53 protein-coding genes and 1 pseudogene (1 of these 54 cut by a window edge) are annotated in these 55,939 nt (G+C 64.5%); 26 read left to right on the top strand and 28 right to left on the bottom strand.

All coding sequences use genetic code 11. The features are described from left to right. The 9 genes from CDE01S_RS12215 to CDE01S_RS12175 all read right to left on the bottom strand — a co-directional run. On the bottom strand, window positions 1–346 hold the 5' end (the start) of the coding sequence (locus CDE01S_RS12215) for an aldo/keto reductase (protein WP_066707785.1). Its footprint begins 653 nt before the window's first position; the window shows 346 of its 999 coding nt (coding positions 1–346); it begins with the start codon at window positions 344–346; its stop codon lies beyond the left edge, outside the window. Between the two features lie 207 nt (window positions 347–553). Beyond that, complete coding sequence (locus CDE01S_RS12210; RefSeq protein WP_066707782.1) at window positions 554–1,507, bottom strand: Gfo/Idh/MocA family oxidoreductase; 954 nt, start codon at window positions 1,505–1,507, stop codon at window positions 554–556. A 32-nt stretch (window positions 1,508–1,539) separates the two neighbouring features. Next, window positions 1,540–2,409 (bottom strand): class III extradiol dioxygenase subunit beta, encoded by an 870-nt coding sequence (locus tag CDE01S_RS12205; RefSeq protein ID WP_066707778.1) that lies wholly within the window; start codon window positions 2,407–2,409, stop codon window positions 1,540–1,542. A gap of 13 nt (window positions 2,410–2,422) precedes the next feature. Further along, on the bottom strand, window positions 2,423–2,863 hold the full coding sequence (gene ligA / locus CDE01S_RS12200; protein WP_066707776.1) for a protocatechuate 4,5-dioxygenase subunit alpha: 441 nt from the start codon (window positions 2,861–2,863) through the stop codon (window positions 2,423–2,425). Window positions 2,864–2,872: 9 nt separating this feature from the next. Then, entirely contained in the window at window positions 2,873–3,808 is a 936-nt protein-coding gene (locus tag CDE01S_RS12195) for an amidohydrolase family protein (protein WP_066707773.1), read from the bottom strand. Between the two features lie 26 nt (window positions 3,809–3,834). Next, entirely contained in the window at window positions 3,835–4,824 is a 990-nt protein-coding gene (locus CDE01S_RS12190) for a Bug family tripartite tricarboxylate transporter substrate binding protein (protein ID WP_066707805.1), read from the bottom strand. Window positions 4,825–4,937: 113 nt separating this feature from the next. Further along, entirely contained in the window at window positions 4,938–5,630 is a 693-nt protein-coding gene (gene ligK / locus CDE01S_RS12185) for a 4-carboxy-4-hydroxy-2-oxoadipate aldolase/oxaloacetate decarboxylase (RefSeq protein ID WP_066707771.1), read from the bottom strand. A gap of 42 nt (window positions 5,631–5,672) precedes the next feature. Next, on the bottom strand, window positions 5,673–6,701 hold the full coding sequence (locus CDE01S_RS12180) for an amidohydrolase family protein (RefSeq protein WP_066707769.1): 1,029 nt from the start codon (window positions 6,699–6,701) through the stop codon (window positions 5,673–5,675). A gap of 42 nt (window positions 6,702–6,743) precedes the next feature. Next, a complete protein-coding gene (locus CDE01S_RS12175) occupies window positions 6,744–7,439 on the bottom strand; it encodes a substrate-binding domain-containing protein (protein WP_174525463.1) in 696 nt (231 codons plus the stop codon). Between the two features lie 127 nt (window positions 7,440–7,566). Here CDE01S_RS12175 and CDE01S_RS12170 point away from each other — a divergent pair, with 127 nt between their 5' ends. Both CDE01S_RS12170 and CDE01S_RS12165 read left to right on the top strand, forming a co-directional pair. Next, complete coding sequence (locus CDE01S_RS12170; protein ID WP_066707758.1) at window positions 7,567–8,481, top strand: LysR substrate-binding domain-containing protein; 915 nt, start codon at window positions 7,567–7,569, stop codon at window positions 8,479–8,481. 21 nt (window positions 8,482–8,502) lie between these two features. Continuing rightward, on the top strand, window positions 8,503–9,345 hold the full coding sequence (locus CDE01S_RS12165) for a shikimate dehydrogenase (protein WP_066707756.1): 843 nt from the start codon (window positions 8,503–8,505) through the stop codon (window positions 9,343–9,345). A gap of 186 nt (window positions 9,346–9,531) precedes the next feature. Here the strand turns inward: CDE01S_RS12165 and CDE01S_RS12160 are convergent, their stop codons facing one another. The 6 genes from CDE01S_RS12160 to CDE01S_RS12135 all read right to left on the bottom strand — a co-directional run bounded on the left by CDE01S_RS12160 (window position 9,532) and on the right by CDE01S_RS12135 (window position 15,106). Continuing rightward, window positions 9,532–10,503: a Bug family tripartite tricarboxylate transporter substrate binding protein gene (locus CDE01S_RS12160; protein WP_066707754.1), complete on the bottom strand. Its 972-nt coding sequence runs from the start codon at window positions 10,501–10,503 to the stop codon at window positions 9,532–9,534. A 51-nt stretch (window positions 10,504–10,554) separates the two neighbouring features. Continuing rightward, window positions 10,555–11,259 (bottom strand): ABC transporter ATP-binding protein, encoded by a 705-nt coding sequence (locus CDE01S_RS12155; protein ID WP_066707752.1) that lies wholly within the window; start codon window positions 11,257–11,259, stop codon window positions 10,555–10,557. Continuing rightward, window positions 11,252–12,022, bottom strand: a complete 771-nt coding sequence (locus tag CDE01S_RS12150) for an ABC transporter ATP-binding protein (protein WP_066707745.1) — start codon at window positions 12,020–12,022, stop codon at window positions 11,252–11,254. The genes CDE01S_RS12155 and CDE01S_RS12150 overlap by 8 nt, the downstream gene beginning before the upstream one ends. Beyond that, window positions 12,022–12,981 carry a branched-chain amino acid ABC transporter permease gene (locus tag CDE01S_RS12145; RefSeq protein ID WP_066707742.1) on the bottom strand — a complete coding sequence of 320 codons (960 nt, stop codon included), beginning with the start codon at window positions 12,979–12,981 and terminating at the stop codon, window positions 12,022–12,024. The genes CDE01S_RS12150 and CDE01S_RS12145 overlap by 1 nt, the downstream gene beginning before the upstream one ends. Beyond that, window positions 12,981–13,856: a branched-chain amino acid ABC transporter permease gene (locus CDE01S_RS12140; protein ID WP_066707740.1), complete on the bottom strand. Its 876-nt coding sequence runs from the start codon at window positions 13,854–13,856 to the stop codon at window positions 12,981–12,983. Before CDE01S_RS12140 ends, CDE01S_RS12145 begins: the two co-directional genes overlap by 1 nt. A 74-nt stretch (window positions 13,857–13,930) precedes the next feature. Next, a complete protein-coding gene (locus CDE01S_RS12135; RefSeq protein WP_066707737.1) occupies window positions 13,931–15,106 on the bottom strand; it encodes an ABC transporter substrate-binding protein in 1,176 nt (391 codons plus the stop codon). 318 nt (window positions 15,107–15,424) lie between these two features. On the opposite strand from CDE01S_RS12135, the gene CDE01S_RS12130 reads away from it, so the two are divergent. Further along, window positions 15,425–16,552, top strand: a complete 1,128-nt coding sequence (locus CDE01S_RS12130; protein ID WP_066707725.1) for a 5-methyltetrahydropteroyltriglutamate--homocysteine S-methyltransferase — start codon at window positions 15,425–15,427, stop codon at window positions 16,550–16,552. Here CDE01S_RS12130 and CDE01S_RS12125 read toward each other — a convergent pair. Then, a complete protein-coding gene (locus CDE01S_RS12125; protein WP_066707800.1) occupies window positions 16,528–16,845 on the bottom strand; it encodes a late competence development ComFB family protein in 318 nt (105 codons plus the stop codon). The genes CDE01S_RS12130 and CDE01S_RS12125 overlap by 25 nt on opposite strands. 106 nt (window positions 16,846–16,951) lie before the next feature. Continuing rightward, entirely contained in the window at window positions 16,952–17,815 is an 864-nt protein-coding gene (locus CDE01S_RS12120; protein ID WP_066707722.1) for an amidohydrolase family protein, read from the bottom strand. 118 nt (window positions 17,816–17,933) lie between these two features. On the opposite strand from CDE01S_RS12120, the gene CDE01S_RS12115 reads away from it, so the two are divergent. The 13 genes from CDE01S_RS12115 to CDE01S_RS12055 all read left to right on the top strand — a co-directional run bounded on the left by CDE01S_RS12115 (window position 17,934) and on the right by CDE01S_RS12055 (window position 31,889). Continuing rightward, window positions 17,934–18,716 carry a crotonase/enoyl-CoA hydratase family protein gene (locus CDE01S_RS12115; RefSeq protein ID WP_066707718.1) on the top strand — a complete coding sequence of 261 codons (783 nt, stop codon included), beginning with the start codon at window positions 17,934–17,936 and terminating at the stop codon, window positions 18,714–18,716. Window positions 18,717–18,751: 35 nt separating this feature from the next. Beyond that, the gene (locus CDE01S_RS12110; protein WP_066707715.1) at window positions 18,752–20,629 is read left to right on the top strand and encodes a feruloyl-CoA synthase; all 1,878 of its coding nucleotides are present in this window, start codon (window positions 18,752–18,754) and stop codon (window positions 20,627–20,629) included. Between the two features lie 141 nt (window positions 20,630–20,770). After that, entirely contained in the window at window positions 20,771–21,535 is a 765-nt protein-coding gene (locus CDE01S_RS12105; protein WP_066707712.1) for an SDR family NAD(P)-dependent oxidoreductase, read from the top strand. 45 nt (window positions 21,536–21,580) lie between these two features. Continuing rightward, window positions 21,581–22,570 (top strand): Bug family tripartite tricarboxylate transporter substrate binding protein, encoded by a 990-nt coding sequence (locus CDE01S_RS12100; RefSeq protein WP_066707710.1) that lies wholly within the window; start codon window positions 21,581–21,583, stop codon window positions 22,568–22,570. 6 nt (window positions 22,571–22,576) lie between these two features. Next, window positions 22,577–24,301, top strand: coding sequence for an acyl-CoA dehydrogenase family protein (locus CDE01S_RS12095; RefSeq protein ID WP_066707707.1), 1,725 nt, complete (start codon window positions 22,577–22,579; stop codon window positions 24,299–24,301). After that, window positions 24,298–24,762 carry a MarR family winged helix-turn-helix transcriptional regulator gene (locus CDE01S_RS12090; RefSeq protein WP_066707704.1) on the top strand — a complete coding sequence of 155 codons (465 nt, stop codon included), beginning with the start codon at window positions 24,298–24,300 and terminating at the stop codon, window positions 24,760–24,762. Before CDE01S_RS12095 ends, CDE01S_RS12090 begins: the two co-directional genes overlap by 4 nt. 187 nt (window positions 24,763–24,949) lie before the next feature. Next, window positions 24,950–25,261, top strand: coding sequence for a winged helix-turn-helix transcriptional regulator (locus CDE01S_RS12085; RefSeq protein ID WP_066707702.1), 312 nt, complete (start codon window positions 24,950–24,952; stop codon window positions 25,259–25,261). Between the two features lie 111 nt (window positions 25,262–25,372). Then, entirely contained in the window at window positions 25,373–25,726 is a 354-nt protein-coding gene (locus CDE01S_RS12080) for an FKBP-type peptidyl-prolyl cis-trans isomerase (protein ID WP_066707700.1), read from the top strand. 124 nt (window positions 25,727–25,850) lie between these two features. After that, window positions 25,851–26,393: a nucleotide exchange factor GrpE gene (gene grpE, locus CDE01S_RS12075; RefSeq protein ID WP_066707697.1), complete on the top strand. Its 543-nt coding sequence runs from the start codon at window positions 25,851–25,853 to the stop codon at window positions 26,391–26,393. An 81-nt stretch (window positions 26,394–26,474) separates the two neighbouring features. Then, window positions 26,475–28,430: a molecular chaperone DnaK gene (dnaK, locus tag CDE01S_RS12070; RefSeq protein ID WP_066707694.1), complete on the top strand. Its 1,956-nt coding sequence runs from the start codon at window positions 26,475–26,477 to the stop codon at window positions 28,428–28,430. Between the two features lie 94 nt (window positions 28,431–28,524). After that, complete coding sequence (dnaJ, locus tag CDE01S_RS12065; RefSeq protein ID WP_066707691.1) at window positions 28,525–29,661, top strand: molecular chaperone DnaJ; 1,137 nt, start codon at window positions 28,525–28,527, stop codon at window positions 29,659–29,661. Window positions 29,662–29,768: 107 nt separating this feature from the next. Continuing rightward, the gene (locus CDE01S_RS12060; RefSeq protein ID WP_066707688.1) at window positions 29,769–31,133 is read left to right on the top strand and encodes an MBL fold metallo-hydrolase RNA specificity domain-containing protein; all 1,365 of its coding nucleotides are present in this window, start codon (window positions 29,769–29,771) and stop codon (window positions 31,131–31,133) included. A gap of 84 nt (window positions 31,134–31,217) precedes the next feature. Continuing rightward, entirely contained in the window at window positions 31,218–31,889 is a 672-nt protein-coding gene (locus CDE01S_RS12055; RefSeq protein WP_066707686.1) for a phosphoethanolamine transferase domain-containing protein, read from the top strand. Between the two features lie 32 nt (window positions 31,890–31,921). On the opposite strand, the gene CDE01S_RS12050 is transcribed toward CDE01S_RS12055, so the two are convergent. From CDE01S_RS12050 to dnaE, 5 genes are all read right to left on the bottom strand, one after another. Then, window positions 31,922–32,890, bottom strand: a complete 969-nt coding sequence (locus CDE01S_RS12050; RefSeq protein WP_066707683.1) for an NAD(P)H-dependent flavin oxidoreductase — start codon at window positions 32,888–32,890, stop codon at window positions 31,922–31,924. 93 nt (window positions 32,891–32,983) lie between these two features. Beyond that, window positions 32,984–34,768, bottom strand: a complete 1,785-nt coding sequence (locus tag CDE01S_RS12045) for an acyl-CoA dehydrogenase (RefSeq protein ID WP_066707681.1) — start codon at window positions 34,766–34,768, stop codon at window positions 32,984–32,986. Between the two features lie 75 nt (window positions 34,769–34,843). Next, window positions 34,844–35,776, bottom strand: a complete 933-nt coding sequence (locus CDE01S_RS12040; protein WP_066707797.1) for an electron transfer flavoprotein subunit alpha/FixB family protein — start codon at window positions 35,774–35,776, stop codon at window positions 34,844–34,846. Window positions 35,777–35,789: 13 nt separating this feature from the next. Next, a complete protein-coding gene (locus tag CDE01S_RS12035; protein ID WP_066707679.1) occupies window positions 35,790–36,539 on the bottom strand; it encodes an electron transfer flavoprotein subunit beta/FixA family protein in 750 nt (249 codons plus the stop codon). 373 nt (window positions 36,540–36,912) lie between these two features. Beyond that, the gene (dnaE, locus tag CDE01S_RS12030; protein ID WP_066707677.1) at window positions 36,913–40,389 is read right to left on the bottom strand and encodes a DNA polymerase III subunit alpha; all 3,477 of its coding nucleotides are present in this window, start codon (window positions 40,387–40,389) and stop codon (window positions 36,913–36,915) included. A gap of 62 nt (window positions 40,390–40,451) precedes the next feature. On the opposite strand from dnaE, the gene CDE01S_RS12025 reads away from it, so the two are divergent. Together CDE01S_RS12025 and CDE01S_RS19175 are read left to right on the top strand one after the other, a co-directional pair. Next, the gene (locus tag CDE01S_RS12025; RefSeq protein ID WP_066707674.1) at window positions 40,452–41,189 is read left to right on the top strand and encodes a sulfurtransferase; all 738 of its coding nucleotides are present in this window, start codon (window positions 40,452–40,454) and stop codon (window positions 41,187–41,189) included. Window positions 41,190–41,325: 136 nt separating this feature from the next. Beyond that, window positions 41,326–43,287: a methyl-accepting chemotaxis protein gene (locus tag CDE01S_RS19175; protein ID WP_066707671.1), complete on the top strand. Its 1,962-nt coding sequence runs from the start codon at window positions 41,326–41,328 to the stop codon at window positions 43,285–43,287. A 44-nt stretch (window positions 43,288–43,331) separates the two neighbouring features. Here CDE01S_RS19175 and CDE01S_RS12015 read toward each other — a convergent pair whose 3' ends face one another. The 4 genes from CDE01S_RS12015 to CDE01S_RS12000 are packed head-to-tail and all read right to left on the bottom strand — an operon-like array spanning window position 43,332 to window position 45,995. Then, on the bottom strand, window positions 43,332–44,213 hold the full coding sequence (locus CDE01S_RS12015) for a pirin family protein (protein WP_066707668.1): 882 nt from the start codon (window positions 44,211–44,213) through the stop codon (window positions 43,332–43,334). Window positions 44,214–44,250: 37 nt separating this feature from the next. Continuing rightward, window positions 44,251–44,805: a flavodoxin family protein gene (locus CDE01S_RS12010; RefSeq protein WP_066707665.1), complete on the bottom strand. Its 555-nt coding sequence runs from the start codon at window positions 44,803–44,805 to the stop codon at window positions 44,251–44,253. 45 nt (window positions 44,806–44,850) lie between these two features. After that, complete coding sequence (locus tag CDE01S_RS12005; protein ID WP_066707794.1) at window positions 44,851–45,261, bottom strand: DoxX family protein; 411 nt, start codon at window positions 45,259–45,261, stop codon at window positions 44,851–44,853. A gap of 32 nt (window positions 45,262–45,293) precedes the next feature. Then, a complete protein-coding gene (locus CDE01S_RS12000; protein ID WP_066707661.1) occupies window positions 45,294–45,995 on the bottom strand; it encodes a pirin family protein in 702 nt (233 codons plus the stop codon). A gap of 138 nt (window positions 45,996–46,133) precedes the next feature. Here CDE01S_RS12000 and CDE01S_RS11995 point away from each other — a divergent pair, with 138 nt between their 5' ends. From CDE01S_RS11995 to CDE01S_RS11960, 8 genes are all read left to right on the top strand, one after another. Continuing rightward, window positions 46,134–47,075 carry a LysR family transcriptional regulator gene (locus tag CDE01S_RS11995; RefSeq protein WP_066707651.1) on the top strand — a complete coding sequence of 314 codons (942 nt, stop codon included), beginning with the start codon at window positions 46,134–46,136 and terminating at the stop codon, window positions 47,073–47,075. Window positions 47,076–47,108: 33 nt separating this feature from the next. Next, complete coding sequence (locus CDE01S_RS11990; RefSeq protein ID WP_157077113.1) at window positions 47,109–48,152, top strand: NAD(P)/FAD-dependent oxidoreductase; 1,044 nt, start codon at window positions 47,109–47,111, stop codon at window positions 48,150–48,152. A gap of 125 nt (window positions 48,153–48,277) precedes the next feature. Next, window positions 48,278–49,240, top strand: coding sequence for a tRNA glutamyl-Q(34) synthetase GluQRS (gene gluQRS, locus CDE01S_RS11985; RefSeq protein ID WP_066707648.1), 963 nt, complete (start codon window positions 48,278–48,280; stop codon window positions 49,238–49,240). Between the two features lie 45 nt (window positions 49,241–49,285). Further along, entirely contained in the window at window positions 49,286–50,083 is a 798-nt protein-coding gene (gene trmB, locus CDE01S_RS11980) for a tRNA (guanosine(46)-N7)-methyltransferase TrmB (RefSeq protein ID WP_066707645.1), read from the top strand. Window positions 50,084–50,238: 155 nt separating this feature from the next. Beyond that, window positions 50,239–51,156, top strand: coding sequence for an RluA family pseudouridine synthase (locus CDE01S_RS11975; RefSeq protein ID WP_066707642.1), 918 nt, complete (start codon window positions 50,239–50,241; stop codon window positions 51,154–51,156). A gap of 82 nt (window positions 51,157–51,238) precedes the next feature. Further along, complete coding sequence (locus tag CDE01S_RS11970) at window positions 51,239–52,423, top strand: lipid-transfer protein (protein WP_066707639.1); 1,185 nt, start codon at window positions 51,239–51,241, stop codon at window positions 52,421–52,423. Window positions 52,424–52,433: 10 nt separating this feature from the next. Then, window positions 52,434–53,582: an acyl-CoA dehydrogenase family protein gene (locus CDE01S_RS11965; RefSeq protein WP_066707636.1), complete on the top strand. Its 1,149-nt coding sequence runs from the start codon at window positions 52,434–52,436 to the stop codon at window positions 53,580–53,582. A gap of 71 nt (window positions 53,583–53,653) precedes the next feature. Then, complete coding sequence (locus CDE01S_RS11960; protein ID WP_066707627.1) at window positions 53,654–54,286, top strand: LysE family translocator; 633 nt, start codon at window positions 53,654–53,656, stop codon at window positions 54,284–54,286. A 27-nt stretch (window positions 54,287–54,313) separates the two neighbouring features. Here CDE01S_RS11960 and CDE01S_RS11955 read toward each other — a convergent pair whose 3' ends face one another. Then, window positions 54,314–55,585, bottom strand: a complete 1,272-nt coding sequence (locus CDE01S_RS11955; protein ID WP_084382863.1) for a serine hydrolase domain-containing protein — start codon at window positions 55,583–55,585, stop codon at window positions 54,314–54,316. Window positions 55,586–55,682: 97 nt separating this feature from the next. Further along, a pseudogene (locus CDE01S_RS19040) lies at window positions 55,683–55,939 on the bottom strand (methyl-accepting chemotaxis protein); the annotation flags it as partial.

Below are 55,939 nucleotides of genomic sequence, written 5' to 3'. Positions count from 1 at the left end.
TGCCGAGGCGGCGCAGGCTGTCTTCGCAGTTCTGGCGAATGGCCTCGGGCCGACCGTCGATGACGCGTTTGATGCCGTCCGGGAACTGCACGCCAGCCATGCCGCCCTTGCTGGCGAGCACGATTTCGCTGCGGTAGCGCTTGAGCACACGGCCGACCAACTGCTCATTGACGCCAAAGCCGTACAGGGCCGCAGTGTCGAAATGGGTGATGCCGGCGTCGAGCGCCGCGAGCAGCACGCGCTCGCCGTGTTCAGGGGCCGGCGGCACGCCGTAGGCGTAGCTCAGGCTCATGCAGCCCAGCGCGAGGGCGGAGACTTCGAAGGGACCGAGTTTTCTTTGTTGCATGGTTGCTTTCCTCGTGGAACGTGAAACGGGGTCAGAGCACATCGCCTGCGGCGAGTAGTCCGACCCCATTTTCCTTTGAACGATCCTCGGCGTATGCCCCCAACCGGGAAACGCCGTGGAACCGGCTTCGCCGGGCCACTGGCGTTGCCCCCTGCAAGGGGGGTGGCGTAGCGACACGAAGTGCGCGCAGCCTGGGGGTGTTCAACACTATTTCAGTTGTTGCTCCAGGTCGTGCAGCACCTGGTAGCACGGCAGCACCTGCGCCACGCTGGCGTTGGGCTCGCGGCCTTCGCGGATGGCGGCGAAGAACTCACGGTCCTGCAGCTCGATGCCGTTCATGGAGACATCGACCTTGGAGACGTCGATCTTCTCTTCCTTGCCGTTCACCAGGTCGTCGTAACGGGCGATGTAGGTCGCGCTGTCGCCAATGTAGCGGAAGAAGGTGCCGAGAGGGCCGTCGTTGTTGAACGACAGGCTCAGCGTGCAGATGGCGCCGTTGGCGGCCTTGAGCTGGATGCTCATGTCCATGGCGATGCCCAGCGTCGGGTGGATCGGGCCCTGGATGGCGTTGGCCTTCACGATCGGGCTGCCGCACTGGTAGGCGAACAGGTCCACGGTGTGAGCGGCGTGGTGCCACAGCAGGTGGTCGGTCCAGCTGCGGGCCTGGCCCAGCGCGTTCATGTTGGTGCGGCGGAAGAAATAGGTCTGCACATCCATCTGCTGGATGTTGAATTCACCGGCCTGGATCTTCTTGTGCACGTACTGGTGGCTGGGGTTGAAGCGGCGGGTGTGGCCGCACATGGCGACCAGCCCGGTCTTCTTCTGCAGCTCCACCACTTCCTGTGCATCTTTCCAGCTGTCGGCCAGCGGAATCTCCACCTGCACGTGCTTGCCGGCCTTCAGGCAGGCAATGCTTTGCGAGGCGTGCATCTGCGTCGGCGTGCACAGGATGACGGCGTCCACCTCCTTCAGCGCCAAGCTGTCTTCCAGCTTGGTGGTGACGTGGCCAATGCCGTACTTGTCGGCCACTTCCTTGGTTTTCTCCAGGTCGCGGCTGATCAGCGAAACGACTTCCACGCCGTCGATGTTCTTGATGCCGTCCAGGTGTTTGATGCCGAAGGCACCGGCGCCCGCCAGGGCGACTTTGATGGTTTTGCTCATAGGTACTCCTTGTAGCGCATCCGCCTTGCGGCTTAGCGCTGGTTCTCGAGAATCAGGTGACCAACGGCCGTGTTCGACGCCGGCACATGGTAGAAGCGGTGCGCCACTTTGGGCGGCTTGCCGCCGTCGATGTCGGCCATGGCACCGCGGGCGATCAGCCACATCACCAGTTCGATGCCTTCGCTGCCGGCTTCGCGCACATAGTCGATGTGCGGCATCTCGGACAGGCCAACCGGGTCGGCAATCAGCTTGTCGAGAAAGGCGTTGTCCCACTCCTTGTTGATCAGGCCGGCGCGCGGGCCCTGCAGCTGGTGGCTCATGCCGCCGGTGCCCCAGATCTGCACGTTGAGGTCCTTGTCGAAGCTTTCCACCGCTTTGCGGATGGCCTTGCCGAGCTCGAAGCAGCGGCGGCCGGACGGCACCGGGTACTGCACCACGTTGACGGCAAACGGGATCACCGGGCAGGGCCACTCGAAGTGTTCCTGGGGCGGCGTGCCGCACACCAGCGACATCGGCACGGTCAGGCCGTGGTCGACGTCCATCTTGTTGACGATGGTGAGGTCGAAGTCCTGCTGGATCACGCTTTGCGCGATGTGCGAGGCCAGCTCGGGGTGGCCCTTGACCACGGGTACCGGGCGGTGGCCCCAGCCTTCGTCGGCCGGCTGGTATTCAGCGGCGGTGCCGATGGCGAAAGTCGGGATCATCTCCAGGCTGAAGGCGGTGGCGTGGTCGTTGTAGACGAGGAAGATGACGTCGGGCTTGTTGTCCTTGAACCACTGTTTGGAGAAGTCGTAACCCTTGAACAGGGGTTGCCAGTAGGGTTCAGTGGTCTTGCCCAAGTCGATGGCCGCGCCGATGGCGGGCACATGCGAGGTGTAGACGGATGCGGTGATCTTGGCCATGTTCGTTTTACTTTCAGAGGAGCTTGCCGGTGCCGTGGCCCTGCGGCTGGTTCTGCGGTTGCGCGCTGCCGTTTTCGCCGGCGTAGCGATTGCCCTCGGCAGAGCGGCCGCCGGCCAGCATCATGTCGCGGTACTCTTCTTCGGTCATGCCGGTCATGGAGCCAGCCATCTGCTGGAAGCTCTTGCCATGCGTGGCACCCAGCTTGGCCAGGAAATAGATGTTGCCGCCCAGGGCGATGGCGCGATTCAGGTCGGCGGCCAGCACGGCCTGCTTCTGCTCTTCCGTCATCGGCCACTCGTCCAGGTACTTGCGCTGGTCGGCCTTGAAGCGCTCGCGGTTCTCGGCCTTCATGAGCGACATGCAGAACTGGTTGAGCCAGTAGCCCTTGCGGCTTTGCTCAGCATCGAAGATGGTCGTGCCGGGCACGTCCAGGTAGGGTTTTTCAAGTGACATACGGGCTCCTTATTTCACTTCCTCGGGCCAGTACAGGCGCATGGGATTGTCCACCAGCAGCTTCTTCTGCAGCTCGGCCGTGGGGGCGATGTGGGGAATGAAATCCACCAGCAGGCCATCGTCGGGCATGTGGTCCTTCAGGTTGGGGTGCGGCCAGTCAGTACCCCACAGCACGCGGTCGGGGAACTCTTCCACGATGCGCTTGGCAAACGGTACCACGTCGCGGTAGGCGGCCTGCTCGCCGTTCAGTGCCTTGGGGCCGGTGACCGACAGGCGCTCCGGGCAGCTCACCTTGCTCCACACGTTCTTGTGCTCGCGCATGAACTTCACGAACAGTTCGAACTCGGGACCATCGATCGGCTTGCTCACATCGGGTCGGCCCATGTGGTCCACCACCACAGTGGTGGGCAGCGCGGTGAAGAAGTCCCACAGTTCGGGCAGGTCCACCGCCTCGAAATAGATCACCACATGCCAGCCGAACTTGGCAATACGGCCGGCGATCTCCATCAGCTCGTCCTTGGGCGTGAAGTCCACCAGGCGCTTGACGAAGTTGAAGCGCACGCCGCGCACACCGGCGTCGTGCATGGCCTGAAGTTCCTGGTCGGTGACGCTGCGCTTGACGGTGGCCACGCCACGGGCCTTGCCGTTCGACGACACGCAGGCGTCCACCATGGCGCGGTTGTCGGCACCGTGGCAGGTGGCCTGCACGATCACGTTGCGCGCAAAACCCAGGTGGTCGCGCAGGGCGAACAGCTGGGCCTTGGAGGCGTCACACGGGGTGTACTTGCGCTCAGGGGCGTAGGGAAACTCGGCACCGGGGCCGAACACGTGGCAGTGTGCGTCCACCGCGCCTGCGGGCAGCTGGAAGCGCGGCTTGCTCGGGCCGGTGTACCAGTCCATCCAGCCGGCGGTTTTTTCGAACGGGCCTGTTGTCGGTTTGCTCATTGCAGTCTTGCTCTCTCAGTTGGATTTCAATCGGGTTTGATGTTGGCTTCGCGTACCAGCTTCTCGTAGCGCTGGCGCTCGGAGCGGATCAGGGCACCAAACTGCTCGGCGCTGCCGGGAATGACCTCGCCACCCACGGCCGTCATGCGCTCGCGCACTTCCTTGGTCTGCAAGGCCTTCTGCACTTCAGCGTGCAGCTTGGCCACCACCGCCTTGGGAGTGGCGGCCGGTGCCACCAGGCCGTACCAGACCGAGGCTTCGAAGCCGGGGTAGCCGGACTCGGCAATGGTCGGTGCGTCGGGGAAGATCACGGTGCGGTTCGGGCTCAGCACGGCCAGGACTTTCAGCTTGCCGCTTTTCACGTGCGGCTGTACTTCCAGCGCATTCATGGCTGCCAGTGGCAGCTGGCCGCCGATCACGTCCGTCAACGCCTGTGAGCCGCCGCGGTAGGGAATGTGCAGCAGGGAGATGCCAGCGGCACGCTTGAAGAACTCGATCGCCATGTGCGGCGTGGAGCCATTGCCCGGCGAGGCAAAGGAAATGCTGCCCGGCTTGGCCTTGGCCGCGGCGATCAGCTGGGCAATGTTGGCGTAGGGTGCGTTGGCATTGGCCGCAATCACTACCGGCACACGCCCGACAAGGGACACCGGCACCAGGTCACGCTCGGCGTCGAACGGGGCCGGCTGGTACAGCGCCATGTTGGCCGCCAGTGCATTGGCCGCCATCATCAGGGTGTAGCCATCGGGCTCAGCGGCGATCACCGACTTGACGGCGATGTTGGTGCCGGCACCCGGCTTGTTCTCAATCACGAAGGACTGGCCCAGGCTGGTCGACATGGCCTGCCCCACGGCACGGGCCACGGCGTCCACGGCGCCGCCGGCGGAATAACCGACAACGATCTTCACCGGCCTGGTCGGGAACTGCTGGGCTTGCGCAAGCGGACTGGCCAAGGTAAGGATGCCCACCACCCAGCAGAAGGCTTGGCGACGTGCCTGCTGAAAACCGACTCCGACCATGATGTGCTTCTCCTCGTGATGTAGGACTGTCAGAACGCCTTGCTCGCCGCCCGCGGCCGCCTTGGATGAAGCGGCCAGCCGTGGCATGCGCGCGAGCGCCCTTGCTGCGTAGCTCAGTCGATGTACTTCAGGCCTAGCTTTTCCAGCGGCTCGCGGAACTTGTACATGTCCAGCCCCAGCACGCCAGCGGCCAGCTTGGCGCGTTTCTCGCCTTCGTTGGCTTCGCGCGCCTCGGCGGCATCGGCCACCTTCTGGGCGTCGGCAGCATTGACCACGACGACACCGTCGTCATCGGCCACGATGGCATCACCGGGGTTGACGATCATGCCGGCGCACACCACCGGGACATTGACCGAGCCGAGCGTGGCCTTGATGGTGCCTTTGGCGCTGATGGCGCGGCTCCAGACCGGGAAGTCCATGGCCTTGAGTTCGGCCACGTCGCGGCAGCCGCCGTCGATGATCAGGCCGCGGGCGCCGCGGGCCTTGAAGCTGGTGGCCAACAGGTCACCAAAGAAGCCGTCGGTGTTGGGGGCAGAGAGCGCGGCCACGACGATGTCGCCGGGTTTGATCTGCTCGGCGACGACGTGCAGCATCCAGTTGTCACCGGGGTGCAGCAGCACGGTGACGGCGGTGCCGGAGATCTTGGCGCCGGCGTAGATGGGACGCATGTAGGACTGCATCAGGCCGACACGGCCTTGCGCCTCGTGCACGGTGGCCACACCGTACTTGCCCAGTTTGTCAGTGGCGGCGGCATCGGCGCGCACGATGTTGCGTTTGACGATGCCCAGGGGTCCGTTGATGCTCATGGTGTTGTCCTCGTAGGGGGTTCTTGGATGGGTTGCGTGGGCTTATTTGCCCTTGGCCTTGAGGGCGGCGTCCAGGCGCGGGAACACGCGGCGGGCATTGCCTTCATAGACCTTGTAGCGGTGCTCGTCGTTCAGGATGTTGGAAGCCTGGATGTAGCGCTTGGTGTCGTCGTAGTAGTTGCCGGTCTCGGGGTCGATGCCGCGCACGGCACCGATCATCTCGGAGGCGAACAGGATGTTGTCGACCGGGATCACCTTGGTCAGCAGGTCGATGCCGGGCTGGTGGTAGACACAGGTGTCGAAGAAGACGTTGTTCAGCAGGTGGTCCTTCAGCAGCGGCTTTTTCATTTCCTGCGCCAGACCACGGAAACGGCCCCAGTGGTAAGGCACGGCGCCGCCGCCATGGGGAATGATGAACTTCAGCGTCGGGAAGTCCTTGAACAGGTCGCCCTGGATCAGCTGCATGAAGGCCGTGGTGTCGGCGTTCAGGTAGTGCGCGCCGGTGGTGTGGAAGCAGGCATTGCAGCTGGTGGAGACGTGGATCATGGCCGGGATGTCGTACTCCACCATCTTTTCGTAGATGGGGTACCACTGCCGGTCGGTCAGCGGCGGGCTGGTCCAGTGGCCGCCACTCGGATCGGGGTTCAGGTTGATGCCGACGTTGCCGTATTCCTTGACGCACTTCTCCAGCTCGGGAATGCAGGTGGCAGGATCAACGCCGGGCGACTGCGGCAGCATGGCGGCCGGCACGAAGTTGTCCGGGAACAGCTGGCTGACGCGGTAGCAGAGCTCGTTGCAGATGGCAGCCCAGGTGGACGACACATTGAAGTCGCCGATGTGATGCGCCATGAAGCTGGCGCGCGGGCTGAAGATGGTGAGGTCGGAGCCGCGCTCTTTCATCAGACGCAACTGGTTGGTCTCGATCGACTCGCGCAGCTCGTCGTCGCTGATCTTGAGGTCGGCCACCTTCGGCATGACAGCCGGGTCCTTGATGCCGGCAATCTGCTGGTTGCGCCAGTTCTCCAGCGCCTTCGGTGCGGTGGTGTAGTGGCCGTGGCAGTCGATGATCATGGGTTGTTTCATAAAAGTCTCCTGGGATTCAAATGCAATTCATCAGGCCGCGGCTGGCTCCATGCCTTGGCGCAGTTTGGCTGCCGCAGCCTCGGGGGTGTTCATGTCGGTCAGCATGGCACGCACGGCATCGCCCTGCTGGCTGCCGGCACACACACCGGCCGAGAAAGTGGTGATGATCTGGATCGCCGCCGGCAGCGGGCCGAGCACAGTGATGCCCTCGAGGTTGATCAGTTCGCTCAGCTGCTGGAAACCCAGCTCGACCTCGCCCTTGGCCACCAGGCTGCCGACCGGGGTGCCCGGCGGCGGGGTGACGATGCGGTCCTTGATTTCTTCTGCAATGCCCCAGCGCTCGAACAGCTTGGCCAGCGCCACGCCGCTCGGGCCGGTGGAATAACTGATGTTGCGTGCGGCCAGCACAGCGGCACGCACCGCGTCTTCGCTTGAGATGTCGGGCTTGGGTGCCCCGGCGCGCACGGCCACCGCCACGCCCGAGCGCACCAAGTCGACCTTGCTGTCAGGCTGCACATGGCCGGAGGCGATCAGCTTGTCGATGGCGTCGGAGGCCAGGATGACGACGTCAAACGCCTCGCCAGCCTGCACGCGCTTGGCGGCGTCCACCCCGCCCACCGATTCGATGGCTACACGGTTGCCGGTGCGGCGCTGGAACGCGTCCACCAGCTCGGCCAGCACCAAACGGGTGGCCATGGAAGAGATGCCTTTGATTTCGGTCGTCATGAACACTGCCAGCTTCTAGGATGAACCCAGGGATTGTGGCCTTGGCAAGGGTTGGCGCCAAGGTGTGGCGGTTTCTAGCAGGTATCACAATTCGGCATAATTGCGAGAAAGCTATGCCCTAAAAAAAGTGGACCTCAAGCAACTTGAATACTTCGTCCGGGTGGCCGAACTCGGCAGTTTCACCCGCGCCTCCAGCGTGCTGGACATCGCCCAGCCGGCGCTGAGCCGCCAGGTGCGCCTGCTGGAGGTGGAGTTGCGGCAGAACCTGCTGCTGCGCAACGGCCGCGGCGTCACCACCACCGAGGCCGGCAAACTGCTGCTGGAGCACGGCCGCGGCATCCTGCACCAGGTGGAGCGTGCCCGCGAAGACCTGGGCCGGGTGCGCGGCGCCCTGGCAGGCCGCGTGGCCGTGGGCCTGCCACCCAGCATTGCCAAGATGATGACGGTGCCGCTGACGCGCGAATTCCGCAAGCGCCTGCCCAACGCGGCGCTGTCCATCAGTGAAGGCCTGACGATTTCCATGCAGGAGGGGCTGTTGACCGGACGGCTGGACATTGCCTTGCTCTACAACCCCTCGCCCACCCCCGAACTTGACACCCTGCCGCTGATGGAGGAAGAGCTGTTCCTGATCGGCCCACGCGAAGCCAAGGCCAGAGCCACGCCAGTCAGCCTGAAGGAAGTGAGCGCCTTGCCGCTGGTGATTCCGAGCCGCCCGAACGCCATCCGCATGACGGTGGAGACCGAGATGGCCGGCATCGGCTGCAAACCCAACATCAGTCTGGAGATCGACGGCGTGGCCGCCATCCTCGACCTGGTGGCCGACGGCGCGGGCCACGCCATCCTGTCGAAATACGCACTGACGACCTCGACCCAGCCCGAGGCCTACCTGGCCCGCCCCATCGTCAAGCCCAGGCTGAGCAGCAAGCTGGCGCTGGCCACGGCCGCCAGCCGCACCACCACCATGACGCAGCAGGCCATGCTGGAACTCATCCAGGAGGTGGCTGGCCAGGTGTTCGGCGCCACCGAGCGGACGGCACAATAACGACCCCTGAGCGAGAACACCATGGCAACTGACAACAACTACACCCTGGCCGGCGTGATGGGCTGGCCGGTGGCGCACTCGCGCTCCCCCGCCATCCACAACCACTGGATCCGCCAGTACGGTCTGAATGGCAGCTACGTGCTGCTGCCGGTGCAGCCCGAACTGATTGGCGACGCCGTGCGCGGCCTGCGCGCCCTGGGTTTTGCCGGCTGCAACATCACCATTCCGCACAAGGTGGCCGCCATGCCGCTGGTGGACCGCATCGACCCGCTGGCCCAGCGCATCGGCGCCATCAACACCGTGGTAGTGGAGGCCGACGGCGCCCTGAGCGGCTACAACACTGATGCTTTCGGTTTCATCCAGAGCCTGCTCGACGCCCAACCCGGCTGGCGCGCCGATGCCGGCCCGGTGACGGTGCTGGGCGCCGGCGGCGCTTCGCGCGCCATCCTGGTGGCACTGGCCGAACGCGGCGCGAAGGAGATCCGTCTGTGCAACCGCAGCGGGGACAAGGCGCTGGCGCTGGCACAGGAATTCGGCGCACCGGTGAAGGCCGTTCCGTGGGAACAGCGGCATGAGGCGCTGGCCGACGTGGCGCTGCTGGTCAACACCACCAGCCTGGGCATGAAGGGCCAGGACCCGCTGGAACTCTCGCTCGACCACCTGCCCAAGCACGCCCTGGTGTCGGACATCATCTACGTGCCGCTGGAAACGCCGCTGCTGGCTGCCGCACGCCAGCGCGGCAACGCCACCGTCAACGGCCTGGGCATGTTGCTGAACCAGGCGCGCCCGGCGTTCCAGGCGTGGTTCGGTCTCATGCCAGCGCTCACGCCGGAATTGCGACGCATGGTGGAAGCCACGCTGTAAGCGCCTCAGACCAGAACAAAATCCGGCTTCATCCCTTGTTGAATATGCGCCAGGCGCTATCTATTTTGTAGCGCCTGTAGCAGCAGGCGATCGGCGTGGTCCTGCCAACGCGCCGCTTTGCCGATGCCGTCAGACACACCGGCACGTGACGACAACGCCCCCCTTGTGCTTCCCCGTGCCCAGGCCTTATTGCTTCGGCAGCTTGGCGCGCTCGATGACACCGCCCCAGCGGCGGATGTCGTCGTTCAGCAGGGCTGCCGCCTGCTCGGGCGTGCCGGGGTGCGGGTCAAGGTTGAGGTCTTCCAGCTTCTTCTTCACCACCGGGTCCTTCAGCGCGGCAACCACGTCGCGGTTCAGGCGCGCTACCACCTCCTTCGGCGTCTTCGCCGGCACCGCCAGGCCGTTCCAGGACGCGGCCACAAACCCGTTGACGCCGGCTTCCCGGGCGGTGGGAACATCCGGCAGCACGCGCGAGCGCTTGTCACCGGTGATGGCCAGCGGGTGCAGTGCACGCGCCTTGATCTGCGCCAGCAGCGGACTGAGGATGTCGAGGCCGGCATCGATCTGGCCACCACGCAGCGCGTTGATCACCGCCGGCGTGCCGTTGAAGGGCACGATCTGCACGTCGATGCCAGCGGCCGACTTGAACAGCTCGGCCGCCAGGTTCTGCGTGGTGCCGATGTTGGGTGTGCCGATGTTGAGCTTGCCCGGGTTGGCGCGCGCATAGGCCACGAGTTCTCCCAAGGTCTTGAAGCGCCCGCCTTCAGGTGCCACGATCACCAGATCGAAGGTGGCCAGCGGCGCGACCGGGATGAAGTCTTTCACGGTGTCGAAGGGCAGCGACTTGAAGAGCGAGGCACTGACGGCGGTGCCGCTCGAAATCAGCAACAGGGTGTGGCCGTCGGGCACGGCCTTGGCCACCGCCTCGCCAGCGGCCACGCCGCCAGCGCCGGGTTTGTTGTCGATCACCACCGGCTGGCCCAGCGTCTCGCCAAGCTTCTGGCCGACGGCGCGCGCGGTCAGGTCGGCCGCACCACCGGGCGCGTTGGGCACCACCAGGCGAATGGGTTTGCTCGGAAAGCCTTGTGCGCCAGCCTGCGTGGCCAGCACGCCGGCCAGCAGCACGCCGGCCACACACCGAAACATTGTCGAAATCATGCTCTACCCCTCATCAAAAGGGCGCGAACAGCTACCCTTTTGATAGCAAGGTCAGCGTGCCACGCCCAGCAGTCGATCCAGCAGTTCGGGTTGTTCCTGCAGCGCCCTGGCGCTGCTGGCATGCACCACGGTGCCGCGGTCCAGCACGGCGGCCACATCCGAGATGGCCAGGATGGCCTGCGGATGCTGCTCGACGATGATGGCCGAGAGGCCCTCTTCGCGCGTGATGCGGCGGATGGCGCGCAGCAGTTCCTGCACGATGATGGGCGCCAGGCCTTCAAGCGGCTCGTCCAGCAGCAGCAACTTGGGATTGAGCACCAGCGCGCGGCCGACGGCCAGCATCTGCTGCTCGCCACCCGAGAGCTGGGTGCCCAGGTTGGTCTTGCGCTCGGCCAGACGCGGGAACATCTCGTACACGCGCGCCGGCGTCCAGGCACCGGGACGGGCCACGGCGGTCAGGTTCTCGTCCACCGTGAGCGACTTGAAGATGTTGCGCTCTTGCGGCACCCAGCCAATGCCGGCACCGGCACGCTCGTGCAGCGGCACCTTGTGCAGGGCCACGCCGTCGAGCGTGATGGTGCCGCCGTGCTGGCGCGTGGCGCCGGCCAGGGTGTTCATGAAGGTGGTCTTGCCGGTGCCGTTGCGACCGAGCAGCGCCAGCGTGTCGCCCTGCTTCAGGGACACCGACACGTCGTGCAACACCACGGCTTCGCCGTAGCCGGCGCTCAGGTTTTCGACTTTGAGCAGATCAGCCATGCGCCAACTCCTCGCCGTGGCCGAGGTAGACCGCCTTGACCTGCGGGTCGTTGGCAATGGTGTCCGGGTCACCCTCGGTCAGCACCGTGCCGTTGACCAGCACCGTCATGCGGTTGGCAAAACTAAATACGAGATCCATGTCATGTTCAATCAGGAGCACCGACACATCGGCCGGCAGGGCCGCCACGGTCTGCAGCAATTCCTCGCGCTCGCCCGCGGGCACACCCGCCACCGGCTCGTCGAGCAGCAGCACGCGCGGCTCGCAGGCCAGCGCAATGGCGATCTCCAGCAGACGGCGTTTGCCGTAGGCCAGCACATTGGTCTTCTGGTTCATCACCTCGGTCAGGTGGAACTGCTCCAGCAGTTGCTCGCAACGCTCGGCCACCTGGGTACGACGGCCCAGCGCCTGCCACCACTTGCTGCCCAGCCCCTGGTGCTGCGACACTGTCAGCGCCAGGGTCTCCAGCGGTGTGAGCGTGTCGAACAGCTGGTTGATCTGGAAGGTACGGACCATGCCGCGGCGCACACGCTGGTGCGGTGCCAGGTTGGTGATGTCTTCGCCTTCGAGCAGGATGCGGCCTTCGGTGGGCTCGAGCACGCCGGTCAGCAGGTTGATCAGCGTGGTCTTGCCGGCGCCATTGGGGCCGATCAGCGCGTGACGCGCGCCTTTGCGCAGGTCGAGGTTGACGTTGCCGGTGGCCGTGATGCCACCGAAGCGCTTGACCAGCCCTTGCGCGGACAGAACGATTTCAGGATTGCTCATTACTTTTTGCCCCCAAACCAGGTCCAGGGACGGATCAGACGCTCACGACCGACCAGCATCAGAACGACCAGGAACAGGCCGATCCAGAAGGTCCAGTACTGCGGTGTGATGGATGAAATCAGGTCCTGCATGATCTTGAACACGATCGCGCCGGCCACGCCGCCGTACAGCCAGCCGGTACCGCCAATCACCAGCAGCAACACGAGATCAGCCGAGCGGTCGAAGGCGAACACATCAATCGAGGCAAAACCGGTGGTCTGCGCCAGCAGGGCGCCAGCCGCACCGGCCACGCCGGCAGCAATGGTGTAGATCACGGCCAGACGCGAGGTCACCGGAATGCCGATGGCCATGGCGCGCAGGCGGTTGTCGCGGATGGCGGTCAGCGTGGCGCCAAACGGCGAGTTCACCAGGCGTCGCACCAGGAAAAGGAACACCAGCGTGACGGAAATCGAGTACCAGGCAGCCACCTGGCCCTGCAGGTCGAATTCGAAACGACCGAGCACGGGCCCCATCAGCACGCCCTGCAGGCCGTCGGCACCGCCGGTCAGCCAGTCCAGCTTGTTGGCCAGCTCCATCAGAAGCATGCCCACACCCAGCGTCACCATCAGGCGGGTCAGGTCGGAGCCGCGCATGATGGTGAAGGAGCACAGCGCGCCCAGCAACGTGGCGACCGCAATGCCGAAAGCCAGGCCGACCAGCGGATCGGGCATCACCAGCTTGGCGAACAGGGCCGCCGCATAGGCCCCCATGCCGAAGAAGGCGGCATGACCGAGTGAAACGATGCCGGTGTAGCCGAGGATCAGGTCCAGCGAGACGGCAAACAGCGCGACGATGGCGATTTCGTTGATGATCAGCGCGTGGCTGCCCAGCACGTAGGGCAGCGCCAGGGCCAGCAGCCAGAGCACCGGCTCCCAGACCTTCCAGCGACGGCTGTTGTACAGGGATTGCTGTGCATTCATCATGCCTTGCCCCCCTTGCGCACGAACAGGCCTTGCGGGCGCCAGATCAGGATGGCGATCATCAGCGCATAGACGATGAAGGCACCGAAGGTCGGAATGTAGTACTTGCCCGCCACATCCGCGATGCCCAGCAGCAGCGCGGCCAGCAACGGGCCGGTGATGGACGAGGTACCACCCACGGCCACCACGATCAGAAAATAGACCATGTTTTTCAAGGGGAAACTGGGATCCATGCCCATCACTTCGGCACCCAGCGCGCCACCGAGGCCCGCCAGACCGGAGCCGACGGCGAACGTCGAGAGGAACACCACGTTGACATTAATACCCAGGCCGGCGGCGACGCGCTGGTCGTCCACCGACGCACGCAGACGGCTGCCGAAACGGGTCTTGGCCAGGATGTACTGCAAGGCCACCGTCAAGGCAGCGCAGACGGCAATGATGAACAGGCGGTAGTGACCCATGCCCAGCATCAGGGCGCCCTCGCCCAGCTCGGTACGTCCCTTGAGCCACTCGGGCAGCTGGACGATCTGCTGGCTGGAGGTCATGAAGTAGTCCATGGCCGCCACGGCCATGAAGGTCAGGCCGATGGAAAACAGCACCTGGTCCAGGTGCGGCTTGCGGTACATGGGCCGGTACAGCGTGCGTTCCAGCACGGCACCCAGCAAGGCCACGACCACAAAGGCGATCGGCAGGCACAGAAGGAAAGGCACATCGTAGCGCTGCATCAGCACCACCGTGGTGTAGCCCCCCACCATGGCGAAGGCACCGTGCGCCAGGTTGATGAAGTTCATCAAACCCATGGTCACGGCCAGACCGACCGCCAGGATAAACAGCAGCATGCCGTAGGCAATGCCATCAAACAGAATCGTCAGCATGAACTCTTCACGTCAGGTCAAGGCAAAAAAAATCCATGGATGCCGCCAGGAAGGCGACATCCATGGACGGCGTATCACTTGGACTTGCCCGGGTCCTTGACGTCCTTGATCACGTCAAATTCCACGTTGTGCAGCTCGCCGCCGACACGCTCCACCTTGCGCAGGTAGATGTTCTGGACCACGTCACGGGTCTGCGCATCGATGAACATCGGGCCGCGCGGGCTTTCAAAGGTCTGACCCTTCATGGCTGCCAGCAGGGCATCGCCACCGCCCTGACCCTTGGTGGCCTTGAGCGCTTCGTAGATCACGCGCATGCCGTCATAGCCACCCACGGCCATGAAGTTGGGGCGCATGCCCTTGTTGGCCTTCTTGAAGGCTTCCACGAACTTCTTGTTCATGGCCGAAGGGTGGGCAGCAGCATAGTGGTGTGCCGTGACCACGCCCAGGGCGCCATCGCCCATGTCGTTCAGTTGATCGTCATCGGTGATGTCGCCGGTGCCGATCAGCTTGATGCCGGCCTTGTCCATGCCGCGCTCCAGGAACTGCTTCATGACCGCAGCGCCAGCGCCGGACGGCACGAAGACGAACAGAGCGTCGGGCTTGGCATCACGCACCTTCTGCAGGAAGGGCGCGAAGTCGGGGTTGCGCATCGGCACGCGCAGGCTCTCGACGATGGTGCCACCGTTGAAAATGAAGCGGTCCTTGAAGAACTTTTCGGCGTCAATGCCCGGGCCGTAGTCGCTCACCAGGGTCACCACCTTCTTCATGCCCCCCTTGCTGGCAGCCCAGTCGGCCATGGAGACCGAAGCCTGCGGCAGCGTGAAGCTGGTGCGCACGATGTAGGGCGAAGCCTGGGTAATGCTGGAGGTGGCGGCCGCCATCACGATGGCCGGAGTCTTGGACTGGGTAGCGATCGGTGCCGTGGCCAGGGCCGAGGGCGTGATACCGAAGCCGGCCAGTACGTTGACCTTTTCGTTCACGACCAGTTCCTGCGCCATGCGCTTGGTCACGTCAGGAATGCTGGTGTCGTCCTTGACGATCAGCTGGATCTTCTTGCCCGCCACGGTGTCGCCGTTCTGCGCCATGTACAGCTTCGCGGCGGCCTCGATCTGGCGGCCGGTCGAAGCCTGCTGACCGGTCATGGGCAGGATCAGGCCGATCTTGAATGTGTTGTCCTGGGCCAGCACGGCAGCTGAGGACAAGGCCATGACCGCCAAGGCGGAGGCGCTGAGGAACACTCGTTTTTTCATGGGGGGACTCCTAATATGAGTTATGACTTCACCCGACTGTTCAGGCTAGCGAAGCCCCAAACAGCGTAATGACGAAGGCGCGTAACTGTCGCCGCAAATTTATTCATTCGCAAGTCCAATTTCAGACTGATTGATATAACAAATTGCGATAACCAGACAGCCAACCACCGCGTTCCATTATCTACGGACAGAACCGTTGCATGGACAGCGCTGATCACTATAGTCCTCCTACCGCGTCACGTCCGCAATCCGTACCCTGAATGCCATAATGCCGGCGGCTTGCTGTTAACCCATCCAACGATTCTCCTGGAGACTCCCATGACACTACGCACCACCCCGCCCTTCCGCGCCGACCACGTCGGCAGCTTCCTGCGCCCCAAATTCCTGCTCGAAGCGCGCGAGCAGAAAGCCAAAGGCGAAATCACCGTCGAGCAGCTGCGCAAGGTGGAAGACAAGGCCATCACTGAAATCGTCAGGTTTCAGGAAGACGTCGGCCTGCAAAGCATCACCGACGGCGAATTCCGCCGCACCTACTTCCACGTCGACTTCCTGGAGCAGATCGGCGGCGTGAAGTCCGACATTCCCGTCACCATCGTCAAACCGGATGGCACCCAGGAACTGGCCCCGCCCGTCATGCGCGTGGTCGACAAGGTGCGCCATGTGAAGGACATCCAGCTCGCCGACTTCCAGTACCTCAAGAGCCAGATCACCCCGGGCCGCGGCAGCGTGGCCAAGGTCACCATTCCCTCGCCCACCATGCTGCACTTCCGCGGCGGCCGTGCCGGCATCAGCAAGGAACACTACCCCGAACTGGAACCAACGTTCTATGACGACGTGGCCCAGGCTTACGGCGACGAGCTGCGTTCACTGGCCGCCGCCGGCTGCACCTATGTGCAGATGGACGACACCAACCTGGCCTACCTGTGCGACGAGAAAATGCGTGAAGCGGCCCGTCAGCGCGGCGACGACCCCAACGAGCTGCCGCATCGTTACGCCAAGTTCATCAACAAGGTGGTGGCGCAGAAGCCGGCCGGCATGACGCTGGCCATGCACCTGTGCCGCGGCAACTTCAAGAGCACGCACGCTGCCTCCGGCAACTACGAGCCAGTGGCCGAGGCCCTGCTGTCGGAGATGAACCTGGACGCCTACTTCCTGGAGTACGACGATGACCGCAGCGGCGACTTCCGCCCCCTGCGCTTCCTGCCCAAGGGCAAGATCGTGGTGCTGGGTCTGGTGACCACCAAGTTCGGCGCCATGGAGTCCAAGGACGACCTCAAGCGCCGCATTGACGAAGCCGCCCAGTACGCCCCGCTGGAACAGCTGTGCCTGTCGCCGCAGTGCGGCTTCTCCAGCACGGTGCACGGCAACGACATCGCGGTCGAAGCCCAGCGCGCCAAGCTGCGCCTGGTGATCGAAACGGCTCAGGAAGTCTGGGGCAAGGCCTGATTGGCGTTGGCAGCAGCGGTGCCTTTGGCACTGCGGCTGCTGACCAGGGCAAAGGCATAGTCCATGGCTGCGGCCATGGACTGTTCAATGGCGTGGCGCTCCTGCTCGGTCAGGTAGAACATCAGATCCACGTCATGCCGGACATACCGCGCCGGCAAGCGATTCAAGGCCACGCAGGCCACATCCGCCAGCATGTCGGGCGTGAACCCCGGATGCCGCGGCGCACGGCGAACGACCTCCTCGAATACCAGGCGCTCGTAATGGTTATGAACCTGCTCGAAGTTGCTGATCATGAAAGCCTCCATTCCTTCGACTGGAGACCTTAGCAGTTCACACTGCGCATGACAAGCGCTCCCGGCTCCCAGAGAACGGGCCGGGGCCGTAGGCCCCGTCTCTCGCCTACTTCAGCCCCAGCAGGCGCACCGCGTTGTCCTTCAGAATGCCGGGCATCACCTCCGGCTTGAAGCCGGCTTCTTCGAAATCCTTCATCCAGCGTTCGGGCGTGATGAGCGGGTAGTCGGAGCCGAACAGCACGCGGTCCTTCAACAGGGTGTTGGCGTACTGCACCAGCTGTTTCGGGAAGTACTTCGGGCTCCAGCCAGACAGGTCGATCCAGACATTGGGCTTGTGCGTGGCCACGCTCAGTGCCTCGTCCTGCCACGGGAAGCTCGGGTGCGCCATGACAATCTGCATGTCGGGAAAATCGATCGCCACATCATCGAGGTGCATCGGGTTGCTGTACTCCAGCCGCAGGCCACCGCCACAGCGCATGCCGCTGCCGATGCCGCTGTGCCCGGTGTGGAAGATGGCCGGCATCTTGTACTCGGCGATCACCTCGTAGATCGGCCAGGCCATCTTGTCCTGCGGGTAGCAGCCCTGCACCGTGGGGTGGAACTTGAAACCCTTGATGCCGTGCTCCTCGATCAGGCGGCGCGCCTCGCGTGCGCCCATCTTGCCCTTGTGCGGATCGATGCTGGCGAAGGCCATCATCATGTCGCTGTTGGCCTTGGCCGCTTCGGCGATCTCCTCATTCGGGATGCGCCGGCGTCCGAGCTGCGACTCGCTGTCCACCGTGAACATCACCAGACCAATCTTGCGCTCGCGGTAGTAGGCAATCGTCTCGGCAATCGTCGGGCGGCGGCTGGAGCGGAAATACTTGTCGGCCGCGCGGTCGTACTCCTCGCCGTAGTTGTCAAACGGATTCCAGCAACTCACCTCGGCATGGGTGTGAATGTCGATGGCAATCAGGTTCTTGTGGTCCATGACCGTCTCCTTTTGTTAGCGGGCAAGCCCTAGGGTAAACACCGAGAAAAAACGGCCCCGGCGCGCTTGATATGGTTATATTTCATAACCATAATCGATTCCAGAAAGAAACGCAACCATGAGCCAACAAGACATTCATTTCGAGCGCCGCGGCGAACACCAGGAAGTCGCCGTCATCCGCCTCACCCGTCCCGCCAAGCGCAACGCGCTCAACGACGGCCTGATTCTCGCCATTCGCAACCTGTTTGAGAACATGCCTGAAGGCGTGCGTGCCGCCGTGATCGACGGCGATGGCGAGCACTTCTGCGCCGGTCTCGACCTGAGCGAGCTGAAGGAACGCGACGCCGGCCAGGGCCTGCACCATTCGCGCATGTGGCACGCCGCGCTGGAGTGCGTACAGTACGGCCCGGTTCCGGTGATTGCTGCGCTGCACGGCGCCGTGGTCGGCGGGGGCCTGGAGCTGGCCAGCGCCTGCCATATCCGCGTGGCCGACGAATCCACCTTCTACGCCCTGCCCGAAGGCTCGCGCGGCATCTTCGTCGGCGGCGGCGGTGCGGTGCGCATCCCGCGCCTGATTGGTGCTGCACGCATGACCGACATGATGCTGACCGGCCGCGTCTACAACGCCCAGGACGGTGAAAAAGCTGGCTTCGCCCAGTACCTGGTCCCGCAGGGTTCCGCCTTTGACAAGGCCTTCGAACTCGCCGTGCGTGTGGCCCAGAACGCGCCGCTGACCAACTACGCCCTGATCCACGCCCTGCCGCGCATCGCCGAGCAGCCGGCCGACCAGGGCTTCCTGACGGAGGCCATGATGGCCGCCATCGCGCAAAGCGCACCGGAAGCCAAGGAACGCGTGCGTGCCTTCCTTGAAGGCAAGGCCGCCAAGGTCAGCAAAGGCTGAAGCCACGCCTCCCACTGATTGCAGACAAGAAACCCATGAGCGAGACCATCAACTCCACCCCCACACCGCGCTATCGTCCGGTGAATTTCGGCGTCACACGCGTCAGCGTGCGCGAAGGTGCGCCCGGCGTGCGCTACGTGCAGGCGGAACTGCCGCTGGGCGCCTTTGCCCGGCGACTGAGCGACTTTCTGGTGCACTGGGCTGAAGCCGAACCCGACCGAACTTTCATGGCACGTCGTGCCCAGCTGGGCGATGGCCGTACCGGCGACTGGCAGCGCATCAGCTACGCCCAGGCGCTGGACAGCGCGCGTCGTATCGGCCAGGCGCTGCTGGACCGCAAGCTCTCCCCCGAACGCCCGGTGGTGATCCTCAGTGAAAACACGCTCGAGCATGCGTTGATGTCGCTGGGCTGCATTTACGCCGGGGTGCCCTACTGCCCGGTCTCGCCGGCCTATGCCACCGTGAGCCAGGACTACGACAAGCTGCGCCACGTGCTGGACACGCTGACCCCGGGCCTGGTGTTCGCCGCCGATGGCGCACGCTACGGCCGCGCCATCCAGACGACGGTCGGCGCCGACGTCGAAGTGGTATTGGCCCAGGGGTCGATCGAGGGACGCAAGAGCACGTCTTTCGACACACTGCGCAACACCTCAGCCACGACCGCCGTGGATGACGCCATGCACGCCGTGCGCCCCGACACCATCGCCAAGTTCCTCTTCACCTCGGGCTCGACCAAGATGCCCAAGCCGGTGATCAACACCCATCGCATGTGGTGCGCCAACCTGCAGCAGATCACCCTGTCCATGCCGGTGCTGGCCGAGGCACCGCCGGTGTTCGTCGACTGGCTGCCGTGGAACCACACGTTCGGCGGCAACCACAACGTCGGCCTGACTTTGCAGCACGGTGGCACGCTCTACATTGACGACGGCAAGCCCACGGCAGCCCTGATCAATGAGACGCTGCGCAATCTGCGTGAAATCGCGCCGACGCTTTATTTCAATGTGCCGACCGGCTTCGAGATGATCGCCCAAGCGATGAAAACCGACGCCGAGCTGCGCCGCAACCTGCTGTCTCGCGTGCGCATGTTCTTCTACTCCGGTGCCGGCCTGGCGCAACCGGTGTGGGACAGCCTGCACGAGACAGCCGAGGCCGAGGTGGGCGAGCGCATTGTCATGGCCACCGGCCTGGGTATGACCGAGTCCGCCCCGTCGGCCATGTTCACCAACAGCCCCAATGTGAAAGCCGGCGACATCGGTGCACCGGTGCCGGGCATGACGCTCAAGCTGGTGGATGTGGACGGCAAGATCGAGGTGCGTTACCGAGGCCCCAACGTCACACCGGGCTACTGGCGTTCCGAGCAGGCCACCCGCGATGTGTTCGACGAAGAGGGCTACCTTTGCACTGGCGACGCCGTGCAGTGGATCGACCCCGACAACATCCACCGCGGCCTCAAGTTCGACGGTCGCATTGCGGAAGACTTCAAACTCGCCACCGGCACCTTTGTCAGCGTCGGACCGATGCGCGCCAAGGTCATCGTCACCGGCGCGCCCTATGTGCAGGATGTCGTGCTGACCGGCCTGAACATGAAGGAAGTCGGCGCCTTGATTTTCCCCTCGCCCGCCTGCCGCACCGTCAGCGGCCTGGGCGCCGACGCACCATGGGAAGACGTGCTCGCCAGCGAGCCGGTACGCCTGCGCCTGCAGGCCGTCATCAACCAGCTGGCACGCGAAGCCACCGGCAGCGCCAACCGCATTGCGCGTGCTCTGCTGCTGGCCGAGCCGCCTTCCATCGACAAGGGCGAGGTCACGGACAAGGGCTCGCTCAACCAACGTGCCGTTCTGAAACACCGTGACGCCCTGGTGCAGGCCCTGCACGATGACAGCGCGCCCGGCATCATCAAACCGCAGGCATGAAGCACCCCCGAAGCGCCTTCGGCGCCTCTCCCTCAAGGGGGCGCACCCAGCGGCCCGGCGAAGCCGATTCCGCGGGCGCCTCCGAATGGGCGCATTTCTTCCCCGCGTCACGACAGACGCGCCACATCAAGGACCACTGACATGGATATCAAAGGACAAGCGGCACTCGTCACCGGCGGCGCTTCCGGCCTTGGCGAGGCCACCGCACGCGAGCTGGCACGCCTGGGCGCCAAGGTGGCCGTGCTCGATGTTAACGTCGCGCTCGCCGAGAAAGTCGCGGCCGACATCGGCGGCGTCGCCTGCCAGTGCGACATCACCAACACCGACAGCGTGCTCGCCGCCCTGGCCAAAGCCACGGCCGTTCATGGCCCGGCCCGCATCCTGATGAACATTGCCGGCATTGGCACCGCCAAGCGCGTGGTCGGCCGCGATGGTGCGCCGGCACCGCTGGAAGACTTTTCCCGCGTCATCAACGTCAACCTGATCGGCAGCTACAACATCAGCCGCTTGTTCGCGGCCGAATGCGTCAAGCTCAGCCCGCTGGAAGACGGCGAACGCGGCGTGATGATGTTCACCGCTTCGGTGGCGGCCTTCGACGGCCAAGTGGGTCAGCAGGCCTACAGCGCCTCCAAAGGCGGTCTGGTCGGCATGACGCTGCCCATGGCACGCGATCTGGCGCAGCACGGCATCCGCGTCTGCACCGTGGCACCCGGCCTGTTTGCCACGCCGCTGATGAAGGAACTGCCGGAGGCGGTGCAGGCATCGTTGGCCGCGTCCATTCCCTTCCCGTCGCGCTTGGGCAAACCCGAGGAGTTTGCCCAACTGGCCTGTCACATCGTGACCAACGGCCACCTCAATGGCGAGGTGATCCGTCTGGATGGCGCTCTGCGCATGGCGCCGCGCTGATTCGATTTTCCCCCGTCCCATCCACCTACAAAAGGAGACAACACCATGACCACACGTCGCAACTTCGTCCAAGCCGCTGCCGGCGCTGCCGCGCTCGGCGCCCTCGGCCCGTTCTCGGCTTTTGCCCAAGCCCTGGACCAGGTCAAGATCCTCTACGGCTTCCCCGCCGGCAGCTCCGGTGACAGCGTGGCACGCCGCGTCGGCGAGAAGATGGCCGGCTCGGCCTTCACCAAAAATGCCGCAGTGGTCGAAAACAAACCCGGCGCCGGCGGCCGCATCGCGCTGGAAACGCTCAAGGCCGCTCCCGCAGATGGTTCCGTGCTGGCCCTGGCCCAGGTCTCGGCATTGGCCAACTACCCGTACATCTACAGCAAGATGAACTACGTCCCGCAGGACTTCGCCCCGATCTCCATCGGCGCCGTCATGCACCACGGCCTGGCCGTGGGTCCGCTGGTGCCAGCCAATGTGAAAACCGTCAAGGATTTCCTGGCCTGGGCCAAGGCCAATCCGAAGGATGCCAGCTACGGCTCGCCCGGTGCTGGCTCCACGCCGCACTTCCTGGGCGCACTGCTGGGCATCAACAGCGGCACCGAACTCAAGCACGTGCCCTATCGCGGCTCGGTGCCGGGCGTGACCGACGTGGTCGGCGGCCAGATCGCCGCCATGGTGACGCCACACGGCGACTTCATCGCCAACTACAAGGCCGGCAAGCTGCGCATTCTGGCCACCTCCGGCCCGAAGCGCTCGCCTTATGTGCCTGAGGTGCCGACCTTTGCAGAGCAGGGCTTCCCCGAGCTGACCACCGAAGAATGGTTCGGCTTCTATGCACCGGCCAAGACACCGAAGAACGTGCTGCAGGCCGCCAATGCCGCCATCAATGCCGCGCTGAAAGAGAAGTCCGTCATCGACAGCCTGGCCATTGTCGGCCTGATCCCGCGCGGCTCGACCATGGAGGAAATGGCTGCCTCCCAGGCAGCAGAAGCCAAGCACTGGGGTCCGCTGATCAAGAAGATCGGCTTCACTGCGGAGTCCTGATCGGCCATGGACTACCAACCGCGTCTTGACGACATCCAGCACATCCTGACGGCGGTGCTGGACGCCCCGGCCCAGCTGCAAGCCCTGCCACCCTTTGCTGAAGTCGATACCGACCTCATGCAGCAGGTGCAGGAAGAAGCGGGGAAATTCGTCGCCAGCGAGATTGCGCCCTTGCAGCGCATCGGTGACGAGACCGGCTGTCGTTTCGACGCGGGGGTGGTCACGGCACCGCCGGGCTTCCGCCAGGCCTACCAGGCCTTCTGGCAGGGTGGCTGGCCCTCGTTGGCCTGTGCAACAGAAGACGGCGGCCAGGGGCTGCCGTCCGTGCTGGAAGCCGTGCTGTACGAAATGCTGAGCGCGGCCAACCATGGCTGGACCATGGCCCCGGGCCTGCTGCACGGCGCTTACGAGTGCCTCAAGCACCATGGCAGCGAGGAACTGAAAACACGCTATCTGGAAAAGATCGCGACCGGCGAGTGGCTGGCCACCATGTGCCTGACGGAACCGCACGCAGGCAGCGACCTCGGCCTGGTGCGCACAAAGGCTACGCCACAGGGCGACGACAGCTACCGCATCAGCGGCACCAAGATCTTCATCTCCGGTGGCGAGCACGACCTGAGCGACAACATCGTGCACCTGGTGCTGGCGCGTCTGCCGGATGCACCGGCCGGCCCCAAAGGCCTGTCGCTGTTCCTGGCACCGAAGTTCCTGCCGGACGGCAGCCGCAACCCCGTTGTGTGCGAGCGCATCGAGGAAAAAATGGGGCTGCACGGCAGCCCGACCTGTGTGATGCGCTTTGATGCAGCCACCGGCTGGCTGGTGGGTGAACCCAACCGCGGCCTGAATGCGATGTTCGTCATGATGAACGCCGCACGCATGCATGTGGGCCTGCAAGGCATCGGCCTGCTGGAAGCCGCCTGGCAGAAAGCCAGCGCCTATGCGCAGGAGCGGCGGCAGATGCGCGCGCCCGGACCACGCAAGAGCAACGAAGCGGCTGACCTGATTGCGGAACACCCGGCCATCCAGCGCATGCTGGACACGCAGCGCGCCTGGATCGACGGCGGCCGCGTGCTGGCCTACCGCACGGCGGTGGAACTCGACATTGCCAAACACCATGCCGATGCTGCACGCCGTGAACGCGCACAGCGCTGGTGCAGCCTGGTGACGCCAGTGCTCAAGTCCGCCTGGACCCACCAAGCCTTCCATGGTGCCAGCGAATGCCTTCAGGTGTTCGGCGGCCACGGTTATGTGCGCGAGTGGGGCATCGAGCAGATCGTGCGCGACGCGCGCGTGGCCATGATTTACGAAGGCACCAACGAAATCCAGGCGATCGACCTGCTGGTGCGCAAGGTGCTGCCGGATGGCGGCGCCGCACTATCGGCCCTGCTGGACGAGCTGGCGCAAGAGATGGATGCCAGCCAGGCGGCCCAGGCGGCGGTGCTGCACCGCTTCGACGCCGTCCGCAAATTGGCGGTGCAGCTGTCGCAGGCGAACGCACAGCAGGCCGAACTGGCCTATTGGGTGGCTGACGACTTCCTGCGCGCCGTGGCCTTGGCCCTGCTGGGCTGGGCCTGGACCCGGATCGGCGCGGCCAACGGCACGACGGGGATTCGCTGGGCAGCCCCGGCGCGCGCCCTGCAACACTGGATCCTGCCCGAGTTTGAGATGCGTCAGCAGATCATCCGGGAACAGCTGACACAGGCAGGTGCACAGGCTATGCTGGCCGCATGAGTTCCACGCAAGACAAAAGCACCGTGCCCGCCGTCGACAAGGTTGACACCAGCTATCTGGAAAGCCTGGTCGGCTACAACGCGCGCCGTGCCACTCTGGTCATTGCCGAGTCCTTTCTCAAGCACATGGCCGTGTTCGAGTTGCGGCTGGTCGACTTCTCGGTGCTGTCACTGATCGCGCACAACCCCGGCATCACCTCGCGCCAGCTGTGCACCACCCTGAACATCCAGCCCCCCAATCTGGTGGGCATGGTCAACACGCTGGAAAAACGCGAACTCATCACGCGCCAACCGCACCCCCACGACGCCCGCGCCGTGGGGCTGCACCTGACGCCCACCGGGAAGAAACTGGTGCGCCAGGCTGAACAGACCGTCACCCAACTGGAGGAAGACGCCACCGCGCGCCTGAGCGCCGCGGAGCGCCGGACCCTGATGCAACTGCTGCGAAAAATCTACGCCTGAACCCGGCTTGTTCAGCCACGCGGCCCGATGCTGTTGTATGTCAGCCATCATCAGCTATGAAACTTGTAGCAGGCAAAAAACTACGCTATAGTCGGCGCTCGCGTCGACAAGCCCCGGTCTGTAGCACCGGACTTGGCACAGGGAGACCCGCCCGGCGCCCGATTCACGCTTTGAGGAGTGCTGTTCAATGAGTTCCAAAGAAAACGCCGCCATCGGTCAGCTGCTTGGCCTGCTGGAGTCCCGCTACGCGATTCGCGTGCTGTGGGCTCTGCGCGACGGCCATGCCCAGACCTTCCGGCTGCTGCAGGACAGCGTGGGTGGCATCACCCCCAACACATTGAACACCCGTATCAAGGAATTGCGCGAAGCCGGCCTGCTCAACCATGGCAGCGACGGTTACCTGCTCACCAGCACCGGCCTCGATCTGCTCAAGCGACTGGGCGACCTGCAGGCTTTCGCCAGCAAATGGGCCGCCAGCCAGGCGAAAAAAGCGCGCTGAGATGCAGCCCCGGCACCGGGGCCTGCTGGCATAATTTGCGGTTTTCTGGATGTTGCGCCTCGTCCATCAGGCGCCACCAGCTATCAAATCAATAGCAAAAAGGACCGCACCATGATCACCACCCCTTCCGGCCTGCAGTACGAAGACACCACCGTCGGTACCGGCGCTGAAGCCACGCGCGGCCAGGACGTCACCGTCCACTACACCGGCTGGCTCTACAGCAACGGCGTGCAGGGCGCCAAGTTCGACTCCAGCAAGGACCGCAACGATCCGTTCCGCTTCTCCCTCGGTGCCGGCATGGTGATCCGTGGCTGGGACGAAGGCGTGGCCGGCATGAAGATCGGCGGCACCCGCACCCTGATCATCCCGGCCGAGCTGGGCTATGGCGCCCGCGGTGCCGGCGGCGTGATCCCGCCCAACGCCACGCTCAAGTTCGACGTCGAACTGCTCGGCCTGTCGGGCTGAGCCCCACTTCGGGCCGACTCACGGCGGGGCCCGGTGCCCCGCCATGTCAAGCCGCCGCTCCTCTTGAAACGGTCGCGGTGGCCCCCATATCCGCGCATGAACCCCGTATCCACGACTTATTCGCATGTCTGACACCACCCCTACCCCTTCCCAAGCCGGCGAGCCCAGCGGCGAAGACATCGTCGCCGCCCACGAGGCCGATCTGCTGAGCCAGGCGCAGGCCGAACTGGCCGAACTCAAGGCGAAAAGCGCCGAACTGGCTGACCAATTCCTGCGCGCCAAAGCGGAAGCCGAAAATGCCCGCCGCCGTGCCGAGGACGAAATCTCCAAGAGCCGCAAATTCGCCGTGGAAAGCTTTGCCGACAGCCTGCTGCCCGTGGCCGACAGCCTGGAAGCCGGCCTGGCCATCAAGGACGCCACGCCGCAGCAGATCCGCGAAGGCGCCGAGGCCACGCTGCGCCAACTGGTTGCTGCGCTGGAGCGCAACAAGGTGATTGCCATCAACCCGGCCGCCGGTGCCAAGTTCGATCCGCACCAACACCAGGCCATCAGCATGGTGCCGGCCGAGCAGGAGGCCAACACCGTGGTGGGCGTGCTGCAAAAGGGTTACCTGATCGCCGATCGCGTGTTGCGCCCGGCCCTGGTGACCGTGGCCGCACCCAAATAAGCGCCCCCGGATACTTGAAATTGCTCAGGTTATCCACACGTGACGAATATCTGAATTTTTCAAAATAGCAGGAGTAAAAACATGGGAAAAATCATCGGCATTGACTTGGGCACCACCAACTCGTGCGTGTCCATCATGGAAGGCAACACCACCAAGGTGATCGAGAACTCGGAAGGTGCGCGCACCACGCCCTCCATCGTGGCCTACCAGGAGGATGGTGAGGTGCTGGTCGGCGCTTCCGCCAAGCGCCAGGCCGTGACCAACCCGAAGAACACCCTGTACGCCATCAAGCGCCTGATCGGTCGCAAGTTCACCGAGAAGGAAGTGCAGAAGGACATCAACCTGATGCCCTACTCCATCGTGGCCGCCGACAACGGCGACGCCTGGGTGGAAGTGCGCGGCACGCAGATCTCGGCCCAGCAGGTCAGCGCCGACATCCTGCGCAAGATGAAAAAGACCGCCGAAGACTACCTCGGCGAACCCGTGACCGAAGCCGTGATCACGGTGCCGGCCTACTTCAACGACGCCCAGCGCCAGGCCACCAAGGACGCCGGCCGCATCGCCGGCCTGGACGTCAAGCGCATCATCAACGAACCCACCGCTGCAGCCCTGGCCTTCGGCCTGGACAAGTCCGAAAAGGGTGACCGCAAGATTGCCGTGTACGACCTGGGCGGCGGCACCTTCGACGTCTCCATCATCGAGATCGCTGACGTTGACGGCGAAAAGCAGTTCGAAGTGCTGTCCACCAACGGCGACACCTTCCTGGGTGGCGAGGACTTCGACCAGCGCATCATCGACTTCATCATCGGCGAATTCAAGAAGGAACAAGGCGTCGACCTGTCCAAGGACGTGCTGGCCCTGCAGCGCCTGAAGGAAGCCGCCGAGAAGGCCAAGATCGAACTCTCCAGCTCGGCCGCCACAGACATCAACCTGCCCTACATCACGGCCGACGCCTCGGGTCCGAAGCACCTGAACATCAAGCTGACCCGTGCCAAGCTGGAAAGCTTGGTGGAAGAGTTGATCGAGCGCACCATCGCGCCTTGCCGCACCGCCATCAAGGATGCCGGCGTGTCCGTGGGCGACATCCATGACGTGATCCTGGTCGGCGGCATGACCCGCATGCCCAAGGTGCAGGAGAAGGTGAAGGAGTTCTTCGGCAAGGAGCCGCGCAAGGACGTCAACCCCGACGAGGCCGTGGCCGTCGGTGCTGCCATCCAGGGCCAGGTGCTCTCCGGCGACCGCAAGGACGTGCTGCTGCTGGACGTGACCCCGCTGTCGCTGGGTATCGAAACGCTGGGTGGCGTCATGACCAAGATGATCGCCAAGAACACGACCATTCCGACCAAGTTCGCACAGACCTTCTCCACCGCCGAGGACAACCAGCCGGCCGTGACCATCAAGGTGTTCCAGGGCGAGCGTGAAATCGCCTCCGGCAACAAGCTGCTGGGCGAGTTCAACCTGGAAGGCATCCCGCCCTCGCCGCGTGGCCTGCCGCAGATCGAGGTGTCGTTCGACATCGACGCCAACGGCATCCTGCACGTCGGCGCCAAGGACAAGGGCACCGGCAAGGAAAACAAGATCACCATCAAGGCCAACTCCGGCCTGAGCGAGGAAGAAATCCAGCAGATGGTGAAGGACGCCGAACTCAACGCCGCCGAAGACAAGAAGAAGCTCGAGGTGGTGCAGTCCCGCAACCAGGGCGATGCCGCACTGCACAGCGTGCAGAAGAGTCTGACCGAGTACGGCGACAAGCTCGAAGCCGGCGAGAAGGAAAAGATCGAAGCGGCCGTCAAGGAGCTGGAAGAGGCCCTCAAGGGCGACGACAAGGCCGCCATCGACGCCAAGACCGAAGCCCTGATGGCTGCCAGCCAGAAGCTGGGCGAGAAAATGTACGCCGACCAGCAGGCAGCCCAGGCTGCCGCCGGTGCCGGCGCAGGTGCTGCCGAGGCTGCTGCTGGCGGTGCCGAATCGGCCAGCCGCCCGGCTGCTGACGACAACATCGTGGACGCCGAAGTGAAGGAAGTCAAAAAAGGCTAAGGCGCAGGCTGTGTGCCACCCTGCGCGCCGCGTCCGCATGGTCCGCCAGGACCATCGGCGCGGCGTTTTGCGTCACTGACTCCCGAGAACCCCAATGGCAAAAAGAGACTTTTACGAAATCCTGGGCGTGCCGAAGAACGCGTCCGAGGATGACATCAAGAAGGCCTATCGCAAGCTGGCGATGAAGCACCACCCTGACCGCAACCAGGGGGACAGTGCCAAGGTGGCGGAAGAGAAGTTCAAGGAGGCCAAAGAGGCCTACGAGATGCTGTCCGATGCGCAAAAGCGTGCCGCCTACGACCAGTACGGCCATGCCGGCGTCGACCCCAACATGCGCGGCGGCGGCCCCGGTGAAGGTTTCTCCGGCGGATTCGCTGAAGCCTTCGGCGACATCTTCGGCGACATGTTCGGCCAACAGCGCGGACGCGGTGCCGGTGGCCGTCAGGTCTACCGCGGCAGCGATCTCAGCTACGCGATGGAAATCACGCTGGAGGAAGCCGCGCGTGGCAAGGATGCGCAGATCCGCGTGCCGAGCTGGGACAACTGCAGCACCTGCCATGGCAGCGGCGCCAAGCCCGGCACCCAGGTCAAGACCTGCTCCACCTGCCACGGCTCCGGCTCGGTGCAGATGCGCCAGGGCTTCTTCAGCGTGCAGCAGACCTGCCCGCATTGCCACGGCAGCGGCAAGATCATTCCCGAGCCCTGCACCAGTTGCCATGGCCAGGGCCGCATCAAGCGCCAGAAGACGCTGGAAGTGAAGATTCCGGCCGGTATCGACGACGGCATGCGCATCCGCAGCGCCGGCAACGGCGAGCCCGGCACCAACGGCGGCCCGCCGGGCGATCTCTACATCGAGATCCGGCTGCGCAAGCACGACATCTTCGAGCGCGATGGCGACGACCTGCACTGCGCAGTGCCGATCAGCATCGTGACCGCATCGCTGGGCGGCGAGATCGAGGTGCCGACACTGGCCGGCAAGGCCGCGATCGACATCCCCGAGGGCACGCAGACCGGCAAGCAGTTCCGCCTGCGCGGCAAGGGCATCAAGGGCATCCGCTCCAGCTACCCGGGCGACCTGTACTGCCACATCACGGTGGAAACACCGGTCAAGCTGACCGAGCACCAGCGCAAGCTGCTGCGCGAACTCGACGAGTCGCTCAAGAAAGGCGGCGCCAAGCATTCGCCCAGCGAAGACAGCTGGACCGACCGGCTGAAGAGCTTCTTCAGCTGATCCGTCCAACGGAGCTGCACATCCCATCAGCCGCGGAGTTTCACCAACTCCGCGGCTTTTTTCTTATCTGACGCGCTAACATGGCAGCCACAACGGAGTTTCTCTGCATGAGCGTCAACATCACCTTCCTCGGCGGGGCCGATACCGTTACCGGCTCCAAATTCCTGGTCCAGCATGACAAGCACAGCCTGCTGGTGGATTGCGGTCTGTTCCAGGGCTACAAGCAGCTGCGCCTGCGCAACTGGAGTCCGCTGCCGGTGGCCCCCAGCCAGATCGATGCCGTGGTCCTGACCCACGCCCACCTCGACCACAGCGGTTACCTGCCGCTGCTGGCGCGCGAAGGTTTTGAAGGCCATGTCCATGCCACGCCCGGCACGCGCGACCTGTGCGGCATCCTGCTGCCCGACAGCGGCCACATCCAGGAAGAAGACGCTGCCTTCGCCAACCGCCATGGTTTCTCCAAGCACACGCCGGCGCTGCCGCTGTACACGCGCCAGGATGCGCTGGACTGCCTGTCGCTGATCAAGACCACGGATTTCGGTCACACCTTCCAGCCCATCCCAGGCTGGCGTGCCACCTTCTCGCGTGCCGGCCACATCCTGGGCGCGGCCAGTTTGCTGCTGGAAGTGGCGGGCCGGCGCATCCTGTTTTCAGGCGACCTCGGCCGCACCGACGACTTCCTCATGAACCCGCCCGACCGCGCACCCGCGGCCGACACGGTGCTGATCGAATCGACCTACGGCGACCGCGAGCACCCCGACGAAGATGTGCTGGCCGAACTGGGGCCCGCCCTGCACCGCGTCGCGGCGCGCGGCGGCGTGGCCGTGCTGCCGGTGTTTGCCGTCGGCCGGGCCCAGGCCATCCTGCATGCCATTGCCGAACTCAAGCTCCGCGGCGACATCCCCAACTCGCTGCCGGTGTTCCTGGACAGCCCGATGGCCATCCACAGTACGCACCTGGTGGAACACTACCCGCACGAGCACCGGCTGACCACCAAGCAGGTACGGGCCCTGACCCACTGTGCCACCATGGTCAACACGCCTGATGAGTCCAAGGCCCTGGGGCGCCGCCACGGCCCGATGGTGATCCTGGCGGCCAGCGGCATGGCCACCGGCGGCCGTGTGCTGCACCACCTGGCCCTGCATGCCGGCAATCACCGCAACATGATCATCCTCACCGGCTTCCAGGCCCCCGGCACGCGCGGCGCCACGCTGGCCAGCGGCGCCAAGTCGGTCCGCATCCATGGTCAGGACGTCAGCGTCAATGCCGAGGTGGTGCAGCTGCAATCCGCATCGGCCCATGCCGACGCCAGCCAATTGATGGACTGGCTGCGCACCATGCCGGAGCGACCGGATCAGGTCTATGTCGTGCACGGTGAGATGGGGCCGGCCGACGAATTGCGCAAACGCATCAAGCACGATCTGGGCTGGCGTGCCATGGTGCCGGAACACGGCTCCACCTGGCCGACTTGATGCCGGTTGACGCCTGTTGGCATGAACTGGCACCCGTTACGGCCTGTTACGCTACGGGGCTGTGATCCCTAACAATACTTGGCCATGACAATCAAACTGTTTCATGTCACAGAATTTGCGGAATCGGCCTACCTGTCGCCGGAAACCCAGCGGGAGGCAACTCACCCTGTCACGGTTTTGTCCCTGACCTGCCTCTGGCTGACCGTGGTGTGCAATATCCCCTTGTGGCGCGAACTCTCCCGCCTGCCATTGGAAACCGGCCAGCTCTGGTGGCTCGGTCTGCGGCTGGGTCTGATCATGGTGTTTGCATTGATGGCCCTGCTGAGCCTGCTGTGCTGGCGCAGAACCCTCAAGCCGGCAGCCCTGTTGCTGCTGCTGCTGAGTGCACTCAATACGCCACTGATGCTGGGTCAGGCCGGCGCCATCGACCTCAGTGCCGGGTTGTCGACCCCAGCCGCGCAAGTGCGTCATGCCGCCAGCTGGCAACTGGCCGGCCTGTTCCTGGTACTCGGCCTGCTGCCGGCACTCTGGCTCTGGCGCCTGCCGGTCCGGCGCATTCCCCTGCTGGCCAACCTGCGGCAGAACGCCCTCTTGTTTGTGCTGTGCGGCGCTGTGGTGGTTGGCCTGTGGTGGCTCAGCGCACAAGATGTCCTGGCACTGCTGCGCCAGTCATCTCAGCTACCGCAGTTGCTCAACCCCTTCAGTTCCTTCCACGCCTGGGCGCCTTCATCGCTGACTGAACTGCTCCCGCACTGAGCGGGACCAGCCACCGTGTTGCAACTGCAGCATCACACCACGTAAGGCATGGCCAGCAAGCGCTCACGGGCCTGCCGGTATTCACGGCGCAGCTGGTCCACGAACTCGGCGGTGCTCTGGATCTTGTTGATGGCACCAATGCCCTGACCGCAGCCCCAGATGTCCTTCCACGCCTTCTTGGCATCACCGCCGAAATTCATCTTGCTCGGATCGCTCTCGGGCAGATTCTCGGGGTCCAGGCCGGCTGCGCGAATGCTGGGCGCCAGGTAGTTGCCGTGCACGCCGGTGAAGAGGTTGCTGTAGACGATGTCGTCCGAGTTGCCGTCGATGATGGCCTGCTTGTAGGCCTCGGCCGCGCGCGCCTCATTGGTGGCAATGAAGGCAGAACCCATGTAGGCAAAGTCAGCCCCCATGGCCTGCGCCGCCAGCACGGCAGCGCCACTGGCAATCGAGCCGCTCAACGCCAGCGGGCCGTCGAACCACTGGCGGATCTCCTGCACCAGCGCAAACGGGCTCTTCACGCCCGCATGGCCACCGGCACCGGCCGCCACCGCAATCAGGCCGTCGGCGCCCTTTTCGATCGCCTTGTGCGCGAACTTGTTGTTGATGATGTCGTGCAGCACCACGGCGCCATAGCTGTGCGCCGCCTGGTTGATCTCCTCGCGCGCGCCAAGCGAGGTGATGATGACCGGCACCTTGTACTTCACGCACAGCGCCATGTCGTGCTCCAGCCGGTCGTTGGACTTGTGCACGATCTGGTTGATGGCGAACGGTGCCGCCGGGCGGTCGGGATGGGCCTTGTTATGCGCCGCCAGCGCTTCCGTGATCTCGGCCAGCCACTCGTCAAGCTGCGAGGCCGGACGCGCATTGAGCGCCGGCATCGACCCCACCACACCGGCAATGCACTGGGCAATCACCAGCTTGGGGTTGCTGATGATGAACAACGGCGAGCCGATGATGGGCAGCGGCAGGTTTTGCAGAGTAGCGGGGAGCTTGGACATCTTGCCTCCAGTAACTTATTGAAATAAATATTAATGAAAAACGACTGTAGCCCTTGTCAATCGGGCGACAGCCGCTATTCTTTTTATAGTGATTTAAAAAGCATCCAGCGCCAGTGCCGTCACACTGGCGGCCCCTTCCACGATGCTGTCGCGCACGCCGGGCGCACGGCTCAGCATGTGGTCGGCATAAAAGCGCGCCACCGTGATCTTGGCCTGCATGAAGGCGGCATCTTCACCCTGGGCCAGTTGCTGCTGTGCCACCAGCAGCGCGCGCGCCAGTTGCCAGCCCGCCATCAGGTTGCCCGCCAGCATCAGGTAGGGCACGCTGCCGGCATAAACGTCGTTCGGGTTGCCTTGGCCTGCCATGAAGTCGACCACATCGATGAACGCCAGGCGTGCCGCTGTCAGCCGTTTGGCCACGGCCAGCGCGTCGGCACTGCCTTGCTTCTTCAGCTCGGCCTCGGTGGCTTCGATCTGCTTGGCAATCGCCTTGGCGGTCTGGCCGCCGTCGCGCGCCGTCTTGCGCCCCACCAGGTCGTTGGCCTGGATGGCGGTGGTGCCCTCGTAAATGGTCAGGATCTTGGCATCGCGGTAGTACTGCGCTACGCCGGTCTCCTCGATGAAACCCATGCCGCCGTGCACCTGCACGCCCAGCGACGTGACTTCCAGGCTCATCTCGGTGCTGTAGCCCTTGACCAGCGGCACCATGAATTCGTAGAAGGCCTGGTTCTGTTTGCGCACCTCAGCATCCGGGTGGTGGTGCGCAGCATCGTAGGCGGCAGCGGCGACGGACGCCATGGCACGGCAGCCCTCGGTGTAGGCGCGCATGGTCATGAGCATGCGCCGTACGTCCGGGTGGTGGATGATGGGCGCGCTGGCCTTGATGGAGCCATCAACCGGGCGGCTCTGCACGCGGTCACGTGCGTAGGCCACGGCCTTCTGGTAGGCGCGCTCGGCCACGGCGATGCCCTGCATGCCCACCGCATAACGCGCGGCGTTCATCATGATGAACATGTACTCCAGGCCACGGTTCTCCTGACCCACTAGGTAACCGACGGCACCACCGTGGTCGCCATACTGCAGCACGGCGGTCGGGCTGGCCTTGATGCCCATCTTGTGCTCGATGCTGACGCAGTGCACGTCATTGCGTGCGCCCAGCGAGCCGTCCTTGTTCACCAGGAACTTCGGCACCACGAACAGGCTGATGCCCTTGATGCCCTCGGGCGCGCCGGTCACGCGTGCCAGCACCAGATGGACGATGTTGTCGGCCATGTCGTGCTCACCGTAGGTGATGAAAATCTTGGTGCCGAACACCTTGTAGCTGCCGTCAGGCTGCGGCTCGGCACGGCTGCGCACCAGCGACAGGTCGGAGCCGGCCTGCGGTTCGGTCAGGTTCATGGTGCCGGTCCACTCGCCGCTGACCAGCTTTTCCAGGTAGGTCGCCTTGAGTTCATCCGAGCCGGCCGTCAGCAGCGCCTCGATGGCGCCGTCGGTCAGCAGCGGGCACAGCGCAAAGCTGAGGTTGGCGCTGTTGCACATCTCGATGCAGGCCGCACCGATGGTCTTGGGCAGGCCCTGGCCGCCGAAGTCGACCGGGTGCTGCAGGCCCTGCCAGCCGCCTTCAGCAAACTGGCGGAAGGCATCACTGAAGCCCGGTGTGGTGGTGACCTGGCCATCCTTCCAGCTCGAAGGGTTCTTGTCGCCGTCCCAGTTCAGCGGCGCGATCACCTGCTCGTTGAACTTGGCCGCTTCTTCCAGCACCGCTTGTGCCGTGTCGAAGCCGGCATCCTCGAAACCGGGAATGCGGGCGATCTCGTCGATCTGCGCCAAGTGTTTGATGTTGAACAGCATGTCCTTGACAGGCGCGACATAGCTCATGGTCTTGCTCCAAGCGAATTCAGGGTCTACAAGTCAAAAAAAAGGCATCGCGCGCGATGCCTTGGGGTGCAGGGCTTAAAGCGCCGCAACCAGTTCCGGCACGGCGGTGAAGAGATCAGCCTCCAGGCCGTAGTCGGCCACGCTGAAGATCGGCGCTTCGGGGTCCTTGTTGATGGCCACGATCACCTTGGAATCCTTCATGCCGGCCAGGTGCTGGATGGCACCGCTGATGCCGCAGGCGATGTAGAGCTGCGGCGCCACGATCTTGCCGGTCTGGCCGACCTGCAGGTCATTGGCGGCGTAGCCCGCGTCCACTGCGGCACGGCTGGCGCCGATGGCGGCGCCGAGCTTGTCGGCCAGCGGCGTCATCACTTCGTTGAACTTCTCGCTCGAACCGAGCGCGCGACCACCGGAGACGATGATCTTGGCCGCCGTCAGTTCGGGGCGATCGCTCTTGGCCAGCTCGGAGCCGACAAAGCTGCTCTTGCCGCTGTCGGCAGCCGCTGCCACGGTTTCCACCGCGGCAGAACCGCCGGTGGCGGCCGCTGCGTCAAAGCCCGTGGTACGCACGGTGATGACCTTGGTGGCATCGGTACTTTGCACCGTGGCAATGGCGTTGCCGGCGTAGATCGGGCGCTCGAAAGTGTCGGCGGCATCGACCTTGGTGATGTCGGAAATCTGGCCGACATCGAGCTTGGCCGCGACGCGCGGCGCCACGTTCTTGCCCGAGGCGGTGGCCGGGAACAGGATATGGCTGTAGTTGCCGGCGATGGCCAGCACCTGGGCCGCGACGTTCTCGGCCAGACCGTTGGCCAGCTGGGCGCCATCGGCATGTATCACCTTGGCCACGCCGGCAATCTGGGCCGCCGCCGCAGCAGCAGCGCCGGCATTGTGGCCAGCCACCAGCACATGGACGTCGCCACCGCAGGCCTTGGCCGCGGTGACGGTGTTGAAGGTCGCGCCCTTGATGGAAGCGTTGTCGTGTTCAGCAATAACGAGTGCAGTCATTTCCATCAACTCCTTAGATCACTTTCGCTTCATTCTTCAGCTTGGCCACCAAGGTGGCGACATCGGGCACCTTGATGCCGGCGCTGCGCTTGGGCGGCTCCATGACTTTGAGGGTCTTGATGCGCGGAGCGACATCAACGCCCAGGTCTTCCGGCTTGACGGTGTCGAGCTGCTTCTTCTTGGCCTTCATGATGTTGGGCAGCGTCACGTAACGCGGCTCGTTCAGGCGCAGGTCGGTGGTGATGACCGCCGGCAGGCTGACGCTCAGGGTCTCCAGACCGCCGTCGACTTCACGCGTGACGCTGGCCTTGCCATCGGCCACTTCGACCTTGGAGGCGAAGGTGGCTTGCGGCAGGTCGGCCAGGGCGGCCAGCATCTGGCCGGTCTGGTTGCAGTCGTCGTCGATGGCCTGCTTGCCCAGGATCACCAGGCCCGGTTGTTCCTTGTCGACCAGGGCCTTGAGCAGCTTGGCCACGGCCAGGGGCTGCAGCTCTTCGGCGGTCTCGACCAGGATGGCGCGGTCGGCGCCAATGGCCATGGCAGTGCGCAGGGTTTCCTGGCACTGGGCCACACCGCAGGAGACGGCGATGACTTCGGTGACGGCACCCTTTTCTTTCAGGCGCACGGCCTCTTCCACAGCGATCTCGTCAAACGGGTTCATGCTCATTTTGACGTTGGCGATGTCTACACCGGTGTTGTCCGACTTGACTCGGACCTTCACGTTGTAGTCCACCACGCGTTTGACGGCTACCAGGACTTTCATTTCTGCCACTCCAGCTAGTTGCAAATTCAGTTGTTGTGATTGACGCGTACGTCAATCACGAGATTCTATTCGGCACCGCGTTCCCAGACTGCGCCACGGGCGACAGCAAATAAAAACGAACGATCGTGCTTTTTTGATTATACGTGCATATTGCTGCAACCGACTACAAAAACCCTGGACAGCTTGTCAGCTACCCCCAATTGGCCTGGAGATTGGAATCGGGCCTCCCCCCTCTCGGGCGTTGCAAGAAAAAGTGCCTTGCCCGCTGGGATGGAAGCTGGCACAGCGCCTCTTGTCAGTTCAATGGCACCGCAGAGCTTGCTACAAATTCAATAGCATCTGGCGCATGAATGACAAAATCGGGAACCCAATTTCATTCATAAACAATCAAGGCCTTGCCTTGATCAGCCTGCGCCATCCACCCCGCCAGTGCCGCATCCGTGGGAAAGAACTTGGCATCTTCCCCCAGCTGCAACTCCGCCGCGGCCGCAATGCCCGATCCCTCGCGCCGCAGTGACAGCCGCACCCCCAGACCGCGCAGCAGCTCTCCTTGCTCCGTCATCTCGCGCTGCGGCGGGAAGTCGGCCACCAGGCGCCGGATATCGGGCGCGCGGCCGTTGACCGCCACGCGCAGGTACTTGCCAAAGCGACAGCGCGCCGCAGCCAGGTCCCAGACCTGGTTCACGGTGAGCTGCAGGCCGCCGGAAAAGCGGTCGGGCTGCACCTTGCCCATGACAATGATGAGCTCATCGTCCTTGAACAGGTGTTTGTTGGCATTCATCAGCGCCTCGTCGACGCGGGCGTCAATCACCGCCGATTTGTCGTCGAGCTTGAACAGGCCCAGCTTGCCGCGCTGGCCGTTGATGACACGAAAGTCAGAAATGATGCCGGCCAGCAGCTGCGGCTCGCGCGTGTCGATCAGGTCGTCCAGCGAGCGCTTGACGAACCGGCGTACTTCCAGTGTCACCTCGTCGAACAGGTGGCCCGAGAGGTAAAAGCCGACCGCGGTTTTCTCGTTGGTCAGGCGTTCCTTCACGCCCCAGGGCAGCACGTCCACCAGCTCCGGTTCCTGCGTACTGGAGCCATGGCTGTCGTCGCCCATCATGTCGAACAGGCCGCCCTGGTTGGCATTGGCCGCCGTGGCGTTCGCAAAGTCGAAGGCGCGGTCGATCGAGGCGATCAAGGACGCGCGGTTGAGCTGCAGCGCATCGAAGGCACCGGCCTTGATCAAGGCCTCGATGGTGCGCTTGTTCAGGCGCGAACGGTCGACCCGCACGCAGAAGTCGTACAGGCTGGTGAACGGGCCGCCTTCTTCGCGGGCTTTCACGATGGCCTCGATCGCCTGCTGGCCGGTGCCCTTGACGGCGCCCAGGCCGTAGCGGATGACGGTGTCGGAGATCGGCTCGAAACGGTAGTTGCCGCGGTTCACATCCGGCGCCTCAAAGGTCATGCCCATCTTGAGCGCGTCTTCGAACAGCACCTTCAGCTTGTCGGTGTCGTCCATTTCCACCGTCATGTTGGCGCAGAAGAACTCGGCGGTGTAGTGCACCTTGAGCCAGGCGGTGTGGTAGGCCAGCAGCGAATAGGCGGCGGCGTGCGACTTGTTGAAGCCGTAGCCGGCGAACTTCTCCATCAGGTCAAAGACCTCGTCGGCCTTGTCCTGGGAAATGTTGTGGGTAGCCAGCGCGCCGGCCCGGAACTTCTCCCGGTGCTCGGCCATCTCCTCGGCCTTCTTCTTGCCCATGGCGCGGCGCAGCAGGTCGGCGCCGCCGAGCGAGTAGCCGCCCAGGATCTGTGCCGTCTGCATCACCTGCTCCTGGTAGACCATGATGCCGTAGGTCTCACTCAGCATCTCGGCCACCGCCGGGTGCGGGTACTCCACTTCCTCGCGCCCGTGCTTGCGCGCCACGAAGCTCGGGATCAGGTCCATCGGGCCCGGGCGGTACAGCGCGTTCAGGGCGATCAGGTCTTCCAGCCGCGTGGGCTTGGCGTCGCGCAGCATGCCCTGCATGCCGCGGCTTTCAAACTGGAACACGGCCTCGGTCTTGCCCTCCTGGAACAGGCGGTAGGTGGCCTTGTCGTTCAGGGGGATGGTCTCAAACGCGAAGTTCTCCTGCCCCTTGTGGCGCGCCATGATGAATTCACGCGCGATCTCCAGGATGGTCAGCGTGGCCAGACCCAAGAAGTCGAACTTCACCAGGCCGATGGCCTCCACATCGTCCTTGTCGTACTGGCTCACCGCCGACTCGCTGCCGGGCTGCTGGTAAAGCGGGCAGAAGTCGGTCAGCTTGCCTGGCGCGATCAGCACGCCACCGGCGTGCATGCCGATGTTGCGTGTCATGCCTTCGAGCTTCTGCGCCAGTGCCAGCAGGGTCTTGACCTCGTCTTCCTTCTCCAGCCGCTCGGCCAGAATCGGTTCGGCCTCCAGGGCACCGGCGATGGTGATGTGCTGGCCCGGCTTGTTCGGAATCAGCTTGCTGATGCCGTCGCAGAAGGTGTAGCTCATGTCGAGCACCCGGCCCACGTCACGAATGGCGGCACGCGCCGCCATGGTGCCGAAGGTGGCGATCTGGCTCACCGCATCCTTGCCATACTTCTCTTTCACGTAGTCGATCACGCGGTCACGGTTGGCCTGGCAGAAGTCGATGTCGAAGTCAGGCATCGAGACACGTTCCGGGTTCAGGAAACGTTCGAACAGCAGGTTGTATTCCAGTGGATCGAGGTCGGTGATCTTCAGCGCATAAGCCACCAGCGAACCGGCACCGGAACCCCGGCCCGGGCCAACCGGACAGCCATGGGTCTTGGCCCACTGGATGAAGTCACCCACGATCAGGAAGTAACCCGGGAACCCCATCTTCAGGATGGTGCCGATCTCGAACTCCAGCCGCTCCAGGTAGCGCGGACGTTGCTTGTCGCGCTCCGCCACATCCGGGTAGAGCAACTGCAGGCGCTCCTCCAGCCCCTCCAGCGAGACCTTGCGGAAATACTCCTCGATGCTCAGGCCGCCGGGAATCGGGAAGTTGGGCAGCTGCGGTTTGCCCAGCACCAACGTGAGGTTGCAGCGCTTGGCAATTTCCAGGGTGTTGGCAATGGCGCTCGGCACATCGGCGAACAGCGCCTCCATCTGGGCGGTGTTCTTGAAATACTGCTCGCGTGTGAACTTGCGCACGCGCCGCGGGTTGCCCAGGATTTCGCCCTCGGAAATACAGACACGGGCCTCATGCGCTTCGTAATCGTCCTCGGTGGCGAACTGCACCGGGTGCGTGGCCACCACCGGCAGTTTCATGCGTGCAGCCAGCTGCACCGCGGCCGTTACATGGGCCTCGTCATCGGCGCGGCCAGCACGTTGCAGCTCGATGTAGAAGCGATGCGTGAAGATGGAGCCCAGTTGCAGTGCCAGCTCGTGGGCGCGTGCATCATCTCCCTGCACCAGGGCCTGCCCGACAGCACCTGCTTGCGCGCCGGACAAGGCGATCAGGCCCTCATTCAGCTCTTTCAGCCAGTCCAGCTTGATCACGGCCTGCGCCTTGTGCACGTTCTGCGTCCAGGCGCGCGCCAGGATCTCGGACAGGTTCAGATAACCCTGCTTGTTCTGCACCAGCAGCAGCATCTTGGAGAAAGCCGTCGGGTCCTGCCCCAGCCCCTCGAGCAGGATCTCCACGCCGATGACCGGCTTGACGCCCTTGCCGCGCCCTTCCTTGTAGAACTTGACCGCTCCGAACAGGTTGTTCAGGTCGGTGATCGCCAGCGCTGGCTGGCCGTCAGCCGCGGCTGCCTTGACGATCTCGTCGATGCGGTTGGTGCCGTCGACGACGGAAAATTCGGTGTGGAGACGCAGGTGGGCAAACATGGGAACCATTGTAGTTTTCCCCCACCCGCCCGTCCGGCATGCCGCTCTTTTAAAATTGGCGGGTGAACGACATCCTCAACATCTCCGCCTACAAATTCGTCCCCCTGCCCGATGCGACCGAGCTGCGCACACAGCTTCAGGCACTGACGCTCGACCTGGGTCTGAAAGGCACGATCTTGCTGGCCGAGGAAGGCATCAACCTGTTTCTGGCCGCCCCCGCAGAAGCGGTGCGCGCCCTGGTGGCGCATCTGCACGCCGATGCGCGCTTTGCCGACATCGTACCGAAGGAAAGCTGGTCGGCACAGCAGCCGTTTCGCAAGATGCTGGTCAAGGTCAAGCCCGAGATCATCCGCATGAACCACCCTACCATCCGCCCCGCCGAAGGGCGGGCGCCGGCAGTGCCGGCGGCCACGGTGAAGCGCTGGCTCGACCAAGGGCATGACGACGAAGGCCGTCCGGTGGTGACGCTGGACACGCGCAATGACTTCGAGGTCGACCAGGGCACCTTCGACAATGCGATCGACTGGCGCATCAGCAAGTTTTCCGAGTTTCCGCAGGCGGTGCTGGACCACAGGGCCGAGCTGGCAGGCAAGACCGTGGTGAGCTTCTGTACCGGCGGCATCCGTTGCGAAAAGGCCGCCATCTTCATGCAAGAAGCCGGGCTGGACCACGTCTACCAGCTCGAAGGCGGCATCCTCAAATACTTCGAGGAAACCGGCGGCGCCCACTACCACGGCAACTGCTTCGTGTTCGACGAACGTCGGGGTGTGGATGCCGATCTGTCGGCCCTGAAACGCTGACATCAGCGCCCGGCTGTTTTCGGCTTCACAAGGACGTCGCGACAAGCGTCCTGGGCAAAACAGGGCTTAATTTCCGGCAGAATGGGTCGAATTCATAAGAGTAACCAGCAATTCCCTTGACCCTGGAGATCCAAGCATGACCGGTTTTTTCGGCCCAGCCACCGCCTTGATGGCCAAGCTGCGTTTCAGCCTCAAATTCGCCCTCTCTGGCCTGGTGGCCCTGGCCCTGTTGCTCTACATGGGTGTCTCCGAGCTGGCCTCCCAGCAAAAACGGGTCAGCACGATCGCCTCCGAGCGCGCCGCGGTCGGCCTCATGGCTGATCTGGTGGAGTGGAACAAGGTGCTGATCGAAAGCCGGCGCATCACCATCACCACCGCCGCTGGCGACGAAACCGTGCGCCAGCGCTTCAAGCAGAACGCCACGGCGGTCGAAGCCGTGCTCAAGCGCATTGAAGACGGCGTGAAGGCTGCAGCCCCCTGGTTCGACATGGAGAAGGAAACCAAGGGCCTGCGCGACGGCTGGGGGGAACTGCAGAAGAAGGTGGAAGCCCTGCCGGTGGATGCCGACTTCCCGCAAAAGGCCTTTGCCGCCCACGCGCCGGAATACGGCCGCCTGTACGCCTTCATGCGCGACATGGGCAACAAGTCGCGCATGGCGCTCGACCCCGACCTGGACCTGTTCTACCTGGGTTACCCGCTGGCCAACAACACGCCCAGCACGGCCGGCATCGCCGTGCGCATGGCGGCCTACGCCACGCTCAACGTCTCACGCAGCGAGATCAAACCCAACGACAAGGTGTTTTATGAAGTCACCGAAGCGCGCCTGAGCGACACCTTCGGCACGGTGGAAAACATGCTGTCGCAGGCCATGAAGGCCAACCCGGACGTCGAAGCCAAGCTGAGCAAGAACTTCACCGACCTGAAAAACAGTTCCAAGGAATTCATCGCCTTCACGCGCAAGAACTTCACCACCCAGGACAGCGTGACCGTGACGCAGCAGCAGGTCGGCCAGGCCGCCCAGCCCACCATCGATGCCGCCTGGGCGCTGGTGGAGCAGAACCGCAAGGTGATGGACGAGTTGCTGGTCGAGCGTGCCAGTGCCGCGGCCACCCGGCGCAATGTGCTGGGCATCGTGCTGGGCGTGGGCGTGCTGCTCTCGATCTACCTCTATATGGGCATGTACCTCGGCATCTCGGGCGCCATGCAGGTGGCCAAGCAGGCCGGCCGCGCCATTGCCGCCGGCGAACTCGGCACCGTGCCGGAGCCGACCACACGCGACGAATTCGCCGACCTGATGCAGGACCTGCGCCAGGCCGACCGCTCGCTCATGGGCATCATCGGCAACGTCAAGCATGCGGCCGAGTCGATTGCCACCGCCTCGACCGAAATCGCCCAGGGTAATGCCGACCTGAGCGCACGCACCGAGACCCAGGCCGGTTCGCTGGAACAGACCGCTTCCGCCATGGCCAGCCTGACCCACACCGTGCAGCACAGTGCCGACAACGCACGCCAGGCCTCGCAACTGGCGGCCACCGCCTCCGACGTGGCCGCACGCGGTGGCCATGCCGTGGGCGAAGTGGTCAACACCATGGCCGGTATCCAGCAGGCCTCGCAGAAGATCAACGACATCATCAGCGTGATCGACGGCATCGCCTTCCAGACCAACATCCTGGCGCTGAACGCCGCCGTGGAAGCGGCGCGTGCCGGCGAACAAGGGCGTGGTTTTGCCGTGGTGGCCGGTGAAGTGCGCAGCCTGGCCGGCCGCAGTGCCGAAGCCGCCAAGGAAATCAAGGCCCTGATCTCCGACAGCGTGGCCCAGGTGGACAACGGCTCGCGCCTGGTAGGCGACGCCGGCAGCACCATGGACGAGATCGTGGCGCAGGTCAAGCGCGTGACCGACCTGATCGGCGAGATCAGTGCCGCCACGGTGGAGCAGGCCTCGGGCATTGCCAAGGTCAACGACTCCATTGCCGGCCTGGACCAGATGACGCAGCAGAACTCGGCGCTGGTGGAAGAGTCTGCGGCCGCCGCGTCCAGCATGCGCGATCAGGCCGGCCGTCTCAACGAGATGGTCAGCGTCTTCCATCTGAAATCCTGAACATCGGCCCGGGGCGATTCACGCGCCCCGGCGCTCACATGGCGCTAGGGCAGGAAGCGCGTCTCGGGCAGCGGGATGAACTCAGTCTCCCCAGGTACCTGCCCCAGGCGCTGAGCCTGCCAGTCGTCGGCCGCCTGGGCGATGCGCTCGCGGCGCGAGGAGACAAAGTTCCACCACATGTGCCGTGGGCCATCGAGCGGCGAGCCGCCGATCACCACCAAGCGCGTGGCCTCTGGCGTTGACAGGTGCACCGCCTCAGGGCCCAACACGGCCATCTGCTGCGTTGGCAGGGCTTGTCCATCAACCCACAGGGCACCTTGCACGGCATACAGCGCCATCTCCGGTGCCAACGGCGGCAGTTCGAACTGGCCGCCGGCCGGCAGCTGGATATCCAGATAGAGCGTGGACGCCAGGGTGTGCACCGGCGAGCGCTGACCGAAGGCCTCGCCCACCAGCACACGTACCGTCGCATCGCCCACACGCAGTTCGGGAATGGCCGCGGCCGGCGTGTGCTCGAAGGACGGCTCCGCCTCCTCGGCCTCGCGCGGCAAAGCCACCCACAGCTGCAAGCCGTGGTTGACGTAGGACGTGTCGCGCAACGATTCGGGGCGTCGTTCGGAATGCACGATGCCGCGACCGGCCGTCATCCAGTTGATGGCGCCGGGTTCGATCAGCTGCAGCGAACCGACGCTGTCGCGGTGCATCTGCGCGCCCTCGAACAGGTAGGTGACAGTGGCCAGACCGATGTGCGGGTGCGGCCGCACGTCATGGTTGACGTCGGGCGTCTCCAGTGAAGGACCGAAGTGGTCGAAAAAAACGAACGGCCCAACCGAACGCCGGGCCGCCGCCGGCAACAGGCGCCGCACCAGGAAACCGCCACCCAGGTCCTTCTGGTGGCCCGCAAGCAGCTGCAGTGACGGATTCATGGCAACGGCCCTCCTGATATTGGACTGCCGGACTGTATCAGCCGCGCAGCTTGGCGGCCACCTCGGCGACGCGCTTGCCGTAGCGGCGTGCGGTTTCGAAGTCACCGTCGATCATCTCAGCCGGTGCAGCATCCGACGGGGTGTGGCCCAGCAGGCCGACCGAGCCGCCCAGGTTGTTGACGTCGTTGCGACCCGAGGCCTTGGCATTGGACGGCAACAACCCCAAGCTGACCCACAGGCCGCCATGCTGAGCCGCGAGCGTGGCAAGGTACAGCAGGGTGGTGCCCTTGTCGCCGTTCAGGCTGGCGCTGTTGGTGAAGCCACCAAACACCTTGTCCTGCCAAGCACGGGTGAACCAGGCTTTGCTGGAGGCATCGGCAAACTTCTTGAACTGCCAGCTCACGTTGCCCATGTAGGTCGGGCTGCCCATGATGATGGCGTCGGCTGCAGCCAGCGTCTCCCAGCCGCCCTCGGGCAGGTTGCCCTCGGCGTCAATGGCAATCAGCTCGGCGCCGGCACCTTCGGCCACGGCTTGCGCTAGGCGTTGGGTGTGGCCATAACCCGAATGAAAAACAACAGCAACTTTAGACATGATGAACTTCCTTTTGAAAAAAACGGATGAAAGAAAACTTGAATCTCAGGCCGAACGCTTGGCGTCCAGGCTCCAGGCACCGGCACCATGGGCCACCAGCACGAACAGGCCACCCACCACACCGATGTTCTTGAAGAACAGCAGCTGCTGGACGAAAGCCTGCTCAGCCGGCACACCCCAGTAGTTGTGGAAGAAGAAGCTGGCGACCAGCGTGAACAGCGCCAGCACCAGTGCGGCCAGGCGCGTGCCGAAACCGGCGATCAAGGCCAAGCTGCCGACGATTTCCACCACCAGGGCCACAACCGCAGCCACGGTGGGCAGCGGCAGGCCGACTGACGAGATATAGCCGACGGTGCCGGCAAAACCGGTGAGCTTGCCGATACCGGCCGGCAGGAACAGGGCCGCCAGCAGCAGGCGGCCGGCGAGGGACAGGGGGTTTTGCAGGGATGTAAACATGATGAATTCCTTGGGTGAATGGAACAAAAAACTCAGGTGGTCAGGTCAAAGACCAGCACTTCGGCGTCCTTGCCGGCTTTCAACTCAAGCCGGCCTTCGTCCGACAGCATGGCGGCGTCGCCACCGCTCAGGCGCTGACCGTTGACCTCCAGCTCGCCGCGCACCAGGTGCACGTAGCTCTTGCGCGAGGGGACGAGCGCCAGCGTGGCCGACTCGTCGCCGTCAAACAGGCCGGCGTACAGCTTGGCGTCGGCGTGGATCGTGACCGAACCCTGTGCGCCGTCGGGTGAGGCCACCAGACGCAGGGCACCGCGCTTCTCGGGCGTGGCAAAGGTCTTCTGTTCGTAGCTCGGCGGGATGCCGGTCACGTTCGGCTCGATCCAGATCTGGAAGAAGTGGGTCGTGTCTTTCGGCGCGTGGTTGAACTCGCTGTGCAGCACGCCGTTGCCGGCGCTCATGCGCTGCACATCACCGGGCGGAATGGCGCGGCCATTGCCCATGTTGTCCTTGTGCGCCAGCTCACCGGAGAGCACATAGCTGATGATCTCCATGTCGCGGTGGCCGTGGGTGCCGAAGCCGGTGCCGGGGGCAATGCGGTCTTCGTTGATCACGCGCAGGTTGCCCCAGCCCATGAACTGCGGGTCGTAGTAACCGGCAAAGGAAAAACTGTGGAAGGACTTGAGCCAACCATGGTCGGCGTAGCCGCGGTCCTGCGATTTGCGAATGGTCAGCATGGTGGGTACTCCTTCTGTGTTCTGTGAGTTGGCAGGATGTGTCCTGCGATGGAATGAACTTTAGGCCCCCACCCGGCTTTTGCGATGCATGACGTTTGATGGCATGATTCAAAATATTTGAATTTAAAGAATCCAACCATGCAAACTGCCCGTGATGTCCTGACCCCGGACGCGCTTGCCATGCTGCAAGCCATCGAGAACGCTGGCAGCTTTGCCGCTGCGGCGCGCGAGCTCGGCGTGGTGCCCAGCGCCCTGACCTACCGGGTGCGCCAGATCGAGGATGCGCTGGACGTGCTGCTGTACGACCGCAGCTCGCGCCAGGCCAAGCTCACCGCGGCCGGCACCGAACTGCTGCGCGAAGGCGGCCGCCTGCTGAGCGAGATCGATGCCGTGGCCAACCGCGTCAAGCGCGTGGCCACCGGCTGGGAATCGCAACTCACGCTGGCCATCGACGGCATCATTGCCCGCGCCACCGTGATGGAGTTGTGCGAGAGTTTCTTCACCCTGGGCGCACCCACCCGCATCAAACTGCGCGATGAAACACTCTCCGGCACGCTGGAGGCCCTCACCAGTGGCCAAGCCGACCTGGCGCTCGGCGTGGTGCTGGAGCCCTCCACCAGTGCCGGCATCCAGGGCAAACCCCTCGGCTCGGTCAGCTTTGTCTATGCCGTGGCACCGCATCACCCGCTGGCGGCCGCCCCCGAGCCGTTGACCGACGAACTGCTGCTGCACCACCGCGCTGTGGCGGTGGCCGACTCGTCCCAGCGCGGCAACGGCCTCACCTTCGGCCTGCTGGGCGGGCAGGACGTCTTCACCGTCGCCGACATGGCGGCCAAGCTCGATGCCCAGTTGCGCGGTCTGGGCGGCGGCTTCCTGCCTGAATGCATGGCGCAAGGTTATGTGGAGGCCGGCCACCTGGTGGTGAAAAAAACCGAACGGCCACAGCGCGTGGTGCGTGTCAGTTACGCCTGGCGCGCCGCCGCGCCAAGGGGCCAGGGCCGGGCCTTGCAATGGTGGCTCAAGCAGCTGGAAAGCCCGGCCACGCGGGCCGCATTACTGGACCAGCGGCACAACAGGTAAAGTGTGAAACCCAACCCTTAGGAGAGCGAGCCCATGAGCGCATCGAAACACTTCGCCATCATCGGCGCTGGCATGGCCGGCGTGGCCTGTGCCCGCACCCTGGTGCAGGCCGGCCACCGGGTGACGCTGTTCGAGAAAAGCCGCGGCCCGGGCGGCCGCATGGCCACGCGCAGCACCGAGTTCGGCAGCTTCGACCACGGCACGCAGTACTTCACGGTGCGCGACGCGCGCTTTGCCAAGGCGCTGGAAACCGTGCCCGGCCTGTGCCGCCCCTGGAGCGCCAATGCCGTGCGCGTGCTCGACGCCTTCGGCCATGTGGTCGCGGCCGCCCTGCCGACGCGCGAATCGCACTGGGTGCCGGTGCCCGGCATGAATGCGCTGGTCAAGCAGTGGGCACAGCCCCTGCTGCAGGCTGGCCGGGTGGAACTGGAGACCCTGGTGGTACGCATCGAGCGCGACGCGCTCAACGCCCGGCAGTGGCAGCTGCAGACCGAAGGAGCAGACGATGCCCATCGCGTTTACTCCGGCTTCGATGCCGTGCTGCTGGCCATCCCCTCCGTGCAGGCGCATGAATTGCTGAAAAACTCGAAACTCGCGCCAGAGCTGGGGCAACGCATCGGCCAGGTCGAGGTGGCACCGTGCTGGACGCTGCTGGCGGCCTTCCCGCAGGCCATGCAGCCGGGCATGGTGTCGCTCGGGCCGCAGTGGAATGCGGCGCGCAGCACGCACCACCGCATCGCCTGGGTGGCACGCGAATCGAGCAAACCCCAACGTGAAACACTGGAACGCTGGACGGTGCAGGCCAGCCCGACCTGGTCGCAGGAGCATCTGAACGACAACCCGCTGCGTGTACAGGACAAATTGCTGAAAGCCTTCTCCGAGGTCACCGGCATCCGCGCCGAACCCACCTTTGCCACCGTGCACCGCTGGCACTACGCCAAGACCACCAAGCCGCTGGGCGCCAGCCACCTGTGGGACGCCAAGGCCAACATCGGCGTCTGCGGCGACTGGTGCCTGGGACACCGCGTGGAAGATGCCTTCCTTTCGGGCCTGGAGCTGGCACTGAAAGTGGCGTGATGGCCCGCACGGTCGCTCACTGCGTGTGCTCCCTGCCCCCGGCGCAGAGTCAGCCTGCGCTTCGCTTGCGTGGGGCCGCGTTTGACCTTGGAGCGGCCCGGCGGCGAAACATCCGCGCTTGTTGAATGCCTGCCACCTACGTCGGACGATTCGCGCCTTCCCCGACCGGCCCGCTGCACGCGGGCTCGCTGGTGGCCGCGCTGGCCAGCTGGCTTGATGCCCGTGCGCATGGCGGGCGCTGGCTGGTGCGCGTCGAAGACGTGGACCAGCCGCGCTGTGTACCGGGCGCCGACCGCCTGATCCTGCAACAGCTGGCCGACTGCGGCTTGCTGCCAGATGAACCGCCGCTGTACCAGTCGCAGCGCAGCGCGCTGTACCAGCAGGCGCTCGACGATCTGGTGGCGCGCGACCTGGCCTACCCCTGCGCCTGCACGCGGCGCGACATCGAACTTGCACTGGAACGGCTGGGACGCCCCAAGACCCGCCACGGCGAGCTGGTCTACCCCGGCACTTGCCGTGGCGGCCTGCACGGCCAGGCCGCACGCGCCTGGCGCCTGCGCACCGATCTCGCCCTGGATTCAATGCAAAATCAGGCTGCAGGCCAGGTGAATATTGCGCCAACAGCTATTAATTCAGGAGCAATCAACAACCCACCGCGGCCCATCCGCTGGAGCGACCGCCGCCTGGGTGCCCAGGCGCAGGACGTGGCAGCGGAAGTCGGCGACTTCGTGCTCAAGCGTGCCGATGGCCTCTTTGCCTACCAGCTGGCGGTGGTGGTGGACGACGGCGCGCAAGGCATCACCCACATCGTGCGCGGCGAGGACCTGGCCGACAACACGGCGCGCCAGATCCTGCTGCAGTCTTGCCTGAACCTGCCGACACCGGCCTACCTGCACACGCCGCTGGTGCTCGGCCCCAACGGCGAAAAACTGAGCAAGCAAAACGGCGCCCAGATGCTGGACACGCGCGAGCCGCTGGCTGCGCTGAACGCCGCCGCCACGGTGCTGGGCCTGCAGGTGCAAGGCACGACGGTGAACGACTGGCTGGCCGCTGCCACCGCGCAGTGGGCGAACGCCTGGCGCCGCTGAGGCGCCCGCACAGCACCCTCAAGGGCCGCCCGGTAAAATTGTCGGGTGACTGACCCGACCCCCACTCCCCTCCCCCAAGATTCAGCCTCCCCTGCTGAGGCCGCGCCCAAAGACCGGCGCCGCCTGCCACCGCCCGGCGTGGAATTCCCCAAGACGATCAAGAGCTTCGTCAAGCGTGCCGGCCGCACCACCACCGGCCAGGCCAAGGCCTTCGAGGAATTCGGCCCGCGCTTCGTGTTGCCCTATACGCCAAGCGCTATCAATTTCGAAGCTGCTTTCGCAGATTCCACGCGCCCGGAGGGCCAAAAAGGCGCTGAAACCCCACCCGTGGTCCTGGAGATCGGCTTCGGCATGGGCGACGCCACGGCACACATCGCGGCGCTGATGCCTTCGACCAATTTCCTCTGCTGCGAAGTGCATGAACCCGGCGTGGGCGCGCTGCTCAAGCGCATCGGCGAACAGGGGCTGACCAACATCCGCATCCTGCAGCACGACGCGGTGGAAGTCATCGACCACATGCTGCCCGAAGGCAGCCTGGACGGCATCCACATCTTCTTCCCCGACCCCTGGCACAAGACCAAACACCACAAGCGTCGCCTGATCCAGCCGCTGCTGGTGGCCAAGCTGGCTGCGCGCCTGAAACCCGGCGGCTACCTGCACTGCGCCACCGACTGGGAACCCTACGCCCAGCAGATGCTGGAAGTGCTGAATGCCGAGCCGCTCTTGAAAAACACGGCCGACGGTTACGCCCCCAAGCCCGACTACCGGCCGCTGACCAAGTTCGAAAAACGCGGCCTGCGCCTGGGTCACGGCGTGTGGGACTTGGTTTTCGTACGGAAATGACACCCCCAGGCTGCGCGCACTGCGTGTCGCTCCGCCACCCCCTCAAAGGGGCAACGCCAGTGGCCCGGCCAAGCCGGTTCCACGGCGTTTCCCAGTTGGGACATCTCAGCCGACGTAATCTGTAGAACCCACACACATTAACCACGCTCTGCCGCATGAGCCGTCCACCCCACAGCCACAAGCCGCCCATGCTGGAGGGCGTGAGCGCCAGTTGCGTTGCGCTGCCGGCCGGGCCCTGGCCACTCCTGGTGGACTTTCTGGCACAGCGTCTGCCCGCCGTGTCGCAGGCCCAGTGGCAACAACGCATGGCGCAGGGCCGTGTGCTCGACGAGCACGGCGTGCCGCTGCCACCCGATGCCCCGTTCCAGCCGCAGACACGCGTCTACTACTACCGCGAGCTGAGCGCCGAGCCGGTGATCCCGTTCGAAGCCGCCGTGCTCTACCAGGACGAACATCTGCTGGTGGCCGACAAGCCGCACTTCCTGCCCGTCACGCCCACCGGCCGTTTTGTGCAGCAGACGTTGCTGGTGCGCCTCAAGCGCCAGCTGGGCATCGAGACCCTGAGTCCGATCCACCGCATCGACCGCGAGACCGCCGGCCTAGTGTTGTTCAGCGTGCGCCCGCAGGACCGCGGCGCCTACCAGGCGCTGTTCCGCGACAAGGTAGTGGAGAAAAGCTACGAAGCCATTGCGCCGCTGCGTCCCGATCTGCCGCTGCCGAACGTGCACGTGAGCCGCATCGAACCCGATGAACAGTTCTTCCGCCAACGCGAAGTGCCAGGCGCACCCAACAGCGAAACCCACCTCGCGTTGCTGGAAACCCGTGGCGACCTGGCGCGTTACCGCCTCTCGCCCGTGACCGGAAAAACGCACCAGCTGCGTGTGCACATGCATGCACTGGGCCGCCCGATCGTCGGTGACCTGTTCTACCCCGAGGTGGTGCACGGCCCAGGGCAGACGGAAGAGGACTACAGCCAGCCCTTGCAGTTGCTGGCACGCAGCATCGCCTTCACCGACCCCGTGACCCGCGAGGCGCGCCGCTTCGAAAGCCGCCGCCAGCTCAGCTGGGCTTGAACAGCGTCACCCGGGCAACACAGGCGCCGAAAACGGTGGCGAAAAAACGCTACGCTATGGCCCACAGATTCAGGAGTTCCCCATGAGCCGCGATGTTTTGGTTGCTGGTGTCGGCATGATCCCCTTCACCAAACCGGGCGCCAACCTGCCCTACCCGCAAATGGCCGCGCAGGCCACACAAGCCGCTTTGACGGATGCCGGTATTGGCTACGAGCACATGCAGCAGGCCTATGTGGGCTACGTCTACGGCGACTCCACCGCCGGCCAGCGCGCACTGTACGAAGTGGGCATGACCGGCATCCCGGTCATCAACGTCAACAACAACTGCTCCACCGGCTCCACCGCACTGTTCCTGGCCCGGCAGGCCGTGGCCAGCGGCGCGGCCGACTGCGTGCTGGCATTGGGCTTCGAGCACATGAGCCCGGGCGCGCTGGGTGCCGTGTTTACCGACCGACCCTCGCCCTTCGACCGCTTTGACGAAGCCACCGACGAACTGGTCGGCCATGGCGAGATTCCGCTGGCGCTGCGTTACTTCGGCGGCGCCGGCCTGGCCCACATGCAGCAGTACGGCACCAGGCTGGAGACCTTTGCCGCCATCCGCGCCAAGGCCAGCCGCCATGCGGCCAACAACCCGCTGGCGTTGTTCCGCAAGGAAGTCACGACCGAAGAAGTGATGGCCTCGCCCATGCTGTGGGACGGCGTGCTGACGCGCCTGATGGCCTGCCCGCCCACCTGCGGCGCGGCAGCGGCGGTGATCTGCTCCGACGCCTTCGCGCAAAAGCACGGCCTGAACCGCTCGGTGCGCATCAAGGCGCAAGCCATGACCACCGACAAACCCGTCACCTTCGAGGCCCGCGACATGCGCGAGGTGGTGGGCTTCTCCATGGCGCGCGATGCCGCGCAGCAGGTTTATGCGCAAGCCGGCATCGGCCCGCAGGACGTGGACGTGGTGGAGCTGCACGACTGCTTTGCCCAGAACGAACTCATCACCTACGAGGCACTGGGCCTGTGCCCCGAAGGCGGCGCGGAGAAGTTCGTGCTGGATGGCGACAACACCTACGGCGGCCAGGTCGTCACCAACCCCTCCGGCGGCCTGCTGAGCAAGGGCCACCCGCTGGGTGCCACGGGTCTCGCGCAATGCACCGAGCTGGTCCAGCAACTGCGCGGCCAGGCCGGCGCACGCCAGGTGAACGATGCCCGGCTGGCGCTGCAACACAACCTGGGCCTGGGCGGCGCTTGCGTCGTCACCCTGTACGAACGCGTTTGAAGGATTTCTGATGCTGCCGCAACTTCACCGTCACCCCTGGATGGATGCCGACATCGAGGCTTTCCGCGACCAGGTCCGCCGCTACGTCAACGCCGAACTGGTGCCGCACTTGGCCACCTGGCGCCAGCAGGGTTACATCCCGCGCGAGGTGTGGCGCCCGTTTGGCGAAATGGGGTTTTTGCTGCCCGAGATGCCGGAGGCCTATGGCGGTTCCGGTGCCAGCCTCGCCTACCAGCTGGTGGTGGCCGACGAACTGGCACGTGTCGAGATCCCCGGCACCGTGGCCGTGCACACCATCGCCGCGCACTACATCCTGGACTACGGCACCGAAGAACAGAAACAACGCTGGTTGCCGAAACTCGCCAGCGGCGAGCTGATCGCCGGCATCGCCATGACCGAACCCGGCGCCGGCTCCGACCTCAAGGCGGTGCGCACGCGCGCCCGGCGCGAAGGCAACGACTACGTGATCGACGGCAGCAAGGTCTTCATCACCAATGGCTACAGCGCCAACCTGCTGGTGGTGGTGGTGCGCACCGGTGAAGCCGGCGCCAAGGGCGTGTCGCTCATCGTGCTGGAGACCGAAAACCTGCCGGGCTTTCGCGCCAACATCCTGCACAAGATCGGCATGCACGCCTCCGACACCTGCGAGCTGTTCTTCGACGGCGTGCGCGCCCCGGCGGCCAACCTGCTCGGCGGCGTGGAAGGCCAGGGTTTTGCCCACCTCATGAGCCAGCTGCCCTTCGAGCGCATGTTGCTGGCGGTGGCTGCCGCGGCGGTCATCGAACTCGCGGTCGAGCTGACGGTGGCCTACACCCAGCAGCGCCAGGCCTTCGGCCAGCGTGTGGTCGATTTCCAGAACACGCGCTTCAAGCTGGCCGAATGCGCCACGCTGGCGCACGTGGTACGCACTTTCGTCAACGATTGCACCCAGCGCCTGCTCGACGGCACGCTGGACGTGGAGGCCGCCTACATGGCCAAGTGGTGGACCACCGAGCAGCAGTGCAAGGTGACCGACGAATGCCTGCAGCTCTTCGGCGGCTACGGCTACATGGCCGAGTACCCGATTGCCCGCCTGTATGCCGATGCGCGCGTGCAGAAGATCTACGGCGGCACCAACGAAATCATGAAGGACCTGATCGCGCGCAAGGTGTGCGGCTGATCGGGTTGCCTTAGGTGGCAGTGAACAGCTGAGCGCCTGACCTCACGCACACCTCACCCAGGAGCAAGTCCATGCAGGAACTCAGTGCACTTCTTGGTATTGCCGCCGCCATTTCAATCGGCGCCGCCAGCCCCGGTCCCAGCTTCGTCATGGTGGCGCGTACGGCAGCGGCCTCGCGGTCCGACGGCCTTGGCGCTGCCCTGGGCATGGGACTGGGCGGGCTGGTCTTCGCACTGGCGTCCTTGCTCGGCCTCCATGGCCTGCTGCTGGCGGCCCCATCGCTCTTCTGGATGCTTCAGGTGGCAGGTGGCCTGTACCTGGCCTACCTGGGTGTTCGCATCTGGCGTGGCGCCAAGACACCGCTGGCAGCCGCCCCGGCCCCAGCAAAGTCGGATCGTGCGACAGCCCTGAGGTCTTTGGTGCTGGGAGTTGCCACCCAACTGAGCAACCCGAAAACAGCCATCGTGTACGCGAGCGTCTTTGCCGCTTTTCTGCCTGCCACCACATCGCTGCTCTTCAACCTGGCCATTGCAGGCCTGGTTTTTGCCATTGAGGCCGGCTGGTATGTCCTGGTGGCGCTGGCGCTGTCCTCGACCGGTCCACGCACCCGCTATTTGCGTTACAAGACCTGGATGGACCGTGCTGCCGGTGGCGTCATGGTGAGCTTGGGCGTGAAGCTGGTCTTGTCCAGCAGCCACCCTTGAGCCAACGCCGCCTCATCTTGCGCACGGTCAGGGTGTCAGCCCCTGGCTGCGCAGGATCGCGGCGTGCAGGCCCTTCAAGGTGGTCTTGAATGTCTCGGCCAATGACGCCGGGCCGCTGTCCGGGTCGATCGGCAGGCGGTTGTAGACCACGGCCCAGGTGAGGCCATCGCTACGCCGCTCCAGGAAAGAGTGGGTGCCGGTGGACAGCGCGCCTGCATGGTTCCAGCCACCCGGGTCAACCACCCAGCCGAGTCCGCCATTGGCGTTCGGGATCTTCGGGTCTCTGGTCGTCATCAGCGCCACGGTGGCAGGCTGCAACAGGCGTGGCACACCCGAGCGACCATCAATGGCATCGGCAAAACGCACCATGTCGGCCGAGGTCATGACCCAACCGCCGTGTGCGTCCATGGCGGCGAGGTGAAAGCCGTTGTAGGCCTCCGGTCCGCTGCCGCGTCCGGTTTGCGACGGTACCGGGGGCCAGCGCGGGTCATCGTAATAAACCACTTCGCCGGACCGGCGTTCGGCCAGCGTATCGCCGCCAATGCGGGGGCTCTGGCTGCCGATCGGATCGAACACCAGCCGGCGCATGGCCTCGTCGTACGGCAAGCCGGTTTTCTGCTCCAACACCCGGCCCAGGATGTTGTAGCCGAAATTGCTGTAGCTGAAATACGTGCCCGGCTCCCGCTGCAGCTCACGGAACTTCAGCATGTACTCGATCACATCGGCGGCGCTGGCAGGTGCCGGTCGCTGGAGGGCGGCCGCGATCTGGACCAGATCGTATTGCGGCTCATAGACATCCGAATCCCAGCCATTCGTGTGCTGCAGCAAATCACGCAGTCTGATCTTCAGCACACGCGCATCCTTGATGGATGCATAACGCGAACCGGTGAGCAGACCACCCGGGCCGAAGACCGGACGATCCAGCGCCGCGGGCAGCTCCGGCTCAAAAGCCTTGAGCACCGCCACCGCCGTCATCGGTTTGCTCACACTGGCAATGCGAAACAGCGACTCCGGCTGCACGGCCTCACGGGCTTCACGGCTGGCCCAGCCAAAACCCCGTTGGTAGATGATCTTGCCGTTGCGTGCCACCGTCAGACTGGCACCGGGAATGTCCATGGTCTCCAGGATGTCGACCATCGTCTCATCCACTTTGCGCATGGCCGCGACGGTGTTGCCACTGATGGGCAGATGGACGTCCACCTTGCGCGGCTGGAACCAGCCGCAGCCTGCCAGCATCACCAGCGGCAAGGCCCAGGCCAGTCTGCACGCCCGACCCGATGGCCACCACGCTCGCTTCATACCCGCGCCTCCCCCTGGCCCTTGTTGCAGATGAACACCCAACGCACGGTAACGACAGCCCGCCTGGAACTACTCAGCCCCGAGCACACCGCAGGGCTCAAAAGGTTTCCCAATCATTCTGGCTGCTTGCGGCCAGCGCTTGCGCCGGAGGCGTTGCCGGTTTGGCAGCCGACACCGGCGGCGGGCGGCTCGTCACGACGGGAGCCATCGCCACCACCTTGCGGCCGGCCAGCGTGTCGGCACTGTCGCCCAGTTTGAATTGGGCCACGGTGGCGACCAACTCCTGCGCCTGGCTGCGCAGGCTCGAAGCCGCTGCCGCCATCTCCTCCACCAGCGCTGCGTTCTGCTGCGTAG

The organism is Curvibacter delicatus NBRC 14919 (genome assembly GCF_001592265.1).
Lineage (GTDB): Bacteria > Pseudomonadota > Gammaproteobacteria > Burkholderiales > Burkholderiaceae_C > Hylemonella > Hylemonella delicata.
This window is presented reverse-complemented; position numbering and strand designations above follow the sequence as displayed.

Excerpts from the sequence above, each read along its gene's own strand:
- CDE01S_RS12210 (WP_066707782.1), bottom strand. The coding sequence starts at position 1,507 with ATGAGCAAAACCATCAAAGTCGCCCTGGCGGGCGCCGGTGCCTTCGGC.
- CDE01S_RS12205 (WP_066707778.1), bottom strand. The coding sequence starts at position 2,409 with ATGGCCAAGATCACCGCATCCGTCTACACCTCGCATGTGCCCGCCATC.
- ligA (WP_066707776.1), bottom strand. The coding sequence starts at position 2,863 with ATGTCACTTGAAAAACCCTACCTGGACGTGCCCGGCACGACCATCTTC.
- CDE01S_RS12195 (WP_066707773.1), bottom strand. The coding sequence starts at position 3,808 with ATGAGCAAACCGACAACAGGCCCGTTCGAAAAAACCGCCGGCTGGATG.
- CDE01S_RS12190 (WP_066707805.1), bottom strand. The coding sequence starts at position 4,824 with ATGGTCGGAGTCGGTTTTCAGCAGGCACGTCGCCAAGCCTTCTGCTGG.
- ligK (WP_066707771.1), bottom strand. The coding sequence starts at position 5,630 with ATGAGCATCAACGGACCCCTGGGCATCGTCAAACGCAACATCGTGCGC.
- CDE01S_RS12180 (WP_066707769.1), bottom strand. The coding sequence starts at position 6,701 with ATGATCATCGACTGCCACGGCCACTACACCACCGCACCGAAGGCGCTG.
- CDE01S_RS12175 (WP_174525463.1), bottom strand. The coding sequence starts at position 7,439 with ATGACGACCGAAATCAAAGGCATCTCTTCCATGGCCACCCGTTTGGTG.
- CDE01S_RS12165 (WP_066707756.1), top strand. The coding sequence starts at position 8,503 with ATGGCAACTGACAACAACTACACCCTGGCCGGCGTGATGGGCTGGCCG.
- CDE01S_RS12160 (WP_066707754.1), bottom strand. The coding sequence starts at position 10,503 with ATGATTTCGACAATGTTTCGGTGTGTGGCCGGCGTGCTGCTGGCCGGC.
- CDE01S_RS12155 (WP_066707752.1), bottom strand. The coding sequence starts at position 11,259 with ATGGCTGATCTGCTCAAAGTCGAAAACCTGAGCGCCGGCTACGGCGAA.
- CDE01S_RS12150 (WP_066707745.1), bottom strand. The coding sequence starts at position 12,022 with ATGAGCAATCCTGAAATCGTTCTGTCCGCGCAAGGGCTGGTCAAGCGC.
- CDE01S_RS12145 (WP_066707742.1), bottom strand. The coding sequence starts at position 12,981 with ATGAATGCACAGCAATCCCTGTACAACAGCCGTCGCTGGAAGGTCTGG.
- CDE01S_RS12140 (WP_066707740.1), bottom strand. The coding sequence starts at position 13,856 with ATGCTGACGATTCTGTTTGATGGCATTGCCTACGGCATGCTGCTGTTT.
- CDE01S_RS12135 (WP_066707737.1), bottom strand. The coding sequence starts at position 15,106 with ATGAAAAAACGAGTGTTCCTCAGCGCCTCCGCCTTGGCGGTCATGGCC.
- CDE01S_RS12130 (WP_066707725.1), top strand. The coding sequence starts at position 15,425 with ATGACACTACGCACCACCCCGCCCTTCCGCGCCGACCACGTCGGCAGC.
- CDE01S_RS12125 (WP_066707800.1), bottom strand. The coding sequence starts at position 16,845 with ATGATCAGCAACTTCGAGCAGGTTCATAACCATTACGAGCGCCTGGTA.
- CDE01S_RS12120 (WP_066707722.1), bottom strand. The coding sequence starts at position 17,815 with ATGGACCACAAGAACCTGATTGCCATCGACATTCACACCCATGCCGAG.
- CDE01S_RS12115 (WP_066707718.1), top strand. The coding sequence starts at position 17,934 with ATGAGCCAACAAGACATTCATTTCGAGCGCCGCGGCGAACACCAGGAA.
- CDE01S_RS12110 (WP_066707715.1), top strand. The coding sequence starts at position 18,752 with ATGAGCGAGACCATCAACTCCACCCCCACACCGCGCTATCGTCCGGTG.
- CDE01S_RS12105 (WP_066707712.1), top strand. The coding sequence starts at position 20,771 with ATGGATATCAAAGGACAAGCGGCACTCGTCACCGGCGGCGCTTCCGGC.
- CDE01S_RS12100 (WP_066707710.1), top strand. The coding sequence starts at position 21,581 with ATGACCACACGTCGCAACTTCGTCCAAGCCGCTGCCGGCGCTGCCGCG.
- CDE01S_RS12095 (WP_066707707.1), top strand. The coding sequence starts at position 22,577 with ATGGACTACCAACCGCGTCTTGACGACATCCAGCACATCCTGACGGCG.
- CDE01S_RS12090 (WP_066707704.1), top strand. The coding sequence starts at position 24,298 with ATGAGTTCCACGCAAGACAAAAGCACCGTGCCCGCCGTCGACAAGGTT.
- CDE01S_RS12085 (WP_066707702.1), top strand. The coding sequence starts at position 24,950 with ATGAGTTCCAAAGAAAACGCCGCCATCGGTCAGCTGCTTGGCCTGCTG.
- CDE01S_RS12080 (WP_066707700.1), top strand. The coding sequence starts at position 25,373 with ATGATCACCACCCCTTCCGGCCTGCAGTACGAAGACACCACCGTCGGT.
- grpE (WP_066707697.1), top strand. The coding sequence starts at position 25,851 with ATGTCTGACACCACCCCTACCCCTTCCCAAGCCGGCGAGCCCAGCGGC.
- dnaK (WP_066707694.1), top strand. The coding sequence starts at position 26,475 with ATGGGAAAAATCATCGGCATTGACTTGGGCACCACCAACTCGTGCGTG.
- dnaJ (WP_066707691.1), top strand. The coding sequence starts at position 28,525 with ATGGCAAAAAGAGACTTTTACGAAATCCTGGGCGTGCCGAAGAACGCG.
- CDE01S_RS12060 (WP_066707688.1), top strand. The coding sequence starts at position 29,769 with ATGAGCGTCAACATCACCTTCCTCGGCGGGGCCGATACCGTTACCGGC.
- CDE01S_RS12055 (WP_066707686.1), top strand. The coding sequence starts at position 31,218 with ATGACAATCAAACTGTTTCATGTCACAGAATTTGCGGAATCGGCCTAC.
- CDE01S_RS12050 (WP_066707683.1), bottom strand. The coding sequence starts at position 32,890 with ATGTCCAAGCTCCCCGCTACTCTGCAAAACCTGCCGCTGCCCATCATC.
- CDE01S_RS12045 (WP_066707681.1), bottom strand. The coding sequence starts at position 34,768 with ATGAGCTATGTCGCGCCTGTCAAGGACATGCTGTTCAACATCAAACAC.
- CDE01S_RS12040 (WP_066707797.1), bottom strand. The coding sequence starts at position 35,776 with ATGACTGCACTCGTTATTGCTGAACACGACAACGCTTCCATCAAGGGC.
- CDE01S_RS12035 (WP_066707679.1), bottom strand. The coding sequence starts at position 36,539 with ATGAAAGTCCTGGTAGCCGTCAAACGCGTGGTGGACTACAACGTGAAG.
- dnaE (WP_066707677.1), bottom strand. The coding sequence starts at position 40,389 with ATGTTTGCCCACCTGCGTCTCCACACCGAATTTTCCGTCGTCGACGGC.
- CDE01S_RS19175 (WP_066707671.1), top strand. The coding sequence starts at position 41,326 with ATGACCGGTTTTTTCGGCCCAGCCACCGCCTTGATGGCCAAGCTGCGT.
- CDE01S_RS12015 (WP_066707668.1), bottom strand. The coding sequence starts at position 44,213 with ATGAATCCGTCACTGCAGCTGCTTGCGGGCCACCAGAAGGACCTGGGT.
- CDE01S_RS12010 (WP_066707665.1), bottom strand. The coding sequence starts at position 44,805 with ATGTCTAAAGTTGCTGTTGTTTTTCATTCGGGTTATGGCCACACCCAA.
- CDE01S_RS12005 (WP_066707794.1), bottom strand. The coding sequence starts at position 45,261 with ATGTTTACATCCCTGCAAAACCCCCTGTCCCTCGCCGGCCGCCTGCTG.
- CDE01S_RS12000 (WP_066707661.1), bottom strand. The coding sequence starts at position 45,995 with ATGCTGACCATTCGCAAATCGCAGGACCGCGGCTACGCCGACCATGGT.
- CDE01S_RS11995 (WP_066707651.1), top strand. The coding sequence starts at position 46,134 with ATGCAAACTGCCCGTGATGTCCTGACCCCGGACGCGCTTGCCATGCTG.
- CDE01S_RS11990 (WP_157077113.1), top strand. The coding sequence starts at position 47,109 with ATGAGCGCATCGAAACACTTCGCCATCATCGGCGCTGGCATGGCCGGC.
- gluQRS (WP_066707648.1), top strand. The coding sequence starts at position 48,278 with ATGCCTGCCACCTACGTCGGACGATTCGCGCCTTCCCCGACCGGCCCG.
- CDE01S_RS11975 (WP_066707642.1), top strand. The coding sequence starts at position 50,239 with ATGAGCCGTCCACCCCACAGCCACAAGCCGCCCATGCTGGAGGGCGTG.
- CDE01S_RS11970 (WP_066707639.1), top strand. The coding sequence starts at position 51,239 with ATGAGCCGCGATGTTTTGGTTGCTGGTGTCGGCATGATCCCCTTCACC.
- CDE01S_RS11965 (WP_066707636.1), top strand. The coding sequence starts at position 52,434 with ATGCTGCCGCAACTTCACCGTCACCCCTGGATGGATGCCGACATCGAG.
- CDE01S_RS11960 (WP_066707627.1), top strand. The coding sequence starts at position 53,654 with ATGCAGGAACTCAGTGCACTTCTTGGTATTGCCGCCGCCATTTCAATC.
- CDE01S_RS11955 (WP_084382863.1), bottom strand. The coding sequence starts at position 55,585 with ATGAAGCGAGCGTGGTGGCCATCGGGTCGGGCGTGCAGACTGGCCTGG.